This is a genomic window from Pseudomonas sp. H3_C08 (genome assembly GCF_054669455.1).
Map to the genome: position 1 here is coordinate 5,697,918 of NZ_CP162803.1, position 57,671 is coordinate 5,755,588.

Annotated in this window: 49 protein-coding genes and 2 pseudogenes (1 of these 51 only partly in view); 20 read left to right on the forward strand and 31 right to left on the reverse strand. The window is 60.6% G+C overall.

What is annotated here, in order from left to right; genetic code table 11:
• Nucleotides 1-115 precede the first annotated feature (115 nt).
• The 3 genes from rpmE to AB4N74_RS26030 all read left to right on the forward strand — a co-directional run bounded on the left by rpmE (nt 116) and on the right by AB4N74_RS26030 (nt 2,610).
• Entirely contained in the window at nt 116-343 is a 228-nt protein-coding gene (gene rpmE, locus AB4N74_RS26020) for a 50S ribosomal protein L31 (RefSeq protein ID WP_016984589.1), read from the forward strand.
• 14 nt (nt 344-357) lie between these two features.
• Nucleotides 358-1,158 (forward strand): thermonuclease family protein, encoded by an 801-nt coding sequence (locus AB4N74_RS26025; protein WP_460097660.1) that lies wholly within the window; start codon nt 358-360, stop codon nt 1,156-1,158.
• Between the two features lie 183 nt (nt 1,159-1,341).
• On the forward strand, nt 1,342-2,610 hold the full coding sequence (locus AB4N74_RS26030; protein ID WP_064117089.1) for a malic enzyme-like NAD(P)-binding protein: 1,269 nt from the start codon (nt 1,342-1,344) through the stop codon (nt 2,608-2,610).
• A gap of 342 nt (nt 2,611-2,952) precedes the next feature.
• On the opposite strand, the gene AB4N74_RS26035 is transcribed toward AB4N74_RS26030, so the two are convergent.
• Nucleotides 2,953-5,397 (reverse strand): penicillin-binding protein 1A, encoded by a 2,445-nt coding sequence (locus AB4N74_RS26035; protein ID WP_460101231.1) that lies wholly within the window; start codon nt 5,395-5,397, stop codon nt 2,953-2,955.
• A 219-nt stretch (nt 5,398-5,616) separates the two neighbouring features.
• On the opposite strand from AB4N74_RS26035, the gene AB4N74_RS26040 reads away from it, so the two are divergent.
• The 11 genes from AB4N74_RS26040 (at nt 5,617) to hemE (ending at nt 21,427) form a co-directional block, all read left to right on the forward strand.
• Nucleotides 5,617-6,681, forward strand: coding sequence for a pilus assembly protein PilM (locus tag AB4N74_RS26040; protein WP_093430076.1), 1,065 nt, complete (start codon nt 5,617-5,619; stop codon nt 6,679-6,681).
• On the forward strand, nt 6,681-7,247 hold the full coding sequence (locus tag AB4N74_RS26045; RefSeq protein ID WP_093430077.1) for a PilN domain-containing protein: 567 nt from the start codon (nt 6,681-6,683) through the stop codon (nt 7,245-7,247). The genes AB4N74_RS26040 and AB4N74_RS26045 overlap by 1 nt, the downstream gene beginning before the upstream one ends.
• Nucleotides 7,244-7,867 (forward strand): type 4a pilus biogenesis protein PilO, encoded by a 624-nt coding sequence (pilO, locus tag AB4N74_RS26050; RefSeq protein ID WP_093430078.1) that lies wholly within the window; start codon nt 7,244-7,246, stop codon nt 7,865-7,867. The genes AB4N74_RS26045 and pilO overlap by 4 nt, the downstream gene beginning before the upstream one ends.
• Nucleotides 7,864-8,391 (forward strand): pilus assembly protein PilP, encoded by a 528-nt coding sequence (locus AB4N74_RS26055; protein WP_093430079.1) that lies wholly within the window; start codon nt 7,864-7,866, stop codon nt 8,389-8,391. Before pilO ends, AB4N74_RS26055 begins: the two co-directional genes overlap by 4 nt.
• Before the next feature lie 13 nt (nt 8,392-8,404).
• Nucleotides 8,405-10,483 (forward strand): type IV pilus secretin PilQ, encoded by a 2,079-nt coding sequence (gene pilQ / locus AB4N74_RS26060; protein ID WP_460097662.1) that lies wholly within the window; start codon nt 8,405-8,407, stop codon nt 10,481-10,483.
• Nucleotides 10,484-10,487: 4 nt separating this feature from the next.
• Nucleotides 10,488-11,006: a shikimate kinase AroK gene (aroK, locus tag AB4N74_RS26065; protein ID WP_011332081.1), complete on the forward strand. Its 519-nt coding sequence runs from the start codon at nt 10,488-10,490 to the stop codon at nt 11,004-11,006.
• Between the two features lie 152 nt (nt 11,007-11,158).
• Nucleotides 11,159-12,259, forward strand: a complete 1,101-nt coding sequence (gene aroB, locus AB4N74_RS26070) for a 3-dehydroquinate synthase (protein WP_460097664.1) — start codon at nt 11,159-11,161, stop codon at nt 12,257-12,259.
• A 10-nt stretch (nt 12,260-12,269) separates the two neighbouring features.
• Nucleotides 12,270-13,859 carry an AAA family ATPase gene (locus tag AB4N74_RS26075; RefSeq protein WP_116255735.1) on the forward strand — a complete coding sequence of 530 codons (1,590 nt, stop codon included), beginning with the start codon at nt 12,270-12,272 and terminating at the stop codon, nt 13,857-13,859.
• A gap of 350 nt (nt 13,860-14,209) precedes the next feature.
• Nucleotides 14,210-18,655: a glutamate synthase large subunit gene (gene gltB / locus AB4N74_RS26080; protein WP_460097666.1), complete on the forward strand. Its 4,446-nt coding sequence runs from the start codon at nt 14,210-14,212 to the stop codon at nt 18,653-18,655.
• Nucleotides 18,656-18,688: 33 nt separating this feature from the next.
• Complete coding sequence (locus tag AB4N74_RS26085; protein WP_007909438.1) at nt 18,689-20,107, forward strand: FAD-dependent oxidoreductase; 1,419 nt, start codon at nt 18,689-18,691, stop codon at nt 20,105-20,107.
• Between the two features lie 252 nt (nt 20,108-20,359).
• Nucleotides 20,360-21,427, forward strand: a complete 1,068-nt coding sequence (hemE, locus tag AB4N74_RS26090; RefSeq protein WP_093430084.1) for a uroporphyrinogen decarboxylase — start codon at nt 20,360-20,362, stop codon at nt 21,425-21,427.
• A 177-nt stretch (nt 21,428-21,604) separates the two neighbouring features.
• Here hemE and AB4N74_RS26095 read toward each other — a convergent pair whose 3' ends face one another.
• Nucleotides 21,605-22,879, reverse strand: a complete 1,275-nt coding sequence (locus AB4N74_RS26095; protein ID WP_093430085.1) for an MFS transporter — start codon at nt 22,877-22,879, stop codon at nt 21,605-21,607.
• Between the two features lie 118 nt (nt 22,880-22,997).
• On the opposite strand from AB4N74_RS26095, the gene AB4N74_RS26100 reads away from it, so the two are divergent.
• Nucleotides 22,998-23,900 carry a LysR family transcriptional regulator gene (locus AB4N74_RS26100; RefSeq protein ID WP_016983863.1) on the forward strand — a complete coding sequence of 301 codons (903 nt, stop codon included), beginning with the start codon at nt 22,998-23,000 and terminating at the stop codon, nt 23,898-23,900.
• Between the two features lie 104 nt (nt 23,901-24,004).
• Here the strand turns inward: AB4N74_RS26100 and AB4N74_RS26105 are convergent, their stop codons facing one another.
• The 22 genes from AB4N74_RS26105 to AB4N74_RS26210 all read right to left on the reverse strand — a co-directional run bounded on the left by AB4N74_RS26105 (nt 24,005) and on the right by AB4N74_RS26210 (nt 43,605).
• A complete protein-coding gene (locus AB4N74_RS26105; protein WP_320413786.1) occupies nt 24,005-24,442 on the reverse strand; it encodes an excinuclease in 438 nt (145 codons plus the stop codon).
• A 151-nt stretch (nt 24,443-24,593) separates the two neighbouring features.
• Nucleotides 24,594-25,397 (reverse strand): hypothetical protein, encoded by an 804-nt coding sequence (locus AB4N74_RS26110; protein ID WP_093430088.1) that lies wholly within the window; start codon nt 25,395-25,397, stop codon nt 24,594-24,596.
• 25 nt (nt 25,398-25,422) lie between these two features.
• Nucleotides 25,423-26,649 (reverse strand): beta-ketoacyl-ACP synthase, encoded by a 1,227-nt coding sequence (locus AB4N74_RS26115; RefSeq protein ID WP_093430089.1) that lies wholly within the window; start codon nt 26,647-26,649, stop codon nt 25,423-25,425.
• Entirely contained in the window at nt 26,649-27,377 is a 729-nt protein-coding gene (gene fabG, locus AB4N74_RS26120) for a 3-oxoacyl-ACP reductase FabG (protein WP_099757785.1), read from the reverse strand. The genes AB4N74_RS26115 and fabG overlap by 1 nt, the downstream gene beginning before the upstream one ends.
• Nucleotides 27,370-27,834: a hotdog family protein gene (locus tag AB4N74_RS26125; protein ID WP_257356868.1), complete on the reverse strand. Its 465-nt coding sequence runs from the start codon at nt 27,832-27,834 to the stop codon at nt 27,370-27,372. Before AB4N74_RS26125 ends, fabG begins: the two co-directional genes overlap by 8 nt.
• Complete coding sequence (locus AB4N74_RS26130) at nt 27,831-29,027, reverse strand: beta-ketoacyl-[acyl-carrier-protein] synthase family protein (protein WP_460097671.1); 1,197 nt, start codon at nt 29,025-29,027, stop codon at nt 27,831-27,833. Before AB4N74_RS26130 ends, AB4N74_RS26125 begins: the two co-directional genes overlap by 4 nt.
• Nucleotides 29,024-29,491, reverse strand: a complete 468-nt coding sequence (locus AB4N74_RS26135) for a hypothetical protein (protein ID WP_437182483.1) — start codon at nt 29,489-29,491, stop codon at nt 29,024-29,026. The genes AB4N74_RS26130 and AB4N74_RS26135 overlap by 4 nt, the downstream gene beginning before the upstream one ends.
• Before the next feature lie 128 nt (nt 29,492-29,619).
• Nucleotides 29,620-30,345 (reverse strand): class I SAM-dependent methyltransferase, encoded by a 726-nt coding sequence (locus AB4N74_RS26140; RefSeq protein ID WP_099757788.1) that lies wholly within the window; start codon nt 30,343-30,345, stop codon nt 29,620-29,622.
• Nucleotides 30,342-31,589 (reverse strand): NAD(P)/FAD-dependent oxidoreductase, encoded by a 1,248-nt coding sequence (locus tag AB4N74_RS26145; RefSeq protein WP_093430094.1) that lies wholly within the window; start codon nt 31,587-31,589, stop codon nt 30,342-30,344. Before AB4N74_RS26145 ends, AB4N74_RS26140 begins: the two co-directional genes overlap by 4 nt.
• On the reverse strand, nt 31,576-32,739 hold the full coding sequence (locus tag AB4N74_RS26150) for a cation:proton antiporter (protein WP_093430095.1): 1,164 nt from the start codon (nt 32,737-32,739) through the stop codon (nt 31,576-31,578). Before AB4N74_RS26150 ends, AB4N74_RS26145 begins: the two co-directional genes overlap by 14 nt.
• Nucleotides 32,736-35,075, reverse strand: a complete 2,340-nt coding sequence (locus AB4N74_RS26155; RefSeq protein ID WP_460097673.1) for an MMPL family transporter — start codon at nt 35,073-35,075, stop codon at nt 32,736-32,738. Before AB4N74_RS26155 ends, AB4N74_RS26150 begins: the two co-directional genes overlap by 4 nt.
• Nucleotides 35,059-35,661 (reverse strand): outer membrane lipoprotein carrier protein LolA, encoded by a 603-nt coding sequence (locus AB4N74_RS26160; RefSeq protein WP_460097675.1) that lies wholly within the window; start codon nt 35,659-35,661, stop codon nt 35,059-35,061. The genes AB4N74_RS26155 and AB4N74_RS26160 overlap by 17 nt, the downstream gene beginning before the upstream one ends.
• The gene (locus AB4N74_RS26165; RefSeq protein WP_095047227.1) at nt 35,658-36,083 is read right to left on the reverse strand and encodes an acyl-CoA thioesterase; all 426 of its coding nucleotides are present in this window, start codon (nt 36,081-36,083) and stop codon (nt 35,658-35,660) included. Before AB4N74_RS26165 ends, AB4N74_RS26160 begins: the two co-directional genes overlap by 4 nt.
• Nucleotides 36,076-37,620 (reverse strand): HAL/PAL/TAL family ammonia-lyase, encoded by a 1,545-nt coding sequence (locus AB4N74_RS26170; RefSeq protein WP_095125314.1) that lies wholly within the window; start codon nt 37,618-37,620, stop codon nt 36,076-36,078. The genes AB4N74_RS26165 and AB4N74_RS26170 overlap by 8 nt, the downstream gene beginning before the upstream one ends.
• The gene (locus AB4N74_RS26175) at nt 37,601-38,548 is read right to left on the reverse strand and encodes an LpxL/LpxP family acyltransferase (RefSeq protein WP_093430100.1); all 948 of its coding nucleotides are present in this window, start codon (nt 38,546-38,548) and stop codon (nt 37,601-37,603) included. The genes AB4N74_RS26170 and AB4N74_RS26175 overlap by 20 nt, the downstream gene beginning before the upstream one ends.
• On the reverse strand, nt 38,545-39,279 hold the full coding sequence (locus AB4N74_RS26180; protein WP_093430101.1) for a glycosyltransferase family 2 protein: 735 nt from the start codon (nt 39,277-39,279) through the stop codon (nt 38,545-38,547). Before AB4N74_RS26180 ends, AB4N74_RS26175 begins: the two co-directional genes overlap by 4 nt.
• 77 nt (nt 39,280-39,356) lie before the next feature.
• Nucleotides 39,357-41,036 (reverse strand): AMP-binding protein, encoded by a 1,680-nt coding sequence (locus AB4N74_RS26185; protein WP_460097678.1) that lies wholly within the window; start codon nt 41,034-41,036, stop codon nt 39,357-39,359.
• Nucleotides 41,033-41,578 carry a COG4648 family protein gene (locus AB4N74_RS26190; protein WP_460097680.1) on the reverse strand — a complete coding sequence of 182 codons (546 nt, stop codon included), beginning with the start codon at nt 41,576-41,578 and terminating at the stop codon, nt 41,033-41,035. The genes AB4N74_RS26185 and AB4N74_RS26190 overlap by 4 nt, the downstream gene beginning before the upstream one ends.
• Nucleotides 41,575-41,829: an acyl carrier protein gene (locus tag AB4N74_RS26195; protein WP_064388843.1), complete on the reverse strand. Its 255-nt coding sequence runs from the start codon at nt 41,827-41,829 to the stop codon at nt 41,575-41,577. Before AB4N74_RS26195 ends, AB4N74_RS26190 begins: the two co-directional genes overlap by 4 nt.
• A 9-nt stretch (nt 41,830-41,838) precedes the next feature.
• Entirely contained in the window at nt 41,839-42,114 is a 276-nt protein-coding gene (locus AB4N74_RS26200; RefSeq protein ID WP_093430104.1) for a phosphopantetheine-binding protein, read from the reverse strand.
• Entirely contained in the window at nt 42,092-42,904 is an 813-nt protein-coding gene (locus tag AB4N74_RS26205) for a lysophospholipid acyltransferase family protein (RefSeq protein ID WP_093430105.1), read from the reverse strand. The genes AB4N74_RS26200 and AB4N74_RS26205 overlap by 23 nt, the downstream gene beginning before the upstream one ends.
• The gene (locus tag AB4N74_RS26210) at nt 42,880-43,605 is read right to left on the reverse strand and encodes a beta-ketoacyl synthase chain length factor (protein WP_460097682.1); all 726 of its coding nucleotides are present in this window, start codon (nt 43,603-43,605) and stop codon (nt 42,880-42,882) included. Before AB4N74_RS26210 ends, AB4N74_RS26205 begins: the two co-directional genes overlap by 25 nt.
• 356 nt (nt 43,606-43,961) lie before the next feature.
• Between AB4N74_RS26210 and AB4N74_RS26215 the strand changes: the two genes are divergently transcribed.
• Entirely contained in the window at nt 43,962-44,732 is a 771-nt protein-coding gene (locus tag AB4N74_RS26215; protein ID WP_034152927.1) for a ParA family protein, read from the forward strand.
• A gap of 128 nt (nt 44,733-44,860) precedes the next feature.
• Here AB4N74_RS26215 and trxC read toward each other — a convergent pair whose 3' ends face one another.
• The 6 genes and pseudogenes from trxC to AB4N74_RS26245 all read right to left on the reverse strand — a co-directional run.
• The gene (gene trxC, locus AB4N74_RS26220) at nt 44,861-45,295 is read right to left on the reverse strand and encodes a thioredoxin TrxC (protein WP_099757797.1); all 435 of its coding nucleotides are present in this window, start codon (nt 45,293-45,295) and stop codon (nt 44,861-44,863) included.
• Nucleotides 45,296-45,375: 80 nt separating this feature from the next.
• A complete protein-coding gene (gene selO / locus AB4N74_RS26225; protein WP_116255751.1) occupies nt 45,376-46,839 on the reverse strand; it encodes a protein adenylyltransferase SelO in 1,464 nt (487 codons plus the stop codon).
• Between the two features lie 48 nt (nt 46,840-46,887).
• On the reverse strand, nt 46,888-50,241 hold the full coding sequence (gene mscK, locus AB4N74_RS26230) for a mechanosensitive channel MscK (protein ID WP_460097684.1): 3,354 nt from the start codon (nt 50,239-50,241) through the stop codon (nt 46,888-46,890).
• Between the two features lie 34 nt (nt 50,242-50,275).
• Nucleotides 50,276-52,018 carry a potassium/proton antiporter gene (locus AB4N74_RS26235; RefSeq protein WP_007909521.1) on the reverse strand — a complete coding sequence of 581 codons (1,743 nt, stop codon included), beginning with the start codon at nt 52,016-52,018 and terminating at the stop codon, nt 50,276-50,278.
• Between the two features lie 547 nt (nt 52,019-52,565).
• Nucleotides 52,566-53,438 (reverse strand): methyl-accepting chemotaxis protein, encoded by an 873-nt coding sequence (locus AB4N74_RS26240; protein ID WP_371042268.1) that lies wholly within the window; start codon nt 53,436-53,438, stop codon nt 52,566-52,568.
• 30 nt (nt 53,439-53,468) lie between these two features.
• Nucleotides 53,469-54,221: pseudogene (locus AB4N74_RS26245) on the reverse strand (MCP four helix bundle domain-containing protein); the annotation flags it as partial.
• A 248-nt stretch (nt 54,222-54,469) separates the two neighbouring features.
• Between AB4N74_RS26245 and AB4N74_RS26250 the strand changes: the two are divergent.
• The 4 genes and pseudogenes from AB4N74_RS26250 to AB4N74_RS26265 all read left to right on the forward strand — a co-directional run bounded on the left by AB4N74_RS26250 (nt 54,470) and on the right by AB4N74_RS26265 (nt 57,036).
• Complete coding sequence (locus AB4N74_RS26250; protein ID WP_007909525.1) at nt 54,470-54,700, forward strand: hypothetical protein; 231 nt, start codon at nt 54,470-54,472, stop codon at nt 54,698-54,700.
• A complete protein-coding gene (locus AB4N74_RS26255) occupies nt 54,697-54,999 on the forward strand; it encodes a cell division protein ZapA (protein WP_016987569.1) in 303 nt (100 codons plus the stop codon). Before AB4N74_RS26250 ends, AB4N74_RS26255 begins: the two co-directional genes overlap by 4 nt.
• Before the next feature lie 144 nt (nt 55,000-55,143).
• A pseudogene (locus AB4N74_RS26260) lies at nt 55,144-56,121 on the forward strand (cache domain-containing protein); the annotation flags it as partial.
• Nucleotides 56,122-56,328: 207 nt separating this feature from the next.
• On the forward strand, nt 56,329-57,036 hold the full coding sequence (locus tag AB4N74_RS26265) for a methyl-accepting chemotaxis protein (protein WP_460101235.1): 708 nt from the start codon (nt 56,329-56,331) through the stop codon (nt 57,034-57,036).
• 211 nt (nt 57,037-57,247) lie between these two features.
• Here the strand turns inward: AB4N74_RS26265 and AB4N74_RS26270 are convergent, their stop codons facing one another.
• Nucleotides 57,248-57,671, reverse strand: the 3' portion of a protein-coding gene (locus tag AB4N74_RS26270; protein WP_460089604.1) for an acyl-CoA dehydrogenase. 1,379 nt of this gene lie beyond the right edge of the window; 424 of the gene's 1,803 nt are visible here — the last part of the coding sequence; its start codon lies off the right edge, out of view — the gene reads right to left on this strand; it ends in the stop codon at nt 57,248-57,250.

Below are 57,671 nucleotides of genomic sequence, written 5' to 3' on the forward strand. Positions count from 1 at the left end.
GTCGGTCTCGGTGACAGCTTGCGTGTTTGAAAAGGTCTGGTAGAATCCGCGGCCTAATTACGTGCGGTATTCAACAATAGTGTTGGGTGGCGGCACGCTAGCTGAGGAAGACACCATGAAAGCTGATATCCACCCGAATTACCCAGTCATCGCTGTTACCTGCAGCTGTGGCAACAAGTTCGAAACCCGTTCGACTTTCGGCAAAGCTCTGCCAATCGACGTTTGCAACGAATGCCACCCGTTCTACACCGGTAAGCAGAAGACTCTGGACACTGGCGGCCGCGTTCAGCGCTTCGCAGACCGTTTCGGTGCTTTCGGCAAGAAACCTGCTGCTGCAGAGTAAGGTTGAAGGGCCCGGTGGGCTTTTCCTCGTTGCTGAAAAAGGCGTCCCTCGCGGGCGCCTTTTTTGTGTCTGCGATTTGGCTATCCGGCGCTCAGGCCTTTTGCCCGGCGCCTGCGGGGCTGACCAGCGTCACCGTGCAGCGCGTGGTCGATGGCGACACGCTGCGCCTGAGCGACGGTCGCAGCGTACGCATGATCGGCCTCAACACGCCTGAACTGGGCAAGCAGGGCCGCAGCGACGAACCGTTTGCTGTAGCCGCACGCAAACGCCTGCAAGCGCTGGTTGATGCCAGTGACGGACGCGTCGGTTTACTGCCCGGCAAGCAAGCCAAAGACCATTACGGGCGTACGCTCGCGCATATTTACAGCACCAGCGGCGCCAATCTCGAAGCGCAAATGCTCGCCGATGGCCTCGGTTTTCAGGTCGCGGTTGCGCCGAATGTTGATCTTGTTGCCTGTCAGCAAGCCGCCGAACGTAGTGCGCGAAAGGCCGGGCTGGGCCTCTGGCGGCAATCACCTGTACTGAAAGCGGAGCAGATCCAGCGCTCGGGTTTCGCCGTGATCAGTGGGCGTGTGAGCAAGGTTCAGCGCAATCGTGGCGGAATCTGGATCGAGTTGCAGGACTCGCTTGTATTGCGCGTTGCACCCAATCTGGTCGGACAATTTGACAATGCCCGGTTGCAGGCATTGAAAGGCAAGCAGATCGAGGCTCGTGGCTGGATCGTTGATCGTTCCCGGCGCGGTGGATTGCAATCCGGCCAGTCGCGCTGGCTGCTTCCGTTGACGGATCCTTCGATGTTGCAAACGCCGCGCTGAAGAAAAATTGTAGACATTTTTTCTATCGATTGTGAACAGTCCAGCCCTTATGCGCCGTGGCTCTTGGCCCAAAGTCGTAGGGCAGGGCGCTTGACAGGGGTGACCGCTCAGTCTTGTGGGGACTTTGCGAGGCGCGTATCCTCGCTGACCAGTCTGTCCAACAGTAAAAAGCGGAATGCCAAAATGTCTGATCTGAAAACTGCCGCTCTCGAATATCATGCCAATCCTCGTCCAGGGAAGCTGAGTGTCGAGCTCACCAAGGCCACTGCTACCGCTCGCGATTTGTCGCTGGCCTACAGCCCCGGCGTAGCTGAACCAGTGCGTGAGATCGCTCGCGATCCTGAACTGGCCTACAAATACACCGGCAAGGGCAACCTGGTTGCAGTCATTTCCGATGGCACCGCGATTCTCGGTCTGGGCAACCTCGGCCCATTGGCTTCCAAGCCAGTGATGGAAGGTAAAGGCGTACTGTTCAAGCGCTTCGCCGGCATCGACGTTTTCGACATCGAAGTCGACTCCGAAAGCCCGCAAGCCTTCATCGATACCGTAAAACGCATCTCCATCACTTTCGGCGGTATCAACCTGGAAGACATCAAGGCGCCAGAGTGCTTTGAGATCGAACGTGCTCTGATCGAGCAGTGCGACATTCCGGTGTTCCACGATGACCAGCACGGCACCGCGATCGTGACCGCTGCGGGCATGATCAACGCCCTGGAAATCGCTGGCAAAACCCTGCCAGAAGCGAAAATCGTCTGCCTGGGCGCCGGCGCTGCGGCCATCTCCTGCATGAAACTGCTGGTGAGCATGGGCGCACGCATCGAAAACATCTTCATGGTTGACCGTACCGGCGTGATCCACTCCGGCCGTGACGACCTGAACCAGTACAAAGCGGTATTCGCTCACGCTACCGACAAGCGCAGCCTGGCTGACGCACTGGCAGGCGCTGACGTGTTCGTCGGTCTGTCCGGCCCGAACCTGCTGAGCGCAGAAGGCCTGCTGTCGATGGCGGCCAACCCGATCGTGTTCGCCTGCTCGAACCCGGATCCGGAAATCTCCCCGGAACTGGCGCACGCCACCCGTAGCGACGTGATCATGGCCACCGGCCGTTCGGACTACCCGAACCAGGTCAACAACGTACTGGGCTTCCCGTTCATCTTCCGTGGTGCCCTGGACGTTCGCGCCAAGCGCATCAACGAAGAAATGAAAGTGGCTGCCGCCAACGCCCTGCGTGAACTGGCCAAGCTGCCTGTCCCTCAGGACGTGTGCGATGCCTACGGTGGTGCGCCGCTGGAATTCGGCCGTGAGTACATCATTCCGAAGCCAATGGACAAGCGCCTGATCACCCTGATCTCCGACGCTGTGGCCAAAGCCGCAATCGAGACCGGTGTGGCGACCCTGCCGTATCCGAAGAACTACCCGCTGAAAAGCGTGGATGACGTGTTCAACGGCTAAGCCGTTGTAGCGCTTCAAACGAAAGCCCCGGCTCGTGAGAGTCGGGGCTTTTTTGTTTTCGAGAATTCTCAGGATCGCATTTCATATCGACAAGGGCCCTCACCCTAACCCTCTCCCAGGGGGAGAGGGGACTGATTGGGGGATGTTCGGGAGTTACGCCGACTTGAACGTATTGTTTTGAATCCATAATCGACACAGCTCTCTCAGGTCGATGTAGAGCGCTAGACAACTCGGTCAGTCCCCTCTCCCTTTGGGAGAGGGCTAGGGTGAGGGGCTCTAGATCTTCAGCCATAAAAAAGCCCCGCACTTCTCACGAAGGCGGGGCTTTTTGCTGCTTCAGGATCAGAACAGATCGATCGGCGCCTGCTCATCCGCTGGCAGCGGGCTGCCCGGTACGGCGCCATTACCCAGTTCATTCACCGACGGCGGCGTGTCTTCAGACTTGAACAGCTCGAAATACGCGCCTGGCGTGCTCGGCGTCGCCGCTCGGCCACTGACCGGATCCACGCGCAGACTCAGCAAGCCTTCTGGCTCAGGCTGCACGTGCGGCGGCTTGTCCTTCAGCGCAGCCGACATGTAGTTCATCCAGATCGGCAGCGCCACAGTACCGCCGAACTCGCGACGACCGAGGCTTTCCGGCTGGTCAAAACCAGTCCACACGGTGGTCACGTAATCGGCGTTGTAACCGGAGAACCAGGCATCTTTCGATTCGTTGGTGGTACCGGTTTTACCGGCGATATCGCTACGCCCCATGGCCAGCGCGCGACGGCCGGTGCCGAGCTTGATCACGTCTTGCAACATGCTGTTGAGGATGTACGTGGTGCGGCCATCGACAATTCGCTCGGCCACTGCCGGTGTTTGCGGCACGGCCGCGCTGCCCGGCGCCTCGCCCGCAACCGGTGTGGCGTTGACCGTAAACGAATCGGTGTGCGGCGCCGCGATACCGTCCGTCGCCGAACCGCCCTGAGGCACGGTTGGCGGGTTGGCGACGAACAGCGTGTCGCCATTACGGCTTTCGATCTTGTCGATGATGTACGGGGTGATCTTGTAACCGCCGTTGGCGAACGTACTCCAACCGGTCGCAATTTCCATCGGCGTCAGCGTTGCAGTACCCAGCGCCAGCGACAGGTTGGGCGGCAGATCCTGCTTGTTGAAGCCGAAACGGGTGATGTAGTCGATGGTCTTGCCTACGCCCATCGCCTGCAGCAAGCGGATCGACACCAGGTTACGCGACTTGTACAGCGCCTCACGCAGGCGGATCGGGCCGAGGAAGGTGTTGGTGTCGTTCTTCGGGCGCCAGACCTTGTCCAGATATTCGTCGACAAACACGATCGGCGCATCGTTGACCAGCGTGGCAGCGGTGTAGCCGCTATCCAGCGCGGCGCTGTAGACGAACGGCTTGAAGCTCGAGCCCGGCTGACGCTTGGCCTGCATCGCACGGTTGTAGTTGCTCTGTTCGAAGGCGAAACCGCCGACCAGCGAGCGAATCGCGCCGTTCTGCGGATCCAGCGACACCAGCGCACCTTGCGCCTGCGGGATCTGGCTGAACTTCAGTGAATTGTCTTTCTGACGCTGCACGCGAACCAGATCACCGACCGCCGCGACATCCGACGGCTGGCGCGGATTGGCACCCATGCTGTTGGTGTTGAGGAACGGTCGTGCCCATTTCATGGTGTCCCAGGCGACGTGCTCTTCGCCGGTACGGGTCAGCACTTGCAGGCCGTTCTTGTCGACCTGGGTGACGATGGCCGGCTCCAGGCTACTGATGGTGCGCTGCTTGGTCAGTTCGCTTGCCCAGGCCTCACGGGTCTTGCCCGGCAGACGCGATTCGGGGCCACGGTAGCCGTGACGCTGGTCGTAGGTCATCAAACCTTCGTGCAGTGCGGTGTTGGCCATTTCCTGCAGGTTACTCGGCACCGTGGTGGTGACGCGGAAACCTTCGGTGTAAGCGTCGCTGCCATAACGGCCGACCATCTCGGCACGGGCCATTTCAGCGATATACGGTGCATTCACTTCCGGGGTCGGCACGTGATAGCTGGCGTTCAGCGGTTCGTTGATCGCAGCGGTGTAGTCCGCTTCGCTGATCTTGCCAAGCTTGTACATGCGCCCGAGGATCCAGTCGCGGCGTTCTTTGCTGCGCGCCGGGTTGGCTAGCGGGTTGAAACGCGACGGGGCTTTCGGCAGGCCGGCGATCATCGCCATCTGCGCCAGGCTGACATCACGGATCGACTTGCCGTAATACACCTGCGCCGCCGCTTCGATGCCATAGGCGCGGTTGCCCAGATAGATCTTGTTCACGTACAGCTCAAGGATTTCATCCTTGGTCAGCTGTCGCTCGATCTGCAGGGCCAGAAGAATTTCGGTGGTTTTGCGCGAGAAGCTGCGTTCGCTGGTCAGGAAGAAGTTCTTCGCTACCTGCATGGTGATGGTGCTGCCGCCGGACTGAATGTGTCCGCTTTTGACCAGTTGGGTCGCGGCGCGCATCAGGCTGCTCGGATCGACGCCATAGTGGTTGGCGAAATTGTCGTCTTCAGCACTTAGTAACGCATTAATGAAATTGGGGGGAATGTCGGCGAAACGGATCGGTGTGCGGCGCATTTCGCCAAATTCGGCGATCAACTTGTTGTCGCTGGAGTAGACCCGCAGCGGAATCTGCAACTGAATGCTTCGCAGAGCCTCCACAGACGGCAAACCCGGACTAAGGTAAAGAAACGCGCCGCTGAGACCTAAAAGCAGTCCGCAGAAAACGGCGACGATGGACCAACCGAAAAATTTCAGCAGACGAATCAAGGCTTTTGGACATCCAGTGCAAAGAATGAATTTGGCGACGGGGCTCCGGCTACACACAGAACCATCCGCGCTTGCAGTAAAAAGCGGAAAAAAACGCTGGGCATTATAAGCACTTTTCTGCTGGGGGCGTCATTTGCGCTTCTGTCAAGACGGGGTGAAGGAACGCAATGCGTATTACAGAGTCCGTAACTCACGGAAAGTCATAGGGAATTGGTAGTGCTGGGACTCTTCAATAAAAAGGCCAATACGTTACTGGGGATCGACATCAGTTCCACGTCAGTGAAGCTGCTGGAACTGAGCCGTCAGGGTGATCGCTACCGGGTCGAGGCGTATGCGGTAGAGCCATTGCCAGTCAACGCCGTGGTCGAAAAGAACATCGCCGAACTTGAAGGCGTCGGTCAGGCCCTGAGCCGTTTACTGGTCAAGGCGCGCACCGGGCTCAAGAGCGTGGCAGTCGCAGTGGCCGGTTCCGCCGTGATCACCAAGATCATCGAGATGGACGCCGGGCTGTCCGACGACGAGCTGGAAAACCAGCTCAAGATCGAGGCCGATCAGTACATTCCCTACCCGCTGGACGAAGTCGCCATCGATTTCGAAGTCCAGGGCGTGTCACCGCGCAACCCTGAGCGGGTCAACGTGTTGCTCGCTGCCTGTCGCAAGGAAAACGTCGAAGTCCGCGAAGCGGCGCTGGCTCTGGCCGGGCTGACCGCGCGGGTAGTCGACGTCGAAGCCTATGCGCTGGAGCGCTCGTTCGGCTTGCTGGCCACGCAACTGGCGGCGTCTCAGGAGCGTCTGACTGTCGCTGTTGTCGACATCGGCGCGACCATGACCACGCTCAGCGTCCTGCACAATGGCAAGATCATCTATACCCGCGAGCAATTGTTCGGCGGCCGGCAACTGACCGAGGAAATCCAGCGCCGCTATGGCCTGACCCTCGAACAAGCGGGGCTGGCGAAAAAACAGGGTGGCCTGCCCGATGATTACATCAGCGAGGTCTTGCAACCGTTTCGCGAGGCGCTGGTGCAGCAAGTGTCGCGCTCGCTGCAGTTCTTCTTCGCCTCCGGGCAATACAACGCGGTCGATCACATTCTGCTGGCCGGCGGCACGGCTTCAGTGCCCGGGCTGGATCGGTTGATCGAGCAGCGCCTGAGCACACCGACACAAGTAGCCAACCCGTTTGCCAACATGGCCTTGAGCAGCAAAGTCAACGCCGGGGCTTTGGCCAGCGACGCGCCGGCGCTGATGATCGCCTGCGGGCTCGCGCTCAGGAGTTTCGACTGATGGCGCGGATCAACCTCCTACCCTGGCGCGAGGAACGTCGCGAAGAGCGGCGCAAGCGCTTTCTGCTGGCCTTGATCGGCGTGTTGGCCGGCTCGATCGGTGCGGTGCTCATCGCCGATCAGATCATCAGTGCGGCGATTGAGCAGCAAGTGGCGCGCAATGATTACATCGGCAAGCAGATTGCTGTGGTCGACGAACGGATCAAACAGATCAGCGATCTCAAGGCGCGTCGTCAGCAACTGGTCGAGCGCATGCGCATCATCCAGGACTTGCAGGGCAACCGGCAGATCAGTGGGCGAATCTTCGATCAACTGGCGCGCACGCTGCCGGACGGTGTGTATTTCACCGACGTGAAGATGGTTGGCAAAACCCTGTCGATCAGCGGTGCAGCCGAATCGAACAACCGGGTCTCCGAGTTGATGCGCAATCTGGATGCTTCCGACTGGTTCGACGCGCCCAGTCTCAACGAGGTGAAGGCGACGACGGCGGGCCAGGTGGATCAGGCCAACACGTTTGAGTTGACCGTACGGCAGACCCAGCCCCGCACCGTGGAGGACGAGCAATGAAGCCGTCCGAATGGCTGGAAAGTCTGCGCGACATCGATTTCAACGACCTCGATACCAGCAACATCGGCTCATGGCCGGCAGCAGTGAAAGCCATCGCCGGGGCGCTGTTGATGGTGTTGGTCCTGGCGCTCGGTTATAACTTTTTCATCAGTGACCTGGAAAACCAACTCGAAACCAAGCGCGAGGAAGAAGCCACGCTCAAGGAGCAGTTCGCCAGCAAGGCACGTCTTTCGGCCAACCTTGAGTTGTACACCCAACAAATGAAGGCGATGGAAAACACCTTTGGCGTGCTGTTGCGCCAATTGCCCAGTGACACCGAAGTGCCGGGCCTGCTCGAAGACATCACCCGCACCGGGCTGGGCAGCGGCCTGGAGTTCGAAGAGATCAAACTTCTGCCGGAGGTCACCCAGCAGTTTTACATCGAGCTGCCGATCCAGATCACCGTCACCGGTGCCTATCACGACCTTGCGACCTTCGTCAGTGGCGTGGCCGGGCTGCCACGCATTGTCACCTTGCACGATTTCGAACTCGCGCCTGCCGATAAAGAGGGCGGGCCGAAGCTGCGCATGAGCATCCTTGCCAAGACCTACCGGTATAACGACAAGGGGCTGCAGAAATGAGCCCGACTCGTTACATCGCGTTGTCGATGACGCTGCTCGCGTTGAGCGGTTGTGGTGGCAGCAATGACTTCAGCGATCTTGATGCCTACCTGAATGAAGTACGCCTGCGCCCGGCAGGCAAGATTGAACCAACCCCGACATTCCGGTCTTACCCAACATTCACTTACAGCGCGGCCAACCTGCGCAGTCCGTTCTCGCGCCAGGTGCGGGTCGATCTGGCCGGGCAGAAACATGGCTCACGCAACGTCAAGCCCGATCCCAATCGGGTCAAGCAGTACCTCGAAGGTTTCAACATCGAGCAGTTCGAGATGGTCGGCACGATCTCCAATGTTTCCGGCTCCTTTGCGCTGTTGCGCGGGGCGGGCGGCGTGCATCGGCTGAAAGTCGGCGATTACCTGGGGCGCAATGACGGTCGCATCGTCGCTATCAGCGCCACCCAGGTCGATGTCGTCGAAATCGTCCCCGACGGCGAAGGCGCCTGGCTGGAGCGTCCGCGCACCATTCCTTTGAAAGAGCACTCATAGTGGAAGTCGAACAATGAACAGGATTTTCTCCACCCTCGGTTTTTCGCTATGGATAGCGCTGATGTCGCCGATGGTACTCGCGGTCAATCTGAAGATGCTGGACGTGGCGGCGTTGCCGGGTGATCGCGTCGAGCTGAAGTTGTCGTTCGACGGCCCGCCGCCACAACCCAAGGGCTACACCACCGAATCGCCGGCGCGGATTGCCCTGGACCTGCCCGGTGTCGCCAGTCAGTTGGCCAGCAAGAACCTCGATCTGGGCAGTGGCAATGCGCGCACCGCTACTGTGGTTGAGGCCAAGGAACGCACGCGGCTGATTGTCAGCCTGACGCAATTGGCGCCGTACACCACGCGGGTTGAGGGCAATAACCTGTTCGTGGTGGTCGGTCAGGGCGCACCGGCAGATGCGTCGCGCCCTGCAGCCGCTGCGCCCCGCACTACGGCTAAAGCGGCCGCACCCGCCAAGGCCTTTGTGCCGAAAAGCCGGGCGATTCGCGGTGTGGACTTCCAGCGTGGTACGGCGGGGGAAGGCAATGTGGTCATCGACCTGTCCGACCCGACCATCGCCCCGGATATCCAGGAGCATGACGGCAAGATCATCCTCACCTTCGCGCGCACGCAGTTGCCGGACAAGTTGCGGGTACGCCTCGACGTCAAGGATTTCGCCACCCCGGTGCAGTTCGTCAATGCCGGAGTAACCGCTGATCGCACAGTCATTACCGTTGAACCCAGTGGCACCTACGAGTACTCCACCTTCCAGACCGACAACAAACTGACCGTCAGCATCCGCCCGATGACCGTCGATGACCTGCAAAAACGCAACGCTGACCGTCAGGCGTACGTCGGCGAAAAGCTCTCGCTGAACTTCCAGGACATTGATGTGCGCTCGGTGCTGCAACTGATCGCCGACTTCACCAACCTCAATCTGGTTGCCAGCGACACGGTGCAGGGTGGCATCACCTTGCGCCTGCAAAATGTGCCGTGGGATCAGGCCCTGGATCTGGTGTTGAAAACCAAGGGCCTGGATAAGCGCAAGATCGGCAATGTGCTGCTGGTGGCGCCGGCCGATGAAATCGCTGCCCGCGAGCGTCAGGAACTGGAGTCGCAGAAGCAGATCGCCGAACTGGCGCCGTTGCGCCGCGAGCTGCTACAGGTGAACTACGCCAAAGCCGCGGACATCGCCAAGCTGTTCCAGTCGGTGACCAGTGCCGAGGCGAAAATCGACGAGCGCGGTTCGATTACCGTCGACGAGCGCACCAACAACATCATTGCCTACCAGACTCAGGATCGCCTCGACGAACTGCGGCGGATCGTGGCGCAACTGGATATTCCGGTGCGTCAGGTGATGATCGAAGCGCGGATTGTCGAGGCCAACGTCGATTACGACAAAAGTCTGGGCGTGCGCTGGGGCGGCTCGATCCAGAACAAGGGCAACTGGAACGCTTCCGGGGTCAACGGTTCATCGACCACCATTGGTACGCCGGGCAGTACCAGCACCAATTCGCCGTTCGTCGACATGGGCACTGTGGGTAATACATCGGGGATCGGCATTGCCTTCATTACCGACAATGTCCTGCTTGATCTTGAGCTGACTGCCATGGAGAAGACCGGCAACGGCGAAATCGTCTCGCAGCCGAAGGTGGTCACCTCCGACAAGGAAACCGCAAAAATCCTCAAAGGCACCGAGATTCCGTATCAGGAAGCCAGCTCCAGCGGCGCGACGTCGGTGTCGTTCAAGGAGGCCTCGCTGTCGCTGGAAGTCACCCCGCAGATCACCCCGGACAACCGCATCATCATGGAGGTCAAGGTCACCAAGGACGAACCGGATTACCTGAACAAAGTGCAGGATGTGCCGCCGATCAAGAAAAACGAGGTCAACGCCAAGGTGCTGGTCAATGACGGCGAAACCATCGTGATTGGCGGTGTTTTCTCAAATACTCAAAGCAAGGTCGTAGATAAGGTGCCATTTCTTGGCGATGTGCCGTATCTTGGCCGCCTTTTCCGGCGTGATGTGGTATCGGAGAAAAAATCCGAGCTGCTGGTATTTCTCACACCACGTATCATGAATAACCAGGCGATTGCTGTGAGTCGTTGATTCTGTGCGAAATTTGATTCTTGTAGGACCGATGGGTGCTGGCAAAAGCACCATCGGCCGGTTACTGGCCAAAGAGCTGCGCCTGCCGTTCAAAGATTCCGACAAGGAAATTGAATTGCGCACGGGCGCCAATATCCCGTGGATCTTCGACAAGGAAGGCGAGCCCGGCTTTCGTGACCGTGAGCAGGCGATGATCGCCGAGCTGTGCGCGTTCGATGGCGTGGTGCTGGCGACCGGCGGTGGCGCAGTCATGCGCGATGCCAATCGCAAGGCCCTGCATGAGGGTGGGCGAGTGGTGTATCTGCACGCCTCTGTGGAGCAGCAGGTCGGCCGCACGTCGCGCGATCGCAACCGGCCGTTGCTGCGAACTGCCAATCCGGAAAAAACCCTGCGTGACCTGCTGGCGATCCGCGATCCGCTTTATCGGGAAATTGCCGATCTGGTGGTGGAAACCGACGAGCGGCCGCCACGTATGGTGGTGCTCGACATTCTCGATCGTCTGGCGCAGCTTCCTCCCCGTTAAAGCAGCGCTCGAAATGCGCTATCCTCGGCGTCCTGTCACAGTCCGCCGAGGTTGTGGCGGATGGCGTGCAAGCGGCGTCATACCCGCTATAGGCCGCAGATAACCAATAATTCAGGGCAGGACGCCTGCTTCCATCTTCACTGTGGGGACACATGCAGACACTCAAGGTCGATCTAGGCGAGCGCAGCTACCCGATTCATATTGGCGAAGGTTTGTTGGATCAGCCCGAGCTGCTGGCTCCGCATATCCATGGGCGGCAGGTGGCAATCATCTCCAACGAGACCGTTGCGCCGCTCTATCTTGAACGTCTGACCCGCAGCCTGGCGCAGTTCTCGGTGATCTCCGTTGTGTTGCCGGACGGCGAAGCCTTCAAGAACTGGGAAACCTTGCAACTGATCTTCGACGGTCTGCTGACTGACCGTCATGACCGCCGCACCACCGTGATCGCCCTCGGCGGCGGTGTGATCGGCGACATGGCCGGTTTTGCCGCAGCCTGTTACCAGCGCGGCGTCGACTTCATCCAGATTCCGACGACATTGCTGTCCCAGGTCGATTCTTCGGTGGGCGGCAAGACCGGTATCAACCATCCACTAGGCAAGAACATGGTCGGCGCGTTCTACCAGCCGAACGTGGTGCTGATCGATACGGCGTCCCTGAAAACCCTGCCAGAGCGCGAGCTGTCTGCCGGTCTGGCCGAAGTCATCAAGTATGGGCTGATCTGCGACGAGCCATTCCTGACCTGGCTCGAAGAAAACGTCGATGCCCTGCGTGCGCTGGACCAGAAAGCCCTGACTTACGCGATCGAGCGCTCTTGCGCGGCCAAGGCTGCGGTGGTTGGCGCCGATGAGAAAGAAACCGGGGTACGTGCCACGCTCAACCTCGGCCACACTTTCGGCCACGCCATCGAGACCCACATGGGCTATGGTGTCTGGTTGCACGGGGAAGCGGTCGCGGCTGGCACCGTGATGGCGCTGGAGATGTCCGCGCGTCTGGGCTGGATCAGTGACGAGGAGCGTGATCGCGGTATTCGTCTGTTCCAGCGCGCCGGCTTGCCAGTGGTGCCGCCGACTGAAATGACCGAAGCCGATTTTCTTCAACACATGGCAATCGACAAAAAAGTGATCGACGGTCGTCTGCGCCTGGTGCTGCTGCGCCGGATGGGCGAAGCGGTAGTGACCGACGATTATCCGAAAGAGGTTCTACAGGCCACGCTGGGAGCGGATTACCGCGCCCTGGCTCAGCTTAAAGGTTGAAAAGATTCCAATGACTAGTTTGCATGCCGACGAGGCGTTCCTCGGCCATTTCCAGTTAAGTCACGACCCGTTCGCGCCACGCGTGCCGGGCTTCAAGTTCTTCCCGGCTCAGCGCAAACCGGTGCTGGGTCAACTGCATCATCTGGCGCGTTACAGCCAGTTGCTGCTGGTGGTCACCGGCCCGCAAGGCAGTGGCAAGACCTTGCTGCGTCAGGCGCTGGTCGCCAGCACCAACAAGCAGTCGGTGCAGAGTGTGGTGGTTTCCGCCCGTGGCGCCGGTGATGCTGCCGGTGTGTTGCGCCAGGTGGCGCAGGCGCTGAACGTCGCTCAGGCCGAAGTTGGCGCGATTCTCGATCAAGTGGTGCAACTCGCACTGACCGGCCAGGAAGTCTATCTGTTGGTGGACGACGCTGAGCAGCTCGACGAGTCCGCTCTCGAAGCGCTGATGGCGCTGGGTGCCGGCGCACCGGAAGGTCGCCCGCATGTGTTCCTGTTCGGTGAATCGTCGCTGATCGCTCAGCTCGAGGCGTTGCACCTTGAGGAAGAGCGTTTCCACGTCATCGAGCTGCAGCCGTACACCGAAGAAGAGACCCGCGAATATCTCGACCAACGGCTCGAAGGTGCCGGCCGGGGTGTCGAACTTTTCAGCGCGGATCAGATCTCTGATATTCACGAAAGTGCCGAGGGTTGGCCGGGCAATATCAACCAGGTCGCTCGCGATGCTCTGATCGAAGTCATGATTGCCAGCCGCTCTGCGGTCAAGCGTCCAAGTATGGGGTTCAACATGCCGAAGAAACACGTATTGGCGATTTCCGCCGTCGTTGTGGTCGCGGTCGCCGCCGCCTGGTTGATGCCGGGTCGCAACAAGGCGCCAACCACCGGCGCTCCTGCCAATGAACAGGCACAGTTGCCTTTGGGGCAGGGTGCCAATGGCGGCGCACCGAACGTCGAGTTCGCCGGCAATACGCAACCGATGCCGTTGCCGCTGGTCGGTAACTCGCAACCGGTCATGCGCGGCCCGCTGGCTGAAGCCGCTGGCGGTATTACCGAAGGCGACGATGGCGTGCCGCTGGAAGGTTCCAGTGCGACTCCGCCGACCGTGACCACTTCCGCGCCACCGGCGGGCGTTCCTGCCGGTCCCGCGCCGACACCGGTTCCGTTGCCGGCCGCCAAACCGACTCCTGCTCCTGCTCAGGTTGCCACCGCCAAGCCTGCTCCGGCCGCGCCAGTCGCCAAACCGGCCCCAGCGCCGGCCAAGCCAGTCGCCGCTGCAAAACCGGCCGAGAAGCCGGTGACCGTTGCCAAAGCCGCCGGTGGCAGCTGGTATGCCGGTCAGCCGACCGGCAACTACGTGGTGCAGATCCTCGGCACCAGCTCTGAAGCGGCAGCGCAAAACTTCGTCAAAGAGCAGGGCGGTGAGTACCGTTATTTCAAGAAAGTCCTCAACGGCAAACCGCTTTACGTGATCACCTACGGCAACTTCGCCAATCGTGATGCAGCCGTTTCTGCCATCAAGGCCTTGCCAGCGAAGGTTCAGGCTGGTAAACCTTGGCCTCGCACTGTCGCCAGCGTCCAACAGGAACTGGCAACAACTCGCTGAAGATTCGGCGGCCTTACCCAGGCCGCCTCTCCAAGCACCTCAAAATTTCTACGAGTGCGCGCCGCCTTCTCAGGTCGCGTGCCTTGTGGTGTCTGCGTCACAGTAGTCTTTGAGTCGTTGCGGTCAAAATTAAAAAAGTTTTGACTAGCACAGCAGATCGCTTTAAACCTTTCACAAATGCGACATGAATTTGCGACATTTCGTCGTCAAATTTGTGAGCCTCTGTGTCGCTGTGTACAATGACCACCCTTTTGCCCCCGCGAAGCCGGCGTACGTTCGGCGCAGGATGCAAGTGGTTGAATTGAAAAGAAATTTGCCTCGAAAAGAGGCAGCCTGGTGAGAAAGTGTCTATGAAAGCAGGTCTGTACCAACCAGATGAATTCAAGGATAACTGCGGTTTCGGCCTGATAGCCCATATGCAGGGCGAGCCCAGTCATACCCTTTTGCAAACGGCCATCGAGGCCCTGACCTGCATGACCCACCGCGGTGGGATTAATGCCGACGGCAAGACCGGTGACGGTTGCGGTCTGCTGATTCAAAAACCTGATGCGTTCCTGCGCGCCATTGCCCAGGAAACCTTCAGCGTCGAGCTGCCCAAGCAATACGCGGTGGGCATGGTCTTCTTCAACCAGGATCCGGCCAAAGCCGAAGCCGCTCGCGAGAACATGAACCGCGAGATCCTCGCTGAAGGCCTGCAACTGATCGGCTGGCGCAAAGTGCCGATCGACACCAGCGTCCTCGGCCGCCTGGCCCTTGAGCGTCTGCCGCAAATCGAGCAGGTGTACATCGGCGGCGAAGGCCTGAGTGATCAGGACATGGCCGTGAAGCTGTTCAGTGCGCGTCGTCGTTCGTCGGTGGCCAACGCGGTCGACTCCGACCACTACATCTGCAGCTTTTCGCACAAGACCATCATCTATAAAGGCCTGATGATGCCGGCCGATCTGGCCGCGTTCTATCCAGACCTGAGCGACGAGCGCCTGCAAACCGCGATCTGCGTGTTCCACCAGCGCTTCTCCACCAACACCCTGCCGAAATGGCCGCTGGCCCAGCCATTCCGCTTCCTCGCCCACAACGGCGAGATCAACACCATCACCGGTAACCGTAACTGGGCACAGGCCCGTCGGACCAAGTTCAGCAACGATCTGATGGATCTGGAAGAACTCGGCCCGCTGGTCAACCGTGTCGGTTCCGACTCCTCGAGCATGGACAACATGCTCGAGCTGATGGTCACCGGTGGCATCGACCTGTTCCGTGGTGTGCGGATGATCATTCCGCCAGCGTGGCAGAACGTTGAAACCATGGACCCGGATCTGCGTGCGTTCTACGAGTACAACTCGATGCACATGGAACCGTGGGACGGCCCGGCCGGCGTGGTCATGACCGACGGTCGCTACGCGGTGTGCCTGCTCGACCGTAACGGTCTGCGTCCGGCACGCTGGGTCACCACCACCAACGGTTTCATCACCCTCGCCTCGGAAATCGGCGTGTGGGACTACAAACCGGAAGACGTGATTGCCAAAGGCCGTGTCGGCCCAGGTCAGATCTTCGCCGTGGACACCGAAACCGGGCAGATCCTCGACACCGATGCGATCGACAACCGTCTGAAATCCCGTCATCCGTACAAGCAATGGCTGCGCAAGAATGCCCTGCGCATCCAGGCGACCATGGAAGACAACGACCACGGTTCGGCGTTTTACGACGTTGATCAGCTCAAGCAATACATGAAGATGTATCAGGTCACGTTCGAAGAGCGCGATCAGGTCCTGCGTCCGCTCGGCGAGCAAGGCTACGAAGCCGTTGGCTCGATGGGCGATGACACGCCGATGGCCGTGCTCTCGCAGCGTGTGCGCACGCCGTACGACTATTTCCGCCAGCAGTTCGCGCAGGTCACCAACCCGCCGATCGATCCGCTGCGTGAAGCGATCGTGATGTCGCTGGAAATCTGCCTCGGTGCCGAGCGCAACATTTTCCAGGAGTCGCCGGAACACGCTTCGCGCGTGATCCTCAGCTCGCCGGTGATCTCGCCGGCCAAGTGGCGCTCGCTGATGAACCTCGACCGCCCGGGTTTCGAGCGGCAGATCATCGACCTCAACTACGACGAAAGCGTTGGCCTCGAAGCGGCGATCCGCAACGTTGCCGATCAGGCTGAGGAAGCCGTGCGCGCCGGGCGGACTCAGATCGTTCTGAGCGACCGCCATATTGCCCCGGGCAAACTGCCAATCCACGCATCCCTGGCGACCGGTGCCGTGCACCACCGCCTGACCGAAAAAGGCCTGCGCTGCGATTCCAACATTCTCGTTGAAACCGCAACCGCCCGTGACCCGCATCACTTTGCGGTGCTGATCGGCTTCGGCGCCTCGGCGGTCTATCCGTTCCTGGCCTATGAAGTGCTGGGCGACCTGATCCGTACCGGTGAAGTGCTGGGCGACCTCTACGAGGTGTTCAAGAACTACCGCAAAGGCATCACCAAAGGTCTGCTGAAAATTCTGTCGAAGATGGGCATCTCGACCATCGCCTCGTACCGTGGTGCGCAGCTGTTCGAAGCCATCGGCCTGTCCGAAGAAGTCTGCGACCTGAGCTTCCGTGGCGTGCCGAGCCGCATCAAAGGTGCGCGTTTCGTCGACATCGAAGCCGAGCAGAAAGCGCTCGCCACCGAAGCCTGGAGTCCGCGCAAGCCGATCCAGCAGGGCGGTCTGCTGAAGTTCGTCCACGGTGGCGAATACCACGCCTACAACCCGGACGTGGTCAACACCCTGCAAGCTGCCGTGCAGCAGGGCGACTACGCCAAGTTCAAGGAATACACCTCGCTGGTGGACAACCGTCCGGTGTCGATGATTCGCGACCTGTTCAAGGTCAAGACCCTCGACAAGCCGCTGGACATCAGTGAAATCGAACCACTGGAATCGGTGCTCAAGCGCTTCGACTCCGCCGGTATCTCGCTGGGCGCCTTGTCGCCGGAAGCTCACGAAGCCCTGGCCGAAGCCATGAACCGCCTCGGTGCGCGTTCCAACTCCGGCGAAGGTGGTGAAGATCCGGCGCGTTACGGCACCATCAAGAGCTCGAAAATCAAGCAAGTCGCGACTGGCCGTTTCGGGGTAACCCCGGAATACCTGGTCAACGCTGAAGTGCTGCAGATCAAGGTCGCGCAAGGCGCCAAGCCGGGCGAGGGCGGGCAACTGCCGGGCGGTAAAGTGAACGGGCTGATCGCCAAACTGCGTTATGCAGTGCCGGGCGTGACCTTGATTTCGCCGCCGCCGCACCACGACATCTATTCGATCGAAGACTTGTCGCAGCTGATTTTTGACCTGAAGCAGGTCAACCCGAAAGCACTGGTTTCGGTCAAATTGGTAGCCGAAGCAGGCGTCGGCACCATCGCCGCCGGTGTGGCCAAGGCCTATGCGGACTTGATCACCATCTCCGGCTACGACGGTGGCACCGGTGCTTCGCCGCTGACTTCGATCAAATACGCCGGCGCACCGTGGGAACTCGGCCTCGCTGAAACCCACCAGACCCTGCGCGGTAATGACCTGCGCGGCAAGGTCCGGGTGCAGACCGACGGCGGCCTGAAAACCGGCCTCGACGTGATCAAGGCAGCGATTCTCGGCGCCGAAAGCTTCGGCTTCGGTACTGCGCCGATGATCGCGCTGGGCTGCAAATACCTGCGTATCTGCCACCTGAACAACTGCGCCACCGGCGTCGCGACGCAGAACGAGAAGCTGCGCAAGGATCACTACATCGGTACCGTCGATATGGTGGTGAATTTCTTCACCTACGTCGCCGAAGAAACCCGTGAGTGGCTGGCCAAGCTCGGCGTGCGCTCCCTCGAAGAGCTGATCGGTCGTACCGATCTGCTGGAAGTCCTCGAAGGCCAGACCGCCAAGCAAAACCACCTGGACCTGACGCCGCTGTTGGGCAGCGATCACATCCCGGCAGACAAACCGCAGTTCTGCGGTGTTGAGCGCAACCCGCCGTTCGACCAAGGTTTGCTGGCCGAGAAAATGGTCGAGATGGCTTCGTCGGCGATCAACGACATGAGCGGCGCCGAGTTCGATCTGGACATCTGCAACTGCGACCGTTCGATCGGCGCGCGGATCTCCGGCGAAATCGCCCGCAAGCATGGCAACCAAGGGATGGCGAAAGCGCCGATCACCTTCCGCTTCAAGGGCACGGCGGGTCAGAGCTTCGGCGTGTGGAACGCTGGCGGTCTGAACATGTACCTCGAAGGCGACGCCAACGACTACGTCGGCAAAGGCATGACCGGTGGCAAGCTGACCATCGTGCCGCCGAAGGGCAGCGTTTACAAAACTCAGGAAAGCGCCATCATCGGCAACACCTGCCTGTACGGCGCCACGGGCGGCAAGCTGTTCGCCGCCGGCACCGCAGGCGAGCGTTTCGCCGTGCGTAACTCCGGTGCCCACACGGTTGTGGAAGGCACTGGCGATCACTGCTGTGAGTACATGACCGGTGGTTTCGTCTGCGTTCTGGGCAAGACCGGTTACAACTTTGGCTCTGGCATGACCGGTGGTTTCGCCTACGTGCTCGATCAGGACAACACCTTCGTTGACCGGGTCAACCACGAACTGGTGGAAATCCAGCGGATCAGCGGCGAGGCGATGGAAGCCTATCGCAGCCACCTGCAAAACGTGCTGAACGAGTACGTCGCGGAAACCGACAGCGAGTGGGGTCGTGAACTCGCCGAAAACCTCGATGACTACCTGCGCCGTTTCTGGCTGGTCAAGCCCAAGGCTGCCAACCTGAAGTCGTTGCTTTCCAGCACTCGTGCCAACCCGCAGTGATATGCGCCTGAAGAGTTTGATGAGGTTTTAACAATGGCTGAACGTCTGAATAACGACTTCCAGTTCATCGATGTCGGGCGCAAAGATCCGAAGAAGAAACTGTTGCGTCAACGCAAGAAAGAGTTCGTCGAAATCTACGAACCGTTCAAACCCCAGCAGTCGGCCGATCAGGCCCACCGCTGCCTGGGTTGCGGCAACCCGTATTGCGAATGGAAGTGCCCGGTGCACAACTTCATTCCCAACTGGCTGAAGCTGGTGGCCGAAGGCAACATTCTTCAGGCCGCCGAGCTGTCGCACCAGACCAACACCCTGCCGGAAGTCTGCGGCCGGGTGTGTCCGCAGGATCGTCTGTGCGAGGGTGCCTGCACCCTTAACGACGGTTTCGGCGCGGTGACCATCGGTTCGGTCGAGAAGTACATCACCGACACCGCGTTCGCCATGGGCTGGCGCCCGGACATGTCCAAGGTCAAACCGACCGGCAAACGTGTCGCCATCATCGGCGCGGGCCCGGCGGGTCTGGGTTGTGCCGACGTGCTGGTACGCGGCGGCGTGACCCCGGTGGTGTTCGACAAGAACCCGGAAATCGGCGGTCTGCTGACCTTCGGCATCCCCGAGTTCAAGCTGGAAAAGACCGTGCTGAGCAATCGTCGCGAAGTCTTCACCGGCATGGGCATCGAGTTCCGTCTGAATACCGAAGTCGGCAAAGACGTGACCATGGAACAACTGCTCGCCGAATACGATGCGGTGTTCATGGGCATGGGCACCTACACCTACATGAAGGGCGGTTTTGCCGGTGAGGATCTGCCGGGCGTTTATGACGCGCTGGACTTCCTGATCGCTAACGTCAATCGCAACCTGGGCTTTGAAAAGTCGCCGGAAGATTTCGTCGACATGAAAGGCAAGAAGGTTGTGGTACTCGGCGGCGGCGACACGGCGATGGACTGCAACCGCACGTCGATCCGTCAGGGTGCCAAGTCGGTGACCTGTGCCTATCGTCGTGACGAAGCGAACATGCCCGGCTCGCGCAAAGAGGTGAAGAACGCCAAGGAAGAAGGCGTGAAATTCCTCTACAACCGCCAGCCGATCGCTATCGTCGGTGAGGACAAGGTCGAAGGCGTGAAAGTGGTCGAGACCCGTCTCGGCGAACCGGACGCCCGTGGCCGTCGCAGCCCTGAGCCGATCCCGGGTTCCGAAGAGATCATCCCGGCTGACGCTGTGGTTATCGCTTTCGGCTTCCGCCCGAGCCCGGCGCCGTGGTTCGAACAGTTCGAAATCCAGACCGACAGCCAGGGCCGCGTTGTTGCGCCTGAGCAAGGTCAGTACAAGCACCAGACCAGCAACCCGAAAATCTTCGCCGGTGGCGACATGGTGCGCGGTTCCGACCTGGTGGTGACGGCGATCTTCGAAGGCCGCAACGCCGCCGAAGGGATCCTCGATTACCTGGGCGTCTGATCCCGGCTCCTGAGCCAAAGCAACACCCCTGTGGGAGCGAGCTTGCTCGCGAAAGCGGTCTGTCAGCCAACTGTAATGTTGGATGTGCCGGCCCTTTCGCGAGCAGGCTCGCTCCCACAGTTGTTTCTCGGTGTTGCTGATAACGCGTTTCCAGCGCAATAAATTGACCCGATAGACAAAAGGCTGACCTGCATCCGTGCCTTTTGCGTCGCGCTCTGAGAAAATGCCCGCACTTTTTTTCCGGATGCCGACATGACTGCCCTGAAGAACGACCGTTTCCTCCGCGCCCTGCTCAAGCAACCCGTAGACGTCACCCCGGTGTGGATGATGCGTCAGGCCGGTCGCTACCTGCCTGAGTACCGCGCCAGCCGCGCCCAGGCCGGTGATTTCATGAGCCTGTGCATGAATCCGGAATTCGCCTGCGAAGTCACCATGCAACCGCTTGACCGCTATCCACAACTGGACGCGGCGATCCTGTTTTCCGACATCCTCACCATCCCTGATGCCATGGGCCAAGGCCTGTACTTCGAGACCGGTGAAGGCCCGCGCTTCAAAAAAGTCGTCAGCAGCCTGGCTGACATCGAGGCCCTGCCGATCCCAGATCCGCACAAAGACCTCGGCTATGTGATGGACGCGGTCAGCACCATTCGTCGCGAACTCAACGGTCGCGTGCCGCTGATCGGTTTCTCCGGCAGCCCGTGGACCCTGGCGACCTATATGGTCGAAGGCGGCTCGTCAAAAGACTTCCGCAAGACCAAAGCCATGCTCTACGACAACCCACAAGCCATGCACCTGCTGCTGGATAAACTGGCGCAATCGGTGACCGCGTACCTCAACGGCCAGATCATGGCCGGTGCACAAGCGGTGCAGATTTTCGACACCTGGGGCGGCAACCTGTCGGCGGCGGCGTATCAGGAGTTCTCGCTGGCCTACATGAAGAAAATCGTCAGCGGCCTGATCCGCGAACACGACGGTCGCAAGGTGCCGGTGATCCTCTTCACCAAAAACGGCGGCCTGTGGCTGGAAAGCATCGCCGAGGCTGGTGCCGACGCACTGGGCCTGGACTGGACCTGCGACATCGGCAACGCCCGCGCCCGTGTTGGTGACAAGGTCGCCTTGCAAGGCAACATGGACCCAACCGTGCTCTACGCAAAACCGGAAGCGATCCGCACTGAAGTCGGGCGCATTCTGGCCAGCTATGGCAAGGGCAGTGGCCATGTGTTCAACCTCGGTCACGGCATCACGCCTGAGGTTGATCCGGAGCATGCGGGCGCCTTCCTGCGCGCGGTGCATGAGCTGTCGGCGCAGTATCACGAGTGATCGCCACACCATAAAAAACGCCCGGCTAAATGCCGGGCGTTTTTGTTTCCACGATTCAACGTTGTACGCAGATCAATTGTAGGAGTGAGCCTGCTCGCGATAGCGGTGGATCAGCAAACTTTGCATCAACTGACAAAACGCCTTCTCGAGCAGGCTCGCTCCCACATGGGTTTTGTCTCAGGCCTTAACACCCTGCAACGGCGGCAACTTCGCCAGTTTCAACGCCACCAACAGCGCGATCAGCAACAGCGCACCAATAAACAGACCAATCCCGTTCCACCCGCCGAGATGCCAGAACACTCCGCCCGCCGTCCCGGCAATGCTCGACCCGGCGTAATAACTGAACAGGTACAACGACGACGCCTGTCCCTTGGCCTTGGTCGCGCGACGGCCGATCCAGCTGCTCGCCACCGAATGCGCGCCAAAGAAGCCAAAGGTGAAAATCAGCATGCCAACGATCACCAGCAACAGTGGCGTAAACATCGTCAAGGCAAGGCCGGCAAACATCAGCGCAATGGTCGCCCACAACACTTTGCGTCGCCCCAGTTTGTCTGCCAGCGAGCCAATCTTCGCCGAGCTGTAGATCCCCGACAGATACACCACCGACAGCAAGCCCACGAACACCTGATCGAGGTTGTACGGTGCGGCCAGCAAGCGATAGCCGATGTAGTTGAACAGCGTGACGAACGCGCCCATCAGCACGAACGCCTCAAGAAACAGCAGCGGCAGACCGGCATCACGAAAGTGCATGGTGAAACCGTCGAGCAAACTGCGTGGGTGCAGTGAGCGCGAACGGAAGTTGCGCGACTCCGGAAGGATCTTCCAGAACACCGCTGCGGCAATCATCGCCAGACCGCCGATCACCAGCATCGCCGTGTGCCAGCTGACAAAGTCGATCAGTACTCCGGTGATCAAGCGCCCGCTCATCCCGCCAATCGCGTTGCCGCCGATGTACAACCCCATCGCCAGGCCGATGTGCTGTGGATGAATCTCTTCGCTCAGATAAGTCATTGCCACCGCCGCCAGCCCGCTCAGTGATAGCCCGATCAGCGCACGCATGATCAGCACGCCTTCCCAGCTCGGCATCATCGCGCTGGCCATGGTGCACAGCGCTGCTGCGAACAGCGCAGTCACCATCACCGGTTTGCGCCCGACCCGATCGGAAATCGGCCCGGTGATCAGCAGGCCGATGGCGAGCATGCCGGTGGCCACCGAGAGGATCAGGCTGCTCTGCGCGGCGTTGATTCCGTATTCTTGGGACAACAGCGGCATCATTGGCTGCACGCAATACAGCAGGGCAAACGTCGCAAAACCGCCGCTGAACAGCGCCAGCACCGTGCGCATGAACATCGGCGTGCCTTTTTCGATGTAGATCTCTTGCAGCTCGGCGACGACATCGTCCGCAGCGGCGGGCGGGACTTCATGGGCAAGGGGCGCGACAGCAGTTTTCACTTCAGACCTCGGAGGGCACGGCCAGGCAGGCAATGAAAAAATCATATAGCTGGCTAATGTTTCTATCCAATATATTGTTCGACCTGTTTGATAGTTTTAACGACCTAATGAGGTTTCCATGGAATTGCGTCATCTGCGCTACTTCATCGCCGTTGCCGAAGAGCTGCATTTTGGCCGTGCCGCACAAGTGCTGGGGATTTCTCAGCCACCGCTGAGCCAGCAGATTCAGGCGCTGGAGCAAGAGGTTGGCGCGCGACTGTTCGAACGGACCAATCGTCGGGTCGAGCTGAGTGAGGCGGGACGATTGTTTCTGGAGGAGGCGCGGTTGGTGCTGGCGCAGGTTGATAAAGCGGCGGATGTTGCCCGACGTGCGCAACTCGGTGAGCTGGGTGAGTTGAAGATTGGCTTCACCTCGTCGGCACCGTTCAACTCGACCATTCCCCAGGCAATTTTTTCCTTTCGCCAGCGTTTTCCGGCGGTGCACCTCAATCTGCGGGAGATGAGCAGCACGCAAGTCGCCGAGGGTTTGGTGGATGAGTCGATAGAGGTGGGCATCATGCGCCCGCTGGGTTTGCCGGATTCGCTCAGCGTGGTCGAGTTGATGCGCGAGCCGTTGGTTGCGGTGCTCGGTTCCAAGCATCCACTGGCCCAGGGATCGGAGGAGGGCTTGTTCCTCTCGGCGCTGGCGCTGGAGCCGTTCGTGTTCTTTCCGCGCAGCTACGGCAGCGGGCTGTATGCACAATTGCTAAGCCTGGCGCGCGATGCCGGGTTCAGCCCGCACTTCGCCCAAGAGGCGGGGGAAGCCATGACCATCATCGGTCTGGTCGCAGCGGGGCTTGGAGTTTCGGTACTGCCGGCGTCTTATCAGCGGATGCGCATCGACGGCGTGGTCTATCGCCCGTTGCTCGATCCGGAGGCGGTGTCGGCGGTGTGGCTGGTGCAGCGCAAGGATCAGAAATCGCCGATGGCCAAGGCATTTGTCGACCTGCTCACGCGCAAAGTCGAACCTTCAAAGGCGTGATTGCTGCGCAATCAAATCGCGAGCAGGCTCACTCCCACAGGGGAACGCATTCCAAGGTGGGGGCGAGCCTGCTCGCGAAGACGTCCGCTCAATCAACACAATGTTCAGGGCAACCGCACCAAATCCCCCTTCAACGCCACCCGCGTGACAAAAATCCCCGCCCGACACTCGTACGTATTCAAATCCTTGCGCACATGCTGGTCGTAATAACTGACGATATTGACCACCGCATTCGCCCCGACCCGCTTGGCATCGGCTTGCAACTTGATCAGATTCGACTGCAACACCCACTCGCAGGAATCGTGATCACTCTTGTTGAATCCGTTGGTCTTCAAATCACTGACCACTCCGCTGCGCAGCAACTGCTGAGTCCCCTGCGGCCCATTTCCGAGCAGATAGAACTTCACACTGCCATCCAGCCGCCCGGCGCGAATCGCGTCCGACAGCACGGTTTCGAAGGGCATATACATGAGATTGGTGGCGTGGCTGGCGCTGGGCAGTAGCGCGAAAAGCGCAGCGGCGATCAGGGCTTTCACTTGCATGGTCATCTCCTTGACGGTGAAAGAGAACCGCGAGTGCATGACTGATGGCTCGCCGTTCGACCAGGCGCGGTGCGACGGCCTGTCAGGACGAGTGTAGATGCTGAAACGAGCAGGGCGCCGAATGGCGCCCTTAGTCGTTTCTACAATCCCATCAATCCACGTGCGCCAAATCTCCGCGCAACGCCACGCTCGACACCACCAGCCCGGCACGGCACTGGAATTTTTCGGTGTCCTTGTACAGGTCGCGCTGGTCGACGCTGGCGATGTTGATCACCGCATTGGCGTCAGCTTTTTTCGCAGCGTTCTGCAGGGTGGCCAAGGCCGATTGCAGGGCCCAGAAGCAGGCGTCTTCGTCGGATTTGTTCGAGCCGTTGGTCTTGCGGCTGCTGCTCACGGTGTCGAGTTTGCGCACTTGCTTGGGCAGCGTTTCGCCGGCCAGGTAGAACTTCACGCTGCCGTCGAGCAGGCCGGCGTCGGTGGCGCGTTTGACGCCTTCGCGAAAGCTCAGGTAAGTCGGCTCGTCGGCGCCCTGTTTGATGATGCCCAAGCTGTTGACGGCTTCGATGTCCGGGTTGATCGACAGCTCTTTGAGCACGTTGTCGCGCAGGCGATTGACCCAGCGGTTGTAGTTGCCGTGGATCTTGCCGTCCTTGGCATCGAGGCCGTAGCTGCTGCGGTAGTCGATTTCGAACGAAGTCGGGGTGAACGGAATATCGACTTCGGCGTGATGGCGACCGCGTACGGTGATCGCCGCTTTGATCATGCCCGGACGCACCGATTGCACGACCCACTGGCGATCGTTCAGCGCAGTGACGATGGCGCGGCTCATCTGTTGCTGGGTGAAGCCGAGGTTGGGCGAGAACTCTTCTTTGGCGTTGTAAACCGGTTTGCTGGTGCAACCGCCGAGCACAAAAGCCAGTGCCAACAGAGCGGCGATGCGGTGAAACTGAGTCATTCCCTTCACTCCAAACGTGGTGCGGTCAGTGCCAGCGGCGGAAAATCAACGAGGTGTTGACGCCACCAAAAGCGAAATTGTTGTTCATCACGTAGTCGTGATGCATCTGGCGGAACTCACCGCGCAGGTAATCGAGTTTGCCGCAGTGCGGATCGACCTCGTCGAGGTTGAACGTGTGCACGTACAGGTCGCGGTTCATCATCTCGATGCTGAACCACGACTCCAGCGCGCCGCAGGCGCCAAGGGTGTGGCCGAGGAAGCTCTTCTGCGAACTGATCGGCATGCGTTCACCGAACAAACTGCTGGTTGCCAGTGTTTCGGCAATGTCGCCCTGTTCTGTAGCGGTGCCGTGGCCATTTACATAACCGATGGCCTCCGGCGTCAGGCCGGCGTCTTCCAGCGCCAGTTCCATGGCACGGCGCATGGTCACTTGTTCCGGGCGTGTGGTGTGCTGGCCGTCGGCGTTACTGCCGAAACCGACGATCTCGGCGTGGATATGCGCACCGCGCGCCAGAGCATGTTCCAGCTCTTCAAGCACCAGCATGCCGCCGCCTTCACCGATCACCAAGCCATCGCGGCCCTTGTCGTACGGGCGTGGACTGGTCTGCGGCGCATCGTTTTTCAGGCTGGTGGCGTAGAGTGCGTCGAAGACCATGGCTTCGGTCGGGCACAACTCTTCGGCGCCACCGGCGAGCATCAACGGCAGGCGGCCGAACTTGATCGCCTCGTAGGCGTAACCGATGCCCTGGCTGCCGCTGGTGCAGGCGCTGGACGTCGGGATCAGCCGCCCGGTGAGACCAAAGAAGATGCTGATGTTGGCGGCGGTGGTGTGCGGCATCATCCGCACGTAGGAGTTGGCGTTGAGGCCTTCGGCGACAGAGTTGAGCAGCATGTTGCCGAACGCTTTGATCTCGTCGGTGCTGCCGGTGGACGAACCGCAAGCCACGCCCATTCTGCCGTCCTTGATCGATTCGTCACCGAGCAAACCGGCGTCAGCCAGGGCTTTTTCTGCTGCCCCGACCGCCAGCCGCGACACCCGGCCCATGCTGCGCAGTTGCTTGCGCGTCCAGTGCGCAGGCACTGCAAAGTCATCGATCGGCCCGGCCAGGCGCGTGTTGAGTTCGCTGAAACGATCCCACTCGTCCATCCGGCGGATGCCGCTGCGATTGGCCGCAAAGTTGCCGGCGATGGTCTGCCAGTCGCTGCCCAGCGAGGTGATGCCGGCCATGCCGGTGACGACGACGCGCTTCATCAGCACAAGCCTCCGTTGACCGCCAGCACCTGGCGGGTGATGTACGAGGCTTCCGCCGACATCAGGAAATTCACCGCACTGGCCACCTCTTCCGGGGTGCCCATGCGTTGCGCGGGGATCATCTTCATCAACTCTTCCACCGGCACGTTTTCATCCAGCATCGCCGTGTCGATCAGGCCCGGTGCGACGCAGTTAACGGTGATTTTGCGCTTGCCCAGCTCGATCGCCAACGCCTTTGCCGCGCCGATCACGCCGGCCTTGGAGGCGCTGTAGTTGACCTGGCCACGGTTGCCGATCAGCCCCGACACCGAGGTGATGCAGACAATGCGACCAGCGGCACGGCGGCGGATCATCGGCATCATCACCGGGTGCAGGACGTTGTAGAAACCGTCAAGGTTAGTGCGCAACACCACGTCCCAATCGTCGTCACTCAGAGCTGGAAATGCGCCATCGCGGGTCAGCCCGGCATTCAACACCACGCCGTAATAGGCGCCGTGGCTTTCGACGTCGGCTTCCAGAATGGTTTTGCAGGTTTCGCGATCGGCAACGTCGAATTGCAGGATGCGCGCCTTGCGCCCCAGTGCTTCGATTTCTGCGTGAACGCCTTGCGCTTCGGCTACGCCGCTGCGGCAGTGCAGGACGATGTCGTACCCGGCCTTTGCGAGGCGCAAGGCAATGGCGCGGCCGATGCCACGGCTGGAGCCGGTGACCAGTACGGATTCAGTCATCGTTCGACTCCTGTGTCTGTTGCAGATATTGATTGACCTGAGGCGGACGGAACACGTTCAGGCGTGCGCTGGCGTGAATGCCGGCGCCGTTGATATGGCATTCGAAGACGCCCATGCCGTTGTCATCTTCCAGCGAACGCAGACCATGGATGGTCAGTTCGCTGCCGGCGGGAAACGCTTCGACGTTGCACTCGAACTTGCGCGTACCGAGCAGAAAGCCCAGCTCCACCGGATTGCCTTTCTGCCGCGCGTGGCAACCGGCAAATGCGGCGACGCTCTGCGCCATCAGTTCGATGCCGACCCAGGCCGGCAGGCTGCCGTCGGGCAGGTTGAACAGGCCATCAGGCTGGACCGTGAGACGGGTGTAGATCTGCTCATCGTCAAAACTTGTGATGCTGTCGATCAGAATCATGTCGCCCGCATGGGGCAGCAGTTCGGCGAGCGGCCAGGGGATCATGGGGCGTCTCCGATAATCAGGCTGACGTTGTTGCCGCCGAAGGCAAACGAGTTGCTCATCAGGTAGCGGGGTGCAATGGACGTCAGGCGCTCGCTCGCGGTCACCCACTTCAGCGGTGGCAGCGCAGGATCGGGCTGAGCGTCCCAGACGTGTGGCGGCAAGGCGTGGTCGGGGTTGTCGGTGCTCAGGCTCAACCAGCAAAACGCTGCTTCCAGCGCACCGGCCGCGCCAAGGGTGTGGCCGGTCATCGGCTTGGTCGATGAACAAGCCACGCCTGCGGGGAACAGCGCGGCAACCGCCAGGCTTTCCATGGCGTCGTTGTGTTGGGTAGCGGTGCCGTGCAGGTTCAGGTAGTTGATCTGCGCTGCTTGCAGATGAGCGCGGCTCAAGGCTTTCTGCATCGCTTGCAGGGCGCCGCGCCCGGTCGGTTCAGGGGCAGAAATATGATGGGCGTCGGAGCTGGCGCCGGCGCCGAGCAAGGCAATGGCCGGGCCTTTGCCCTGTTGTTTGCTCATGACAAACAGCACCGCCGCTTCGCCGATATTGATGCCGCTGCGGTTGGCCGAGAACGGATTGCAGCGCTCGTCGGACATCGCTTCAAGTGACGAGAAACCGTTGAGGGTCAGTTTGCACAGGCTGTCGACGCCGCCACACAGCACCGCGTCGCACAGGCCCAGATCGAGCAAACGCTGAGCGCTCATCAAGGCACGGGCGCTGGAAGTGCAAGCGGTGGAAATCACATAGGCCGGGCCGCTCAGTTGCAGCCAGTCGGCGAGGAAATTGGCCGGGGCGCCGAGTTCCTGTTGACGATAATCGTATTCCGCCGGGAACTGCTGTTCGCGGATGTAGTGCGCCAGACCACGGCTGGCCTCGTCGATGCCCGAGGTGCTGGTGCCGAGCACGACACCAATGCGGTCGCGGCCGTAGGTCTGGATCGCTTGATCAATGTCATCGCGAATCTGCAACGCCGCTTCCAGCAGCAGCTGATTGTTGCGGCTGCGCTGATCGGCGAGTTCTGCCGGGATCGGCGCCAGTTCACCCTGGACGGCCGCGACGGGCAACTCACGCTCCACCACCCAGCCGGACTCGCGGCGCATGCCCGAGCAGTCGCCGGCGAACAGCTTGCGCGCGACGGCTTGTTTGTCGCGGCCCAGCGCGCAGATCACGCCGAGGGCATTCAGGTAAGCGGTCATGGCGTCGGTTCACCCAACGGAGAAACGCGGTAGTGCGGGCCTTGAGGCAGGTTCAATTCGAAGCTCAACGGTTGTGAATAACGGATATCCCAGCGCGCCGGCAGGGCGCGTTGCTGGCCCTGTTGCAGTGCGGCGGGGTAATTGCGCAGCAGCTCGCCCGACGGGGTCAGGGCGAACAACAGCGCGGCAAACAGCTCTCGGGCTTCTGGGTTCGGTGGCAGCAGCCCATCGGCCTGCCAGTGGCCGTCGATCAGTTGCTGCCGCGCTTGGGGAATGCCCAGCGGGTCCATCATCGACCAGCGGATACCCGGGCCTTCGCGCTGGATCACCAGCAGCCAGTCCTGGCGTTGTTCGGCTTGTTGGCGTTCGATGTGCAGTTGCAGAGGCAGCGGGAGTGTTGGATTGCCCGCAGGCAACGGCGCCTGGCTGGCGCAGGCACTTAACAGAAATATTGCGCCGACCATCACCAGTCGCAACACAGCGGTCACTGTAGGAGTGAGCCTGCTCGCGATAGCGGTCGCACATTCAACATACAGGTTGGCTGACCCACCGCTATCGCGAGCAGGCTCACTCCTACAAGGATTTGTGTACATCAGGAAACCTCTGCCAGCGGTTTACGCGCGACAACGTTGACCAACGTCTCTTCTCGCTCACCAAACGGTTTCGGTTTGCGCAACCCGAACCGTTCCAGCAAGCCAAAATCTTTCGACCGGCTCCACCACAAATACGGGTAGGAAACATTGCCCTCGCCAAATTCGAAACCCTGCCCGCGAATCATCTGCAGATACTGCGCCGCACTCTTTTGCACGTGCATCGGATGACGGAACAGCCAGCGGATCACCCACGTATCAATGTAAGCCTCGGTGGACTCGGCGAACAGCAGATAGCCACCCGGTTTCAGCACTCGATAAAACTCGGCGAGGGCTTTTTCCTGCTCGACCAGATGATGGAAAGTCTGATGACAGAACAGCAGATCAACACTGGCGTCCGCCACATTGAGCGTCGCGCAGTCACTGCCGATCAGTTCCACCTCCAGATCCAGACGCGCCGCTTCTGCGCCGCTCAATTCAAGGCTGTGCGGGTCGGCATCAACGCCGATCAGGCGCTGTGGCGCAAAGGTCTGGCGCAGATGAGCGAACGACTTGCCCTGTCCGCAACCAGCATCCAGCAGCACCGGGCTTTCCGGCAGAGCGTCACTAAACAAACCACGCAAATCATTGATCGCCACGCGCAAGACGTGGTGCTGCCAGGTGTGGCTGCGCAGGAACCAGAAACCGAAGCGGGTTTCCTCGACGTAGCTGTCGCTCAAGTAGTTCATGTGGCGTCCTTTGCACAGAGTTCGGAAATCATCTTCAAGCGGCGACGCGCTTCGCTGACGAACGGGTTGCGCTCATCCCAGGCGTAGCCGGCGAGGATCGAACAGATCATCCGACGGATTTCCGCCTGACTGTCTTCATAAAAAATCACGTCCTGAAAGGTGCCGGCGTACCAGCCCTCGACGTAGCAGCGAAAGGTGTCGACGCCGCGCTTGAGTGGCTCGGCAAATTCGCCTTGCCAGTCGACCGTTTCACCTTGCAACTGACGGTGCAGCACCGCTGCGGCCATGCTCGCCGAGCGCATGGCGATGGTCACGCCGGAGGAGAACACCGGGTCGAGAAATTCTGCCGCGTTGCCGAGCAAGGCAAAGCCCGGCCCGTGCAGGGTTTTCACGTTGGCGGCGTAACCGCCGAGCGTGCGTGCAGGGGTGTCCCACACAGCATTGTTCAGAACGCCGGCGAGGCTCGGGGTTTCGGCGATGAAGCTGCGCAGACAGGCATCCAGATCGCTGTCGCGACCCTTGAAATGTTCCTCGGCGGCGACCACGCCCACCGAGCAGCGTCCGTTACTGAACGGGATCGTCCAGAACCAGACATCGCGATGCTCTGGATGGGTGGTGACGAGGATTTTCTCGCGGTCGAACGCCGGGTTGTCGATGTGATCTTCGACGTGGGTGAACACCGCTTGGCGCACCGGGAAGTTCGACGGCGCTTCCAGATCCAGCAGTCGCGACAGCACACGACCGTAGCCGCTGGCATCAAGGACGAAATCCGCTTCGACGCGATAGTCGCCGCCGTCCTCGCGACGTACATTCAGCTGCGGTTTCGTCCGCTCGAAATCGACGCTGACGATGGCGTCACCGTAGCGGATTTCCGCGCCTTGCAGCGCCGCCTGATCAGCCAGCAGTTTGTCAAAATCGGCGCGCTGCACCTGAAACGTGGTCGGTTTGCCGCCGGTAAAGGTGTCACCGAAATCGAAGGCGCTGTAACGCTCGCCCCAGGCGAACGCGGCGCCGGTCTTTCGCTGGAATCCGGCGGCATTGACGGCGTCGAGCATGCCGGCTTCTTCGACGAAATCCAGACAATGGCTGAGCAGGCTTTCACCGATCGAAAAGCGCGGAAAGTGCTGGCGCTCGATCACCAGTACATCGTGGCCCTTGCGCTTGAGCAGCGCGGCGGCGATGGCGCCGGACGGACCGGCGCCGATGATCACGACCTGACGGGATTCCATTTCAACGATTGGCACGTGAGCTCCGGGGCAAAGGATGTTGCAGATTCAATGGCGCGCGATGCAGGCCGATCAGGGCCGGTAGCAGCGTCGCGATCAGGCCCATCAGCATCAGCGCGAAATACAGCGCCGGGGTGATGAGCTGTTGTTGCAAGAGCAGATTGAGAAAGACGATTTCGCTCAGGCCGCGAATATTCAGCAGCACACTTTCGCGCCAGCGGCTGGCGCCTTCGAACGAGGCGCCGGCCCAGCCGAGGCCGAGCCAGTTGCCGAGCAGTTTACTGGCAATCGGCAACAGCAGCAGCGCCGCCCATTGCAGCGGACCAAGGCTGGAGAGCGCACTGTGCACGTCGATCTGGACGATGCCGAACGTCAGAATCAGCGGGATCGCCAGCCACGTCTGCAAACGGCTCATCCAGCGCGCCGGCAATGGCAGTACCAGCGGCACTTTCAGCGCGGCCATGCATAGCAGGTAGCCGATGCCGAAGATCAGCGCGTTGAGTTTGTAGTGCTCGGCCATCACCAACAGCGCAAAGAAGCCGAGGCTGTAGGTCAGCGGTCGACGCGCACGCAACAGATGCAACAGCAACGGCACCAGGGCGAGAGCCAGCGGCAGCAGCAGACTGCTCAGATGCAGACTGCCCTGGGCGAGGCCGAACAGCGTCCAGCAGGTCAGATCGATGAGGATCGCGGTCTGCACCAACCGGCGAGTGGCGGTGGGCGGATAATCGATGTGGCGCAGATACAGGTACAGCACCGGGATCGCGGTGATCGCGAACACCAGACCGATGGCCAGCGAGTTGAGCCACGGTTGCGTCGGCAGCAGCCAATAGGCAGCGGCCAGGCCACAGGCAAACGGCACGAGGAAACTCGGCACGGCGATTTTCACGCTCTGGCGATCGAGTTTCAGATCGATCACATCACTGAGGATATGCCCGAGCAGTAGGGCAAAACTCAGGCTGTAGAGGTTTTTCAGCCAGTCAGGCGCAATCAGTTGCGCGCCGCTGAGCTGCCAGCCCGGCTCGATCCAGAAGTACATCAGCAGCGGCAAGCCGAAGCTCGCCAGCAGCAATTGGCTGACGATCGGGATCAGGCCGAAGTGGCGCCCGATGCGCGTGGCCACAGCGAACAACGCCAGAGCCAGCAGCCAGAAAGCGGCGACCATCATGCCGCTGGCTCCGCGACGGCTGCCGTGTGTTCGTGGCGCCCGGCCCACGGTGCGAGCATGAAACTGAACGCCAGACCGAGGCTCACCGACAGCCCGAAGTTGCTCACCGCCGGGGTGCTGGAAACCGCCAGCAAACCGAACGACAGCCATGTCGTCACAGCCGCGAGCAAGGTACCGAGCAGGCTCACCGCCGCACCGCCGACCTGTTCGCGCATGAGAATCGCGTAGTCGACGCTGATCGCTGTGACCAGCAGCAGGCCGAACAGGCTGAACAGGGTCAGCGGCTGACCGAGCCAGCCGAGACTGGCGAGGCTGCACAACGCGGCGAGCAACGGCAGGGCAACGATGCGCAACGCACCGCCGAGACCGAACGGCAGCATCAGCACCAGCACGATCAACGCGCAGGAAGCGAGTTTCAGTTCAGCGGCGCTGATCTGCGTCGCGGCGAATACCTCGTTCAACTCACCGAGGCGATCGACCAGCGTCACCCCCGGCAAATCCAGCGCCTGCACGCGCAACAGTGCCGGGTTGTTCAGGCCTTGCAGGCTGGTCATTGCCGCTACGCCGTCTTCGCTGGGGCCGAGCCAGAGCGTGCGATAAGGTTCGCCGAGCGGGCCCGCCAGAGCCGCGTCGATGTCTTCGGCGGGCACGGTCTGCAATTGCTGTAGTTCGGTTTGCAGCGCGGCGAGCGGCACGCCGAGGTCGAGCAGTGGCTGCCAGTATTGCGGCAGTTTGTTCAGCGCCTGACGTACCTGTTCTTGCTGGTTCGGCGGGCTGAGCAGTTGATCGAGGGCCAGATAGCCTTGCAGCTTGTCGAGGTTGACCAGTTGCTGCAGACGCTCGCTCAGCGCGGCCTGACGCTCGAGCAATTGCTGCTGATTGTCGGCGCGCACGAGGAAAAACTGGCTGGTCGGCTGATAGCCGGTGATGCGCGCGATGGTCTGCGCTTCGTCGGTCAGCTGTTGCGGTGCGCCGACCCATTGGCGAATGTCATTCTTGCTTTGCAGTTGTACTAGACCGCCTACGCAGAAGGCGATCAGCAGCGCCAGCAACACCGGCGTGCGCACGTGCTCGAGCAGTTTTTCACGCAGCGCAACCATGCGCTCGGCCAGCTGCAGCGGCCATTGCGCGGGGCGCAGTTCGACGTTTTTCAGCAACGCCGGCAACAGGCACACCGCCGACAAATAGGCACCGAGCAAGCCAGCGGCGGAGAACACCGCGATTTGCGTCAGCGCCGGGAACGGCGTCCACGCCAGTGCCAGATAACCGATGGCGCTGGTGATCAGGCTCAGGGTCAGCCCGGACAGCGTCAAACGCAACGCCGGCCAACTGCGCCAAGGCTTCAGGCTCCAGCTCTTCGACAAATAGTGCAGTGGGTAATCCACGGCCACGCCGATCAGGCTGGAGCCGAGCACCAGCGTCATCACGTGCATATGGCCGAACAGCGCCACACACGCCACCGCGCCGAACAACATGCCGACCAGCACCGGCACGAACGCCAGCAACACGCGCCAGCGGCGGAAAGCGAGCAACAGCAGCAAGAGAATGCCGACCGTCGCACCACCACCGACCCAGGTCATTTCGCGCGTGGCTTGCTGCTGACCATTGGCCGCGTAGAGCAAGCCGCTGGCGGCCAGCAATTGCACGTCGGATTTCGCCGCCTGCTCGCGGCTGGCTTGCAGCAATGCCGCGACTTGCAGCGGCAGGTCCATGTCGAAAGCATTGCCGGTGGTGCGTGCACGCAGCAGCACCCAGCTCTTGCCGTCCGCATCGGCAATCAACGCGCCGCTGCCGATGTCCAGTTGCACCGAACCGTGCTGCGGCTGGCTGTTCTGAATGCGCCCGGTCAGGCCCAGCCAGTCATCCTGACTCGGCACCAGACTGAAACCGCTGAACGGATCGAACAGGGCCTGCACGCGTTGTTGAATGAATGCGTCGGGGTGTTCGATCAGCAGTTGCCGGTCATCCGCCGAGAGCATCGCCAGTCGCCCTTGCAGCAGTTGCGTGCGCAGCGCTGGCAGATCCGCCTGCAGGTTCCACTGCACTTTCTCGAACAGACCGCTGGCCTGCCATTGCTCGCCCAGCGTCTGCGCCATGGCCACCGCGTGCTGGCGATCGGCGTGGCCGACCAGCACCAGCATTTCGCGGTTGAGCGGTTCCTGCATGCGCTGCTCGGCGCGCTGTTCGAGGGCATCGGGGTGGGTGCCGGGCACCAGTTCCATCAGGTTCGCCGACAATGGCGCACCGTCACGCCACTGCCAACCGGCCAGAGCGACGACCGCCAGCAGCAGAATCAGAAACAGCCAGGGCAGCCTGCGTTCACTCGGCAAAGTCATTTTGCTCCGCGTCGTTCAACGGTTGCCCGGCGGTGCTGTCCTGCATGCGCAATACGGTGCTGTCGCCCTGGGTTTCCAGCAGTTCGATGGTTTGCACCAGCGTGCCGCCGTCGATATTGATCTGGTTGAACACTTGCTTGAGCAGCAGCGAGCGCGGGGTCAGGGTGAGTTTCCACTGCTGTGCATCGCCGCTCAGGGCCAGTTCGAAATCGCGTTGCAGGCCACTGCTGTCGCCTTGCAGCACGGCGAGGAACAAGCGGTTCTGCTCGGCCCCGGCGCTCTTGTTCGGCAGCAGTTGCCAGCCGTTGCCGTCACGCCGGGCGATGCCCTTGGCGGTGATGCGGTAGTCCTGTTGCAGCGGGGTCTTCAGCAGCCAGAGCAGGCCGTGGTTTTTCGCCAGAACAAAACTGCCCTTGCTGATCAGCGGCTGCGGTAATGCACGCAGGTGTTTTTCCTGAATGAACTGACCGTGGATCACGTCCGGTTTCGCCAGTTGCTCGCTCAGTTGTTGCAGGTCGAAGGCGTTGGCCAGAGAGGACATCACCAGTAGCGCCAGTACACTCAAGCCTTTAACAAAAGCATTCATCGCAGCATCCTTTCCACGGCATCGGTGAAGACCTTCGGCGAAGCCAGTTGCATCTCGCGGCTGCTGACTTCCACTGCCACTTGCACCGAGCTGGCGCGAGTCAGGCGTTCGCCGCTGTGCAGGTCGGTGATCAGGTAATTGATCTTCAGACGGTTTTCCCATTCGACCAGACTGGCGCGCACATTCAGGCGCTGACCGAACACCGCGCCACGCACGTAGCGCAGTTGCAGGTCGATGATCGGCCAGGCATAACCGGCCTCGACCATGTGCGTGTAGTTGTGGCCGATCTTGTCGAGCAGCGCGCAACGCGCCACTTCGAGGTATTTGACGTAATGGCCGTGCCAGACGACGTGCATGGTGTCGACGTCGAAAAACGGTACGAGGATTTCCGTGTCGGCGTGAAGCACTCCGGCGCTACGCATGCAGCCTCCAGTGTTGAGCGGCGATACGTTGCAGGCACAGGCGCAATTCGCCTTCCAAGGCGCGGTCTTCGATCACCGGCGGGAAGTCCTTGGCCAGTTCTGCGTGCATCGCCGCCAGCGATGGCGGCAACGGCCGGGCATCTTCGGCTTGAGCACGCAGCCACACGCCCTGGTTGGCGGCGAGCAATGTCGCGGCAGCGACCTGTTCGGTCAGCTCCAGCACGCGGATCGCATCGCGAGCAGCGATGGTGCCCATGCTGACTTTGTCCTGGTTATGGCACTCGGTGGAGCGCGAGAACACGCTGGCCGGCATGGTGTTTTTCAGCGCTTCGGCGGTCCAGGCGCTGGTGCCGATCTGCACGGCTTTGAAACCGTGGTTGATCATGGCGCGATCCGCCGGAGCACCGGAGAGGTTGCTCGGCAGGCCGTGGTTGTAACGCTCATCCACCAGCAAGGCGAGTTGCCGATCGAGCAGATCGGCGACGTTGGCCACGAGGTTTTTCAGGCTGTCCATGGCGAACGCGATATGCCCGCCGTAGAAGTGTCCACCGTGCAGCACGCGCTCGGCTTCGGCGTCGATGATCGGGTTGTCGTTGGCGCTGTTCAGTTCGGTTTCGATGAATGAACGCAGCCAGTTCAGGCTATCGGCCAATACGCCGAGCACGTGCGGGGCGCAGCGCAGCGAGTAGCGATCCTGCAGGCGATGCAGCGGCGCGGTCGGCGCGTCGATCGCCAGATCCTTGCGCAGCCACGCGGCGACCTGCATTTGCCCTGGATGTGGTTTGGCGGCGAACAGACGTTCGTCGAAGTGCTCCGGATTGCCTTGCAGCGCGACCACGTTGAGCGCGGTGATGCGCGTGGCCAGTTGCAACAGATAGTCGGCACGGGCGAAAGCGAGGCAGGCGAGACCGGTCATCACGGCGGTGCCGTTCATCAGCGCCAGCGCTTCTTTCGGGCGCAGTACCAGCGGTGTCCAGCCGAGTTCACGATGCACATCGGCAGACTGGCGACGTTCGCTACGGAACATTACTTCACGTTCACCGGACAGCGTTGCAGCGACGTAGGACAGCGGCGTCAGATCACCGCTGGCGCCGACCGAACCCTCTTCAGGGATCAGCGGCAGGATGTCGTATTCGAGGAACGCGTGCAGACGCTCCAGCAATTCCACGCGCACCCCGGAGACGCCGTGACACAACGACTGCAAACGCGCCGCCAACACCGCGCGGGTGGCTTGCGCGTCGAGCAGTTTACCCAGCCCGCAACCGTGGAAGGTGTAGAGGTGACGCGGCAGCGCCTCTACGTGATGCAGCGGCACCGCGACCACGCAGGAGTCGCCGTAACCGGTGGTCACGCCGTAGATCACGCCTTCCTTGTCCAGCAGCGAATCGAGGAACCGCGCGCCCTTGGCGATGCGCTCGCGATAGTCGGCGTCGCTCTGCAACTGCACGGGCGCCTGACGGTTGGCCAGGGCCAGCACGTCTTCGATGCGCAAAGGGCGTTCGCCGAAGGTTACCGGCTCATGGGTTGGCGTCGTCATCGGTCTTCCAGAAAGGGTAAAAGTTGAACCATTGTTGCGGCGCTTCGAGGCAATAGTGACTCAGGCGCTGCGCATAGCGGGTGGCCCACTGATGAATGACCTGCTCGCGCTCGCTGCGCTTCCACACCACGGCGTCGGCGAAGGGCTCGAGAGTCAGGCGATAGTGACCGTCCGGTTGCTTGAGGCACATCAGCAGATTGACCGGGCATTTGAGCAGGCCGGCGAGCAGCCACGGGCCTTGCGGGAACGGCGCCGGATGGCCGAGAAAGTCCACGGTTACGCTGCGCCCGCCATGCAGGGGGACGCGGTCGCCGGCAATCGCCAGCCACTCACCGCGCTCCAGGCGTTCGTGCAGTTGCAGCATGATCACCGGGTCCAGTTCGCTGACTTGAATCAGGCGCAGATTGGTCGCCCCAGCCTCACCCAGCAAACGGTTGAATTGTTCGGCGTGCTTGGTGTGCACCAGCACGTTCATGGTGACCTTTTCGCCGATTTCCGCCAGTGCGCGACAGACTTCCAGATTGCCCAGGTGCGCGCCGACCAGCAGTTGTCCGCGACTGCCGCGCAGCTGATTGCGCAGCAGGGCCGGGTCGATGATTTCGATCTGTTCGATGCGCAGCTTGCCGTTCCACACGTCGAGCTTGTCGAGCATCGAATCGGCGAATGCCATGAACTGACCGAACACCCGCCAATGAGTGGGGTGTAAATCTTCGCGCTGACTCCACGCCGCCAAACGCTGCTGATATTGCCAGGCGCTGCGCCGTGCGGTGCGGCCGAAGAGGAAAAAGTACAGGACGATGCCGTACAGCAACGGACTGAGCAGGCGTCGGCCAAGGACCTTGGCGGCGAACGCGGTGAATTTCATCAACAGAAAGCTGCCGCGTTCTTCGCGGTCGGCCCAGTGCTGCTTGTCGGCTTCACCGCTCATGCGCGCCACCGCCGCCAGAGGATCACCGGGAAGCGCAGCAACATGCCGAGAAACAGCCGCGTGTGCATGCTGGAAATCAGTGCGTTGTCATGGAACAGACGGAAGTGCGACACACCGTCCAGCGGATAATGCACGCTGGTTTGCAGCCAGCGCATCGGCTGATTGCGCCACGACAGGCGCACGAGAATGTCCGAGTCGAAATCCATGCGCTTGCCGACTTTCGCCGAATCGATCACCGCCAGCGTCGGGGCCAGCGGATAGACGCGGAAACCACACATTGAATCGCGGATCTGCAGCGACAGCGTGTTGATCCAGACCATCACGTGGGTCAGGTAGCGCGCGTACAAACGACCTTTCGGCACGCTCTCGTCGAACAGCGGATAACCGCAGATCATCGCCTCGGGATGGGCACGGGACTCGGCGACAAAACGCTCCACATCGTGCAAGTCGTGCTGGCCGTCGGCATCGACCTGCAGCGCATGGCTGAAACCCAATAACGAGGCTTCGCGCAAACCGGTCATCACCGCGCCGCCCTTGCCCTGATTCGCGGTCAGGCGTACCAGATGCACGTTGTCGCGCTCGGCCAGTGCGTCGAGCACTTTCGCGCAGGACGGGCTGCTGGCGTCGTCCACCAGAATGCACGGCAGTCCTTGCGCGAGCAGAGCCTCGACCACGGTGCCGATCGCAGTTTCGTGGTTATAAACCGGGATCACGGCGCAAGGGTTATGCATACGTTTTCTCCACTGGAAGACCGCGATCCCTGTAGGAGTGAGCCTGCTCGCGATTGAGTGCGCAGCACTCACCAAGGTCAACCATGCTCTACACCCAAAAGAATCCGCCCACTGGAACAGGTCGCCGTGTCATTGCGATAAGCGAAATACAATTTGCCGCGCTCCGGATCAAAGCGCAGGTGCAGCTGAATTTCATCCCCAGGCCGCACCAATTGCTGGAACTTCAGCACTTCCATCCCGGCAAACGGACCGGTCAGATTGAGCAGTTGGCGACCGAGGTTCAGTGCCCATTCCACCTGCACCACGCCAGGCAATACCGGGGCTTTAGGAAAGTGGCCGCTGAAATAGGCCAGGTCCGGGGGCACGCTCAGTTGCAGGCTCCACTCGCCAGTGGTCTCGACCTGTTCCAGCACTTCGGGCGCTTTCGCTCGCGGGGCCATCAGCAGCGCTTCGATATCGGCCTGCGGCAGTTTGCCTTGGCTGTTCAACGGTAATTGCCGCACCAGCCGCCAACGTCGCGGTAAAGCCAGGGCTTCACAGTGTTGGCGCAAATGCTGGCGCAGGGTTTCGGTCAGGCTGCGGCGACCGTGCTCACGCAAGGCAAACAGGCCGGCCTCGCTGAGCACCAGTAGAGCACCGAGAGAGGCGCGATTTTCCTGGACCACGCCCAAGCGCGCTTCGGCGACCCAGTCGTGGTCAACCAAGGCTTGCTCAAGCATGGGCAGCGAGATGCGTTTTTCTTCCAGTTTGACGATCCGGTCCAGCCGTCCGAGCAGTTCGAAGCGGCCATCGATGCCGATGCGCGCGGCGTCAGCGGTGTGCTCGACGTGCCCGGCAGGCAAGTAAGGTGAGGCGATCAGCAGGGCGCCGTCGCTGTCCTGGCTCAGTTGGACACCGGCGAACGGTTGCCACAGTAGTTGGCCCTGACGCCAGGCAATGCCGCCGGTTTCCGAGCTGCCGAGGATTTCCGTCGGCCATTGCTGCAAGCGTTGCTGCAGACTTTGCGCAGCTTCGACCGGCAACGCACCGCCGGAGGAAAACACCCGGCGCACGGCGCTCAGGGCCGGCCAGTCGAGGTTGTCGCCCATGCGTTTGAGTAACGCCGGGCTGGCCACCCACGCAAAGGCTGGATATTTGCGGCTGGCACGCTGCAAGTCTTCGGGGAACGCCAGTTGCTTGCGCACAAACGGGCGCCCGGCACACAGCGGCCACAGCACGCGAAACAGCAAACCGTAAATATGCTGGGTGGCGACGCTGCCGATGATGCAGGCCTCACCGAGATCCGCGCCCCACAACTGTTCCAGTGCTTCGACCTCGTTGGCCAGTTGGCGCAGGGTTTTGTCGATGCGCTTGGGCTCGCCGCTGGAGCCGGACGTGCACAGGCTCAGACGGCACTGGTCGAGGTCCAGTGCGGCACCTGCTAGTGATGGCTGCTGAACGTCGCTCAGTTGCGCGTCATCGGTTTGATCCGTCAGCCACAGATCGACCTCAGCCGACCAGCGCTGGCGGGTTTGCGCTTGCAGGTCCGAGGGCAGCAGAACACTCACGCCTGCACGCCATGCACCCAGCAAGGCGATGGCCAGTTCGGCAGCATCTTCCAGGTGCACAGCCAGGCGCTTCACGCCCTGAGCTTGCAGGCCGGCGGCAACGCTCAGGGCCTGTTCGCACAGCTGCGCGTGATCGAGGGCCGGTGCGTGGCTGATCACCCGCGCCGGCACAGGCTTGAGCAACAACTGCTCAAGTTTTATCCAGTTCATGTACGGCCTCTTACCCGTTGTCGTATCAGCCATTCAATGGCAAACATCAGGCCGATCAATCCATAGGAGATCAGGCCGGTGTACAACATCCACCAATTCAGCGGCGCCCACAGGGTCAGCAGGGCGGCGCATAAACCGTTGCAGAAGAAAAACACGCTCCAGGCCAAGGTGACCTTGCGTGTATAGCGGATCGCGATGTCCGGCAGCTCTGGCTCACGCAAGCGCGCCAGGCGCTCGACCATCGGCGGGCCGTATTTCAGGCTCAGGCTGAACAGCACTAGCATGAAGCCGCTGATCAGCACCGGGTACCAACGCAGCAACAGCGGACTGTCGAACAGCGCCAGCAGCAGGCAAAAGGCGATCGCCACACAGGCCATCCACAGGCTGCCGGGTTTGCGCTCGCCAGTCAGTGCCCGCGCCAGCCAAAGGCTGCCCAGCAGCAGACCGAACTGCCACGGGGCAAAATGCTCCATGCCGAAATACACCGCAAAGGGGTACAGCAGACCGGCCAGCAGCAGGCCCAGGCCGATCAATCGGCTCATGCGGCCGGTTGAACCAGACGGTAAACCGCCTCGACCACGTCACCGACAGTGCGCACCGATTTGAATTCTTCGGCGGCGATTTTCTTGCCGGTCTGGCGTTTGATGTGATCGATCAGATCGACCGCGTCGATGCTGTCGATTTCCAGATCCTGATACAGGTTGGAGTCCAGGCTCACACGGGCCGGATCCAGTTCGAACAGCTCGACCAAGGCATCGCGCAGGGTGTTGAAAATATCGTCACGAGTTTGCATGGTCCGGTCTCAAGCTGCCTGTTTTGCCGTGACGAACGCCGCAAGGCTGGCCACGTTGGTGAAATGGTTACGGGTGTCTTTGGCGTCGGCGTCGATCTTGATGCCGTATTTTTTCTGGATGGCCAGACCCAGTTCCAGCGCGTCGACGGAATCCAGGCCCAGGCCTTCGCCGAACAGTGTTTGCTCGTCTTCGATGTCGTCGACGCTGATGTCTTCGAGGCCGAGGGCGTCGATGATCAGCAGTTTGATGTCACGCACCAGGCTAGGGGTGTTCAGATCGCTCATCTTCGGCGAGCTCCTTAATGAAATATGAGTGCAAATAATCGTTGAGCTTGCGCGAGGCTTGCGGTGCAGGGCCTTGCGCGGCGAAGGCTTGTGGGTCTATATCGGCCCCGACGCGAAAACTGAAGTGCACACGGCGGCTGGGGATCCGGTACCACGGTTCGGCTTTGGTCAATGTGGTCGGGCTGACCTTGATAATCACCGGCGTGAGGATTTTCGCACCGCGCAGGGCAATCGCCGCAGCGCCCCGATGAAAGGCCGGCGCCTGGCCCGGCTGGGTGCGCGTGCCTTCGGGAAAGATGATCAGGGTCTGGCCGTTTTGCAGGGATTGGGCGGCGGCATCGAGCATGTCCATGCTGCCGTCATTACTGATGTATTCGGTGCGGCGCAACGGGCCACGGGTGAAGGGGTTTTCCCACAGGCTTTTCTTCACCACGCAATTGGCCTGGCGCACCAGACCGATGAGGAACACCACGTCGATCAGCGACGGGTGATTGGCGATGATCATCTGTCCGGGTCGACCGAGACGTTCGGCGCCCTGAATGTCATAGGTCAGCACACCGGTGCGGGCCATGAACCGGACGAAAAACCAGAACAGCCGGCTGACGGTCTGCCGCGCGCGTTGGCGATGCACAACGGCGTCACCGGGCAGGCAAGCCAATAGCGGAAACACCAGCAAACGCAGGCACAGCCCGCCTAGCCCGAACAGGGTAAAGCTTGCGGCGGTGGCCAGCAGGCGCCAGTAATAGGCATCGCGGTTTTTTTCGGTCACGGGTTGCGTTGCCAGGTCCATACACGATTTTTCCAGGCATGTTGGCAATGGGTTTGCTGGCCGAGCAGGTTTTGCAACAGATTGAGCGCGTGGGGCCAGTGCGCTTTTGACCGTGTTTCTGTGACGCTGTTCAGGGTCAGCCGCCAGTCGGTACCGGGGGTGAGCAAAAGACCGAGCGCGTAGGGAAACGGCACATCGTCGATCCACGCTGAATAGGCTTCGGGTGGTTGTTCTTCGGTGATCACCAGCAACACCGCCGGGGCGCCTTCATTGAGCAGCGCCGCCGCTTCGAGCATGCCGTGCTCAAGGCCGTCGCCGGCCGCGGCGAGGGCGGTCATTTCGCTGGTTTCGCCACGCATGATCGACCACAGACCGATGATCGCGTTGTGCACGGACAGGCTGAACTGGGTCGGCGACAGCGGCTGTTCGGTCGCCAGATCACTGAGGATGTCGTAAGTCCGTGGGGTTTCACCGTGGCGCGAGACGAACACCAGCGGCAGGCTGTCCCGCCCGTCGGCCAGGGGCCAGCCAACGCTGAACGCCATGCGTGCCAGACGACTGAGGCGGCGGCGCCGCATGGCCGGCAAAAACGACACATCGGGCGCGGCATCACTGCGCTGGAGTACGACCGGTTGTCGGCTCCAGGCCTGCCAGGCGTCCACGCTGTCGAGGCCAGGGGCCCACGCGCGCCATTGGGCGATGTTGAAGTTGATCACGGACATTCATCCCGCCCCTGCAGGCTTTTGTTGACGCGTTGAATCGCCAAAGCCGCAGCAGGCTTGACGTGGCGCTTGGCGCCGGGTGGCGCGCATTATCCCGGTGCGACGAGTGTGTAGCAAATGCTGGTTACATTTTGCGCAACGAAATGTACCGAACGGTTCGCAAGAGAGCTGTCACTTTGCCATTATCCAGATTCCCAGCAGTTTGTCTGTCGGGGATCGCGGCGATCAATGGCGGTTATTGCGCTATCTGTCCGCGGATATTTGCACCTGACTCTGTAGTCCATGTCCATGAAGGTAGCGAAGCGAGGTCACGCGCATCTACACTCGGTCATTCTTTGATACACGGAGGTTTTGTCATGCGGCGCGTGGTGTTCAATCAGAAAGGTGGGGTAGGCAAGTCCAGCATTGCCTGCAATCTGGCGGCGGTCAGCGCCAGTGAGGGTTATCGCACGCTGTTGGTCGATCTCGATGCCCAGGCCAACTCCACTCAGTATCTGACCGGGCTCACCGGCGATGACATTCCGATGGGTATTGCCGACTTCTTCAAGCAGACCCTGTCTTCCGGGCCGTTCTCGAAGAAGAATCAGGCGGACATCTACGAAACCCCGTTCGACAACCTCCACATCATCACCGCCACGGCGGAGCTGGCCGACCTGCAGCCCAAGCTTGAGGCCAAGCACAAGATCAACAAACTGCGTAAGTTGCTCGATGAGTTGTCTGAGGATTACGACCGGATTTACCTTGATACGCCGCCGGCGCTGAATTTTTATGCAGTATCGGCGTTGATTGCTGCCGATCGCGTGCTGATCCCTTTCGATTGCGACAGCTTTTCCCGTCAGGCGCTGTACGGGCTGATCGCGGAGATCGAGGAGTTGAAGGACGACCACAACGAAGGCCTGGAAGTCGAAGGCATTGTGGTCAACCAGTTCCAGGCCCGGGCGAGCCTGCCACAGCAGATCCTCGATGAGCTGATTGCCGAAGGTCTACCGGTGCTGCCGGTGTACCTGACCAGTTCGGTGCGCATGCGCGAATCGCATCAGGCCAGCATGCCGCTGATCCACCTCGATCCCCGGCACAAGCTGACCCAGCAGTTCGTCGAACTGCACAACTTGCTCGAAGATCACTGATCCCTTGAGCTATCCATGAACACCTGTGGGAGCGAGCTTGCTCGCGAATGCGTCAGTTCAGTAGACATCTTCGTTAACTGATCCACCGCTTTCGCGAGCAAGCTCGCTCCCACAGGGGGTGGGGTGTGTCAGATCCCTTGGCTACGCAGCCACGCCATCAACTGCGGCAACGGCAACGCACCACTCTGCCGCGCCACTTCCCGGCCGTTCTTGAACAGAATCAGACTCGGAATCGAGCGAATCCCCAACTGCGCCGACAACTGTTGATTGGCCTCGCTATCAAGCTTGGCCAAGCGGCACTTGCCGGCCAGCTGCGCCGCCGCCTGCTCGAACACCGGCGCAAACGACTTGCACGGCCCACACCATTGCGCCCAGACATCCACCAGCAACGGCAGATCACCCTTGATCTGGCTGGCGTAATCGCCTTGCTTGAGTTCGAAGGGTTTGTTCAGCAGCACGGCGGATTTGCAGCGTCCGCACTTGGGTTGATCCGCAAGGCGCTCGGCAGGGATGCGGTTGAGGCCGTTGCAGGAGGGGCAGGGGATGAGGAGTGGGTCAGTCATATTCGGCTCGTTGGCGTTCAGCGTTTCGTACGACTTATCTGGAGCCGTACGAACTGTTTATCAAGATGAGGCGCTGGCACTCAGGAAGAACAACTGATCTCCAAATGCTTGCCCCACTCCGGTGGCCGCTCGGCATAAGCCTCCATCCCCGGCTGCTCCTCAAACGGTTTGCTCAGCACCGCATGCAACCGGCGTACCTCCGAGTAATCCCCTTGCTCTGCCGCATCAATGGCTTTTTGCGCCAGATAGTTGCGCAGGATGTATAGCGGATTGACCGCATGCATCCGCGCTTGGCGCTGCGTTTGATCAGCATCGCCATCGCGGGCAACCCGGGCGACGTAGCGTTCACCCCAGGCATCAAAACCCTTGATGTCGACGAAATCGTCGCGCAAACGGGCAATGGCTTCTACGGCGGACTCTTCACCGAGTCGGCGGAAAAACAGCGTGTAATCAACGCCGCTGTTCTGCATCAGTTGCAGCAGATTTTCCAGCAGTGTTTGGTCGTCATCTTCAGCTGTGGTGAAGCCTAAACGGCGGCGCATCAGGTCGAGGTAATGCGCCTGAAACAGCGGCAAGTACAGGCCGAGGGTTTCGCGCAGGGCTTCGACGCTAATGAACGGCGTCAGTGCCTGCGCCAGCGCGCTGAGGTTCCACTGGCCAACCGGCACCTGATTGCTGAACGAGTAGCGCCCTTGATCATCCGAGTGGTTGCAGATGAAGTTGGCGTCGAAATCGTCGAGAAAAGCGAACGGGCCGAAGTCGAAGGTGATGCCGAGGATCGACATGTTGTCGGTGTTCATCACGCCGTGACAGAAGCCATAGGCCTGCCACTTGGCGATCAGTTCGGCGTTGCGCTCGACGATCTCGCGGAACATCGCCAGATACGGTTCCGGCTGTTCCAGGCACTCAGGGAAATGCATCGCCAGAACGTGTTCGCCTAGCTGCTTCTGCTGCTCGGGGCGCTTGGTGTAATAGAAGTATTCGAAATGACCGAAGCGGATATGGCTCGGCGCCAGACGCAGCACCATCGCTGCGCGTTCCTGCTTTTCGCGCCAGACCGGGGTGTCGGAGCCGATCACGCAAGCCGCGCGCGATGAAGGAATGTTCAACGCGTACAACGCTTCGGAAGCAAGGAATTCGCGGATCGACGAACGCAGCACCGCACGGCCATCACCCATGCGCGAAAACGGCGTCTGCCCGGCGCCCTTGAGGTGCAAGTCCCAATGCTCGCCGGCAGTGTTGTAGACCTCGCCGAGCAGCAAGCCCCGACCGTCACCCAGTTGCGGCGTGTAGCCACCGAACTGATGCCCGGAGTAAACCATCGCCCGTGGTTCGGCATCGGCCCACAGCTTGTGGCCACCAAACAGTTCGGCAAATTCGTTGGTTTCGGCGGTCGCCGGGTTGAGATCCAGCAAGGCCAGCGCCGCCGGGCTGGCGACGACCAGACGCGGATTATCGATCGGCTCGGGCAGCACGTGGGCGGAGAACGCGTCGCCCAGGCGGGCGAAGCGATTGTCGAAGGTCAGTTCGTCGAGGGCTTTCAAGGGCCGGCTCCAGCAGAATGTCCGAGCATTCTGCTGGGAATAGACCGGTTAGTCGAGTTTGGCCGGCGGTGGCTCTTGCAGCGGTTTCTGATCGTCGGCGACCGGCACGATGGTTTTCGTTTCCGGCTCGATCGGCACCATCTTGTATTCCTGGCCCTGAAGGTTCTTCAGGTACACCTCCATCTGGCGGAACGAGATGTTGATGTGCTGCTTCTTGAACTCGCGGTTGATGAAGCGGTTGACCTCATCAAGCACCGGGTTGCGGTCACCGAGGTCGCGCACGTGCATGCGCAACTCGTGGTCGAGGGTGCTTTCGCCGAAGTTGAGGAAGTACACATGCGGCTCAGGCTCTTTGAGTACACGCGGGTTTTCGCGGGCAGCCTTGAGCAGCAGCTCCTTGACCAGATCCAGATCGGAGCCGTAGTCGACGCCAAGTTTCAGCGTGACGCGGGTGATGGTGTCGGTCAGCGACCAGTTGATCAGTTGCCCGGTAATGAACGTCTTGTTCGGGACAATGATGTCCTTGCGGTCGAAGTCGGTGATGGTCGTGGCGCGGATGCGGATCTTGCTCACCGTGCCCGACAGGTTGCCGATGGTGATGGTGTCACCGATCCGCACCGGGCGTTCGAAAAGAATCATGATGCCGGAGATGAAGTTCGCAAAGATCTCCTGCATACCGAAACCGAGGCCGACCGACAGCGCCGCCACCAGCCATTGCAACTTGTCCCAACTCACGCCGAGGGTCGACAGGGTCGAGACGAAGCCGACACCGGCGATCACATACGACAGCAACGTCGTGGTTGCGTAGGCACTGCCCTGAGCCAGATTGAGCTTGGACAGCACGAATACTTCGAGCAGGCCGGGCAAGTTGCGCGCGAGGGCGAAAGTGATGCCGATGATGATCAGTGCACCAAGCATGTCGCCGATGCTGATTGGCACCATGCTCATGTTGGCGCCGGTGCCGCTGGTGTACTCGTAGAGGGTGATGTTGTCGAGGTACGAGAACACCGAAATCAGATCGGACCAGACCCAGTACAGCGCCGCGATGAAGCCGCCGAGCAGGGCCAGACGGATCAGGCGCAGGGACTGTTCGTTGACCTTTTCGATGTCCAGCGCCGGCTCTTCGATCACCGCTTCGCCGTCGCCGGCCTCTTTCGCCGCCTGCCGTTTGGCCAGGGCACGCTGGTAGGCCAGACGTCGTGCGGCAACGCTCAGACCGCGCACGAAGGTGGCTTCGATCACCAGCCAGAACATCAGCAGGTACAGGGTGTTGATCAACCGGTCGCTGAGCTTCAGCGCGGTGTAGTAGTAGCCGAAGCACACCGCCACGAACAACGCGATCGGCAGCAGGGTGAACATCACGCCGACGGCTTTGCGGAACAGCGAAGTGTTCTCGTGGGCCGGGCTGCTGATCAGCAAGCGACTGAGCAGCCAGGCCATCAGGGCATAGCAGGTCAGCACCACCGGCATGCCGAGCACGTCGTCTGCCAGTGCTGCCGGTTGCAGTTCGGCCACGGCGACAATAGTCACCAGCGCCATGACCACCAGGCCCAGTCGACGGATCCAGCCTTGCAGGAACTCGACCTGCGGCTTTTCCCAACGGAAGTGCAGTTCTGCCACACCACCCGGCGCGAGAATCCGGTAAGCGGTATAGAACACCAGCCATGCCTGGCCCATTTGCAGCAGCGCCGCGCCCATGTTGGCGTTCTGCCCGCGAGCGTCGATCTGCAACGCCAGACCACACAAGGCCAGGCCCAACGCGACCGGCATCGCCAGCAGAATATTGATCAGAATCGCCTGCGGCGTGTGCCACTGGCTGTCACGCTTGAAGTGACCGATGTCCTGGTGAACCTTGTTCAGCCTGCCGTACAGACTTTTGCGCCGCCATAACAGTGCGCCGATCAACAGCGCCAGCGGGAGAAACAGCAACGGACGCTGGATCAGGCCGTCGGTCAGCTCACTGAGACTGGAGGCCCACGGCAGGGTGTCGACCTGACGCTTCAGGCGCTCCGGCACCGCGCGCATCCATTCCAGATCCAGCGGCTTGTTGCTCGGAATCCAGAACATCTGCTCATCGAGCGTCGCACGCAGACCCTGCGCGGTGCTCAGCAGTTGTTTCTGGTTGAGCTGCAGGGTGATCGACTCGTTGAGCATGGCGCTCAGTTCGCGGTTCAACCGCTCCAGCAGATCGGCGCGGGTGTTGGCCAGATCCAGCAGGTTTTTGCGCAATTGCGGCGTGACCTGCTCCGGCGGCTGCGTGGATAGCAGGTTGTCGACATAGGCGGCGGGATTACTCAGTTGCTCACGCTGCTGGCTGACGTCGAATTGCCACAAGCGAATGTCGGCGATCTGATCGGCCAGATCGCGGTCGACCTTGAGGCGCGGCAGGGCTTGTTTCTGCTTATAGAGAATCTTCGACAGCAGCAGGCTGCCCTTGAGCACGCTGATCTGCTCGTCCAGCGCTGAATCGCTTTGGGTCAGGCTGTCGAGCTGTTGTTTGGTCTGCAGATTCTGCTGGGTGACTTCGTTGAGGCGGTCAGTGCTTTTGAGCAGGTAGTCGGAGAGCTTGAGGTTCGCCGTGCTTTCGATGGCCAGCAGACTGCTGCTCCCGGCCTTCTGCGCTTCGATCGACTGTTGGGTAACGGTTTCCTGCGACTGCGCCAGACGTTTCTGGTTGATCAGGGTTTGCAGTTCCTGAATCTCGCGGTCGAGGCGGTCGGACTTCTCCGATAGCAAGTCATGCTGGGCATTGCCCAGATCCTGCAACTGGCTGTTGCCGGCCAGCTCCTGACGGCGCAGCGGGATCAGCGCATTCAGCGCCGCCAGTTCCGCGTTCAACTCGTCGCGCTGCTCGGCGGTGACGGTTTTACCCGCGTCCTTGCCGGATTTGAGGATGTTGTTGATCTGCTGGATGCGCGTCTGGCTGGCGGATATCTCCGCTTGCGCGCGTTCGGGACGCGTCTGCGCGGTGATGATCAGGCTGTTAGCGTCGGCGAGGGCTTTTTGCAGGTCACTTTGCTGGGTCGAGCGATCGGTGAGGATTTGCTCCAGTTGCTGAATCGACTCCTTGGGAAAACGCTGCGCCACCGGCACCACGGCGTTGGCCTTGAGGCGTGTCAGTTCGCGGGTGTTTTCAATCGTTTGCTTGGGCGCGGTGGCCAGCTGCTGCTTGAGATCGATCAGCTTCTGTTCGTAATCACGCTGGTTGTTCAGCTGATTGAGCGTGTTCTGCAGGACGGTCTGCAGGCTCTTTTTATCGGCATCCGGCAGTTTGCTGTCGGCGAGTTTGTCGAGGCTGGCCTGCACGGCGTCGCTGGACGGTGGTTCGGCGGCGTACAGCGGGCCGACAGTAAGACTCAGGCCCAGCAGGGCCGCGGCGAAAAAGGAGCGCAGGGTAGGCATAGAGACCGGTCAAACAAGTGATAGTGGGCGCAGTTTAGAGGAAGAGCCCGGGGCCCGGGCGACTTCCTTCGGGGAATCTGACGCCCACTTTGCCGATCTTGTTCCCGTCCATGACCGCAACCGTCCAGTGAGTGTTGTTCCACTCCACCTGGTCGCCAACGATCGGTGCACCACCGACCTTGTGGGCAATGAACGCGCCCAGGGTCATGTCCGGATCGATGCCCTCGGCCGGCAGGCCATACAGTGCTGCAACCGCTTTAAGCTGGGCGTCTCCTTCGAGTACAAAATCGCCGAAGAAACGCAGATCGAGGCCGCGTTGCGGCGCCTGGCTGAACAGTTTTCCGAGGGCGCCGAGGTTGTGTTCATGGCCGATAACGCACAGTAAATCATCGACTTCCAGCACCGTACTACCCGACGGATGGAGCAGTTGCTGGCCACGAAACAGTGCCGCGATGCGCGTACCTTCGGGCATTTTCAGCTCACGCAGGGGCGAACCGATGCACCATTTCTCCGCGCCCAGCTTGTACACGAACAGCTCCCACTCGCTGGTGACGTGGACTTCCAGCGCTGCGCGAGAAATCGGCGCCGGCTCTGGCGGCACGGTCACCTTCAATAGCTTGGCGACCCACGGCAGGCTCGTACCTTGCACCAGCAGTGACACCAGCACGATGAAGAACGCAAGGTTGAAATACAGCTGCGCGTTCGGCAGCCCGGCCATCAGCGGGAACACCGCGAGAATGATCGGCACCGCGCCGCGCAGGCCAACCCAGGAAATAAAGGCTTTCTCGCGGCCATGGAACGCCTTGAACGGCAGCAGGCCGACCATCACCGACAGCGGCCGCGCAAACAGAATCATCCATAGCGCCAGACCCAGGGCGGGCAGGGCGATCGGCAGCAAATCGTGCGGCGTCACCAGCAGCCCCAGCACCAGGAACATGCCGATCTGCGCCAGCCAAGCCATGCCGTCGAGCATGTGCAGAATGCCGTGACGGCTGCGCACCGGACGGTTGCCGATCACCAGACCGCACAGGTAAACGGCAAGGAAGCCGCTGCCATGCAGGGCGTTGGTCAGGGCGAATACCACCAGACCGCCAGCGATCACCAGAATCGGATACAGACCGGCAGCGAGGTTGATTCGATTGACCAGTTGCAGCATCAACCAGCCACCGCCCAGGCCGATGACGCCACCGATGCCGAACTCGCGGATCAGGTGGGTCAGCAGGCTCCAGTGCAAACCGGTCTGGCCGCTGGCGAGCATATCGATCAGGGTCACGGTGAGAAACACCGCCATCGGGTCGTTGCTGCCGGATTCGATTTCCAGGCTGGCGGTGACCCGTTCGTTCAAGCCTTTGCCGCCGAGCAGCGAGAACACCGCTGCGGCGTCGGTTGAGCCAACGATGGCACCGATCAACAAGCCTTGAATCAGATTGAGATCGAACAGCCAGGCAGCGGCCATGCCGGTCAGCCCGGTAGTGATCAACACCCCGACCGTGGCCAGCGACAACGCCGGCCATAACGCCACGCGGAAACTCGACACCCGCGTGCGCAAACCGCCGTCGAGGAGGATCACCGCCAGGGCGAGGTTGCCGACCAGATAGGCCGTGGGGTAGTTATCGAAGATGATCCCGCCGCCATCAACCCCGGCGGCCATGCCGACCGCAAGAATAATGACCAGAATCGGAATGCCGAGGCGGGAAGAGAGTGAGCTGACGAGAATGCTTGCACCTACCAGCAACGCGCCGATCAAGAACAGGCTGTTGATGGTCGTCGCATTCAAAGGCAGTACTCCAGAAGCGTAAAGACGGGCACAAACTGACCATGCAGTCTGCGTGCCAGCGATTCTAACCTGTTGAAATGTGATGCTGTCAAAAAGGTTTTTACGCAGGGGGATTCGAGGTTTGGGTTCGGCTGGCGATTGCTGCCCTCACCCTAGCCATCTCCCGGAGGGAGAGGGGACTGAACGCGGTGTTTGTTCAAGCTACACCGACCTGAAAATCCTGAGTCGAACTCAGGTTTTGAAAACACGAAGATTTGCCCCCTTTCCCCCTCTTCCGGAGTGAGAGGGGGACCGAGCGCGGTGTTTGTTCAAGCTACACCGACCTGAAATTCCGAGTCGAACTCAGGTTTTGAAAAACACGAAGATCTGCCCCCTTTCCCCCTCTTCCGGAGTGAGAGGGGGACCGAGCGCGGTGTTTGTTCAAGCTACACCGACCTGAAAATCCTGAGTCGAACTCAGGTTTTGAAAACACGAAGATCTGCCCCCTTTCCCCCTCTCCCTCTGGGAGAGGGCTGGGGTGAGGGGCTTTTGATCTTGATCTCAAAATTTACAGGCTGAACCGCCCAACCATGTTGTTCAGGTCCAGCGCCAACCGCGACAGTTCATTGCTCGCCGCACTCGTCTGATTCGCCCCAGTCGCCGATTGCACCGACAGATCACGAATATTCACCAGATTACGATCCACTTCCCGCGCCACCTGCGCCTGCTCTTCGGCGGCGCTGGCGATCACCAGGTTGCGCTCGTTGATTTCGACGATGGCGGTGTTGATGGTGTCCAGCGACATGCCGGCACCTCGAGCAATGTTCAGCGTCGACTCGGCACGCTCGGTGCTGTTACGCATCGAATCCACGGCGTGTTCGGTGCCGCTCTGAATGCTGCCGATCATCCGCTCGATTTCGCTGGTCGACTGCTGAGTACGGTGCGCCAGGGCACGCACTTCATCCGCCACCACGGCAAAACCACGCCCGGCTTCACCGGCACGTGCCGCTTCAATCGCCGCGTTCAGCGCCAGCAGGTTGGTCTGATCGGCCAGACCCCGGATCACATCCAGCACCTTGCCGATGTCACGGGACTCATTGGCCAGATCGCCGATCAGGCTGGCGGTGCTCTGTACATCGGCACTCATGCGTTCGATCGCGCTGACCGTTTCCTGGACCAGGTCACGACCGTCGCCAGCCGAAGTGGTGGCGTTCTTCGAGGCTTCGGAGGTGCTCACCGCATTGCGGGCGACTTCTTCTACGGCGCTGGTCATTTCGTTGACCGCAGTGGCCGCTTGTTCGATCTCGTTGTTCTGCTGAGTCAGGCCACGCGCGCTTTCGTCGGTGACGCTATTCAGCTCTTCAGCCGCTGAAGCCAACTGAGTGGCCGAGCCGGAAATGCGTTGCAGGGTGTCCCGCAGTTTCGATTGCATCTTCGCCATCGCTGCCAGCAGACGTCCTGCCTCGTCTTCACCGTCAACGTGGATCGGCTGGGTCAGGTTGCCTTCGGCGATGGTTTCCGCAGCGTCCAGTGCTTTGGAAATCGGCTTGGTGATGCTGACGGTCAGCAGCCAGGCGAAGAGCAGGGTCAAGCCGCTGGCGATCACCAGCAGGGTGACCACCAGATCGAACGACATCGAATACTGATCTTTGGCGCCTTGATCGGTCTCGGCGATTTGCTGGGTGTTGATCTCCAGCAAGCGCGCCAGGGCGGTGTTTACCGCTTCAGAGTTGCTCAGCAGATCGCTGTTGAGCATCTGCCGCAATTCGTCGATCTGGTTGTTGCGCGACAGGGTTTTCATGCGGTCTTCGAGCTGACGGTATTGCGCCAGCAGTTGTACGTACTGATCGTACGCCGTACGTTCGTCGGGGCTTGAAATCAGCGGCTCGTAGGCACGCTGCGCCTCGGTGATCTGGCGGTTGCGCATATCGAACAGCTCGATGGTTTTTTGCTGCACGTCCGGTTCGCGGTTGATCAGCAACCGATACGACAGCACTCGCAGACGCAGCGTCAGTTGAGTGAATTCATCGAGGGCCTTGATCGACGGCACGCTGGCCGTAGCGATGTCCTCGCCCGCTGAGCGGATTTTGCTCATCTGGTTCAGGGCGAAAACGCCCAGAATCAGCATCAGGCCGCCGATCAGGGCAAAGCCGGTAAACGCCCTTGGGGCGATATTCATATTGCGGAGGGACATGGGCGGATACCAAGAGAGGGCCGCATCCATGCGGGCTGAGACTGCGATATGGATGACTTATCGGTCATGCGACTAAAGTCTTGAGGCACTGTGCGTATTTGTCGCATAGGGGCCGGGGCGACGAAGTGCAGGAACCAGATCGGCAGATCACAGTCTTTAAAACTCGCGAGAACGGTCGGCCACCAGGAAAATCAAGGCTTTGCGCCGGTTTAACCCTGGCATCCGTGATGACTTTTCTTTATCGTACGCGCCCTTTGAAAAACGCTTGGAAGATCAAAATGTTGGAAGCATCCCTCAGCCAATTGGAACAGCTCGTCAGCGACCTGGTGCAACAGAACCAGACACTCGCGCAAACCAACCAGACCCTGTCCACGGAACTGGCCCAGGCCAAGGATGAAAACGAAAGCCTGCAACTGAACCTGATGGAGCAGGAAGAAAAGCACGGCGCCACCGCTGCACGCATTCAAGCCCTGGTTGATCGCGTCAACGCAGGTCCTGTCAGCGCATGAACCACCATACAGCAGGGGTAAAAGTCGTCTCCATTCTCGGGGAGGACTATTCGATCAAGGCACCGGCCGGGGAAGAGCAGACCCTGCTGGACGCGGCCATGATGCTCAAGGCAGCGCTGGATGACACCAAGCGCAAATACCCGACATTGATCGGTGACCGTTTGCTGGTGCTGGCGGCGATGAATCTGTGCTCGCAGCAGATCGAAATGAAGAAGCAACACCAGGAAGAACTCGACCGTTACCAAGAGCAAGTCAGCGCCACGGTCGACACCATCGCCAAGACCATCAATCAGGGTTGATGGAGGTGCGCACAACCAAAGAATAGATTGTCGACTTGGTTGTATACAATCGGCACGGCTGTTGCATTGTTTCGGCCACTTATTCTTTGGGGGTGCTCCATGCAGTTGTGGCGACGCAGTATTCAATGGCAGCTGATTCTCAGCATGGGCACCGCCCTGCTGGTCAGTATCCTGATTGTGGTTGGCATTTATACCCTGGTGGTCAACCGCCTCGCCCAGAGCTATCTGGTCGAACAAGCCCTGCCGTCGAGCATTGAAGCGACGCGCAACGATATCGAACGCATCCTTGTGCAACCGCTGACGGCGGCCAAGGATATTGCCAGCAACACGATGGTGCGCGACTGGCTCGCCTCGGGCGAAGACAGCAGCAAAACAGCTGGCTTCGCGCAGTATCTGGAAGGCATCCGCGCCGAACATAAAGCCTTCACTGCTTTGATCATTGGCACCGAATCCAATCACTACATCACCGAAAAAGGCCTGGATCGCACCCTCAGTCGTGCCAAACCGGCCGATGCCTGGTTCTATTCCTTCCTCGACAGCAACCAGCCGCGCACCCTCAATATCGACAACGACGGTGCGACCGGAGAATTGGCGCTGTTTATCGATTTGAAGGTCGAGCAGGCCGGTAAGGTGGTCGGTGTGGCCGGGCTCGGTTTGAGTATGAAAGAGCTGTCGGAGCTGATTCACAACTTCAGCTTTGGTGAGCGCGGCAAGGTCTATCTGGTGCGTTCCGACGGTTTGATCCAGGTGCATCCCGAGGCGCAGTTCAGCGGCAAACGCACGCTGACGGAGCAGATTGGCGCCTCCGCTGCTCAAGCCGTCATGGGTCAAAAAAATGCTGTGAGCAGCAGCTTCCAAAGGGAGGGTGAAGACTTCCTCGCCTTCAGCCTGCCTCTGCGTGATCTGGGCTGGACCTTGGTGGCCGAAGTGCCGCAATCGCAGATCTATGCCGAGGCGCGCAAAGCCATGTGGATGAGCGGCGGCATCGGCCTTGCGGTGGCGCTGGTGTGCCTGGCCTTGGTGGTGTGGCTGGCGCAAGGTTTGGTCCGGCCGATTCGCCAGGTAACAGCCGCGCTGGTAGCAATCGGTAGCGGTGGGGGAGATTTGACCCACCGGTTAGATTCCAGCCGCGCTGATGAGCTGGGCGATCTAGCCCGGGGCTTCAACCGTTTCCTTGATAGCCAGCGCGGGATGATCGGCGAGGTGCTGACCACCAGTGAACGTCTGCGCACGGCCGTGGGGCAAGTGGCGAAAGTGGTGGAGAACACCGCCGAACGTTCCGGCCGTCAGCAGGAAATGACTGACATGGTTGCCACCGCCGTTCACGAAATGGGCCTGACCGTGCAAGAAATTGCGCAGAACGCTGGTAACGCGGCACTCGCTTCGCAAACCGCGCGGGATGAAGCAATGCAGGCGCGGGAAGTGGTCGGCGGCTCGATCAAGCATATTGAAAGCATGTCGGATGAGATTGGCGTAGCGGCGGGTGCGGTCGGCGAGCTGGCGCATCAAGTGGCGTCGATTGATTCGGTGCTGGCGGTGATTCGCGGAGTTTCCGAGCAGACCAACCTGCTGGCACTTAATGCCGCCATCGAGGCGGCGCGCGCCGGTGATATGGGTCGCGGCTTTACAGTTGTCGCCGATGAAGTGCGCACCTTGGCGCGCCGCACTCAGGCATCCACTGACGAAATCCAGCAAATGATCGGCAGCCTCAAGCAAGGCGCGGAAAACGCCGTGTCGTCTATGCGCACCGGTCAGGCGGCGACCGGTACCGGGGTTGAGTCGAGCCAGCGCACCGGGGCGTCGCTGACGGCGATTACCGGGCAGGTCGAGCGCATCAGTGACATCAACCATCAAGTGGCGACGGCGACCGAAGAGCAGTCGGCGGTGACGGAAGAGATCAATCGTAACGTGCAGGGGATTTCTGATTTGGCGCGGGCGACGGCTGGGGAGGTTCGGGCGTGTCGTGAGGATTGTCAGATGTTGCAGAGGTTGGCGGACGATCTGGCGCGGCAGATGGGTGGGTTCAAACTCAGCTGAGTGTTAAACCAGAAAAGCCCCTCACCCTAGCCCTCTCCCGGAGGGAGAGGGAACTGAATGTGGGATGCTTGAGAAGTACGCCGACCTGAAAGTGCTTTACCGAATCCATAATCGACACGGTTTTTCAGGTCGATGCGTAGACACCTCGGGTCGGCCCCCTCTCCCTCTGGGCGGTCCGACGTTTCGGGAGGGCTGGGGTGAGGGTTGCGCTTCAGAACCACGCATCCTGCATCGCCAGGCACGTATCATCCCGCGCCTCCAGCAACGCCAGTTCATGGTGGCAACCCGGCACTTCCCACGTCAGAAAATACCGCGCTGCCTGCAACTTGCCCTTATAGAAGTCGGCATCCGCTGCATTCCCTTTGGCCAGCCCTTCCTCGGCTCGAATCGCCTGCTCCAGCCAGCGCCAGCCAATCACCGTGTGGCCGAACACCTTCAGGTACAGCGCCGAATTCGCCAGACTGCTATTGACCTTGCCCTGTGCCAGATCGGTCAGCAGGCCGATGGTCACCGTTTGCAGGCGAGCTACAAGTTTCTCTAAAGGCTCACGCAGGGCGGTCAGCGATTCATACGCCGTCGCGCGTTCAGCGGTGGTGGCGATCAGTCGAATCAATTGCTTCAGTCCAGCGCCACCG

Excerpts from the sequence above, each read along its gene's own strand:
- rpmE (WP_016984589.1), top strand. The coding sequence starts at position 116 with ATGAAAGCTGATATCCACCCGAATTACCCAGTCATCGCTGTTACCTGC.
- AB4N74_RS26030 (WP_064117089.1), top strand. The coding sequence starts at position 1,342 with ATGTCTGATCTGAAAACTGCCGCTCTCGAATATCATGCCAATCCTCGT.
- AB4N74_RS26045 (WP_093430077.1), top strand. The coding sequence starts at position 6,681 with ATGGCGCGGATCAACCTCCTACCCTGGCGCGAGGAACGTCGCGAAGAG.
- pilO (WP_093430078.1), top strand. The coding sequence starts at position 7,244 with ATGAAGCCGTCCGAATGGCTGGAAAGTCTGCGCGACATCGATTTCAAC.
- AB4N74_RS26055 (WP_093430079.1), top strand. The coding sequence starts at position 7,864 with ATGAGCCCGACTCGTTACATCGCGTTGTCGATGACGCTGCTCGCGTTG.
- pilQ (WP_460097662.1), top strand. The coding sequence starts at position 8,405 with ATGAACAGGATTTTCTCCACCCTCGGTTTTTCGCTATGGATAGCGCTG.
- aroB (WP_460097664.1), top strand. The coding sequence starts at position 11,159 with ATGCAGACACTCAAGGTCGATCTAGGCGAGCGCAGCTACCCGATTCAT.
- AB4N74_RS26075 (WP_116255735.1), top strand. The coding sequence starts at position 12,270 with ATGACTAGTTTGCATGCCGACGAGGCGTTCCTCGGCCATTTCCAGTTA.
- gltB (WP_460097666.1), top strand. The coding sequence starts at position 14,210 with ATGAAAGCAGGTCTGTACCAACCAGATGAATTCAAGGATAACTGCGGT.
- AB4N74_RS26085 (WP_007909438.1), top strand. The coding sequence starts at position 18,689 with ATGGCTGAACGTCTGAATAACGACTTCCAGTTCATCGATGTCGGGCGC.
- hemE (WP_093430084.1), top strand. The coding sequence starts at position 20,360 with ATGACTGCCCTGAAGAACGACCGTTTCCTCCGCGCCCTGCTCAAGCAA.
- AB4N74_RS26100 (WP_016983863.1), top strand. The coding sequence starts at position 22,998 with ATGGAATTGCGTCATCTGCGCTACTTCATCGCCGTTGCCGAAGAGCTG.
- AB4N74_RS26105 (WP_320413786.1), bottom strand. The coding sequence starts at position 24,442 with ATGCAAGTGAAAGCCCTGATCGCCGCTGCGCTTTTCGCGCTACTGCCC.
- AB4N74_RS26110 (WP_093430088.1), bottom strand. The coding sequence starts at position 25,397 with ATGACTCAGTTTCACCGCATCGCCGCTCTGTTGGCACTGGCTTTTGTG.
- AB4N74_RS26115 (WP_093430089.1), bottom strand. The coding sequence starts at position 26,649 with ATGAAGCGCGTCGTCGTCACCGGCATGGCCGGCATCACCTCGCTGGGC.
- fabG (WP_099757785.1), bottom strand. The coding sequence starts at position 27,377 with ATGACTGAATCCGTACTGGTCACCGGCTCCAGCCGTGGCATCGGCCGC.
- AB4N74_RS26125 (WP_257356868.1), bottom strand. The coding sequence starts at position 27,834 with ATGATCCCCTGGCCGCTCGCCGAACTGCTGCCCCATGCGGGCGACATG.
- AB4N74_RS26130 (WP_460097671.1), bottom strand. The coding sequence starts at position 29,027 with ATGACCGCTTACCTGAATGCCCTCGGCGTGATCTGCGCGCTGGGCCGC.
- AB4N74_RS26135 (WP_437182483.1), bottom strand. The coding sequence starts at position 29,491 with ATGGTCGGCGCAATATTTCTGTTAAGTGCCTGCGCCAGCCAGGCGCCG.
- AB4N74_RS26140 (WP_099757788.1), bottom strand. The coding sequence starts at position 30,345 with ATGAACTACTTGAGCGACAGCTACGTCGAGGAAACCCGCTTCGGTTTC.
- AB4N74_RS26150 (WP_093430095.1), bottom strand. The coding sequence starts at position 32,739 with ATGATGGTCGCCGCTTTCTGGCTGCTGGCTCTGGCGTTGTTCGCTGTG.
- AB4N74_RS26155 (WP_460097673.1), bottom strand. The coding sequence starts at position 35,075 with ATGACTTTGCCGAGTGAACGCAGGCTGCCCTGGCTGTTTCTGATTCTG.
- AB4N74_RS26160 (WP_460097675.1), bottom strand. The coding sequence starts at position 35,661 with ATGAATGCTTTTGTTAAAGGCTTGAGTGTACTGGCGCTACTGGTGATG.
- AB4N74_RS26165 (WP_095047227.1), bottom strand. The coding sequence starts at position 36,083 with ATGCGTAGCGCCGGAGTGCTTCACGCCGACACGGAAATCCTCGTACCG.
- AB4N74_RS26170 (WP_095125314.1), bottom strand. The coding sequence starts at position 37,620 with ATGACGACGCCAACCCATGAGCCGGTAACCTTCGGCGAACGCCCTTTG.
- AB4N74_RS26175 (WP_093430100.1), bottom strand. The coding sequence starts at position 38,548 with ATGAGCGGTGAAGCCGACAAGCAGCACTGGGCCGACCGCGAAGAACGC.
- AB4N74_RS26180 (WP_093430101.1), bottom strand. The coding sequence starts at position 39,279 with ATGCATAACCCTTGCGCCGTGATCCCGGTTTATAACCACGAAACTGCG.
- AB4N74_RS26185 (WP_460097678.1), bottom strand. The coding sequence starts at position 41,036 with ATGAACTGGATAAAACTTGAGCAGTTGTTGCTCAAGCCTGTGCCGGCG.
- AB4N74_RS26190 (WP_460097680.1), bottom strand. The coding sequence starts at position 41,578 with ATGAGCCGATTGATCGGCCTGGGCCTGCTGCTGGCCGGTCTGCTGTAC.
- AB4N74_RS26195 (WP_064388843.1), bottom strand. The coding sequence starts at position 41,829 with ATGCAAACTCGTGACGATATTTTCAACACCCTGCGCGATGCCTTGGTC.
- AB4N74_RS26200 (WP_093430104.1), bottom strand. The coding sequence starts at position 42,114 with ATGAGCGATCTGAACACCCCTAGCCTGGTGCGTGACATCAAACTGCTG.
- AB4N74_RS26205 (WP_093430105.1), bottom strand. The coding sequence starts at position 42,904 with ATGGACCTGGCAACGCAACCCGTGACCGAAAAAAACCGCGATGCCTAT.
- AB4N74_RS26210 (WP_460097682.1), bottom strand. The coding sequence starts at position 43,605 with ATGTCCGTGATCAACTTCAACATCGCCCAATGGCGCGCGTGGGCCCCT.
- AB4N74_RS26215 (WP_034152927.1), top strand. The coding sequence starts at position 43,962 with ATGCGGCGCGTGGTGTTCAATCAGAAAGGTGGGGTAGGCAAGTCCAGC.
- trxC (WP_099757797.1), bottom strand. The coding sequence starts at position 45,295 with ATGACTGACCCACTCCTCATCCCCTGCCCCTCCTGCAACGGCCTCAAC.
- mscK (WP_460097684.1), bottom strand. The coding sequence starts at position 50,241 with ATGCCTACCCTGCGCTCCTTTTTCGCCGCGGCCCTGCTGGGCCTGAGT.
- AB4N74_RS26240 (WP_371042268.1), bottom strand. The coding sequence starts at position 53,438 with ATGGCGAAGATGCAATCGAAACTGCGGGACACCCTGCAACGCATTTCC.
- AB4N74_RS26250 (WP_007909525.1), top strand. The coding sequence starts at position 54,470 with ATGTTGGAAGCATCCCTCAGCCAATTGGAACAGCTCGTCAGCGACCTG.
- AB4N74_RS26255 (WP_016987569.1), top strand. The coding sequence starts at position 54,697 with ATGAACCACCATACAGCAGGGGTAAAAGTCGTCTCCATTCTCGGGGAG.
- AB4N74_RS26265 (WP_460101235.1), top strand. The coding sequence starts at position 56,329 with ATGGGCCTGACCGTGCAAGAAATTGCGCAGAACGCTGGTAACGCGGCA.